The following is a 57,115-nucleotide window of genomic DNA, read 5'->3' on the forward strand; positions in this document are numbered from 1 at the left end:
AGCGCGCCCGCCTAACAAATCCCTCAAGATGCCCCCAGTCTCTCCTGAGCGTCTCCGCCGTCTCCAGCGTCCCAACACCGCCTCAGCAGCGCCGGTGAAGGGGTATTTACGGATTAGGTCTGGGACCTGCAACCCCCATTTTGAAAAAACTTCGCTTTTCCCCGCAGAAACTTACCCATCTTAATGAAATCAATAAGTTACCTTAACAATTCGTGGAAAAACCCGCTTGCAGGCTACTGAAATTGGGGGAAGGGTTGGTCTATGGGCGGAATCGTACCCAATGCTTGGTATGCGCCCGGGGCTGGGCCAAAGAAAACGCCGCCCGAGTCTCTTCGGACGGCGCAATCATTACGTTAGTCGCGTGTTTACGACAGATCGAAGCGATCCGCGTTCATCACCTTGTTCCAGGCCGAAACAAAGTCGCAGACGAATTTGCCCCCGGCATCAGCCTGACCGTAGATCTCGGCCAGCGCCCGCAGTTGCGAGTTCGACCCAAAGACCAGATCAATACGCGTGCCGGTCCACTTGACCGCCCCGCTGGCGCGGTCGCGGCCTTCATAGACGCCGTTGCCCGCAGGCTTCCACTCGGTACCCATGTCCAGCAGGTTGGTAAAGAAATCGGTGCTGAGCGTGCCGACGTTGTCAGTGAACACACCATGTGTTGTGTCGCCGAACGTTGCGCCCATTACCCGAAGCCCGCCAACCAGCGCCGTCATTTCCGGGGCTGACAGAGCCAGTAGCTGCGCCCGGTCGATCAACAGCTCTTCGGGCGATACGCTGTAGTCGGACTTTTGGTAGTTCCGGAAGCCGTCTGCAATTGGCTCCATCACCGAGAACGACTCGACATCCGTCTGATCCTGCGTCGCATCTGTGCGGCCCGGGGCGAACGGTACCTGAACCTCATGACCCGCCGCTTTGGCGGCCTGTTCAATACCGGCTGCACCGCCCAGAACGATCACATCGGCCAAAGAGACCCGTTTGTTGCCCGACTGCGCATCGTTAAACGCTTTCTGAACGCCTTCCAACGCATCCAGCGCTTTGGACAGCTTCATCGGTTCGTTCACGTCCCAGTCTTTCTGCGGCGCAAGACGGATGCGGGCGCCATTGGCTCCGCCGCGCTTGTCCGACCCGCGGAATGTCGAGGCCGAAGCCCAGGCGGTCGACACCAGTTCAGAGACCGACAGGCCGGCTGCCAGAATCTTGCTCTTCAGGTCAGCCGCATCCGTGTCGTCGATCAGGTCGTGATCCACGGCCGGTACATTGTCCTGCCACAGCAACTCTTCGGTCGGGGCCTCATCACCGATATAGTTCGAGCGCGGGCCCATATCGCGGTGGGTCAGCTTGAACCAGGCACGGGCAAAGGCGTCCGCGAACTCTTCCGGGTTCTCGTGGAACCGCTTTGAGATCGGGCCATAGATCGGGTCCATGCGCATCGCCATGTCCGCCGTTGTCATCATTGTCTTGACCTTTTTCGACGGATCATGCGCCGCAGGGGCCATATCTTCTTCTTTCACGCCGACCGGTTCCCAGATCCAGGCGCCCGAGGGGCTTTTGGTCAGGTTCCAGTCATAGCCGAACAGCAGGTCGAAATAGCCATTGTCCCATTGGATCGGGTTCGCGGTCCACGCCCCTTCGATCCCGCTGGTGGTGGTGTCGTCACCCTTGCCCGAACCGAACTTGTTTATCCAGCCAAGGCCCATTTCCTCGATCGGCGCAGCCTCGGGTTCCGGACCAACCAGATCGGGATCACCTGCGCCGTGTGCCTTGCCAAAGGTGTGACCACCCGCGACCAATGCGACTGTCTCTTCGTCATTCATTGCCATCCGACCAAACGTGTCGCGGATGTCACGACCAGAGGCCAACGCATCAGGCTGCCCGTCGGGGCCCTCGGGGTTCACATAGATCAGGCCCATCTGCACGGCGGCCAGCGGGTTTTCCAGATCACGCTCGCCTGAATAGCGGCTGTGAGGATTGTCTGTCGGAGCGAGCCATTCCGTTTCCGTACCCCAATAGATGTCTTCTTCGGGTGCCCAGATGTCTTCGCGGCCACCGGCAAAGCCAAAGGTCTTGCCACCCATCGATTCGATGGCGCAGTTACCGGCCAAAATAATCAGATCTGCCCAGGAAATCTGATTGCCGTATTTCTGTTTGATTGGCCACAGTAGACGGCGCGCCTTGTCCAGGTTGCCGTTGTCCGGCCAGCTGTTCAGCGGCGCAAAGCGTTGGTTGCCGGTCGACGCGCCACCACGGCCATCTGCGGTCCGGTACGTTCCGGCGCTGTGCCAAGCCATCCGGATGAACAGCCCACCGTAATGACCGTAATCCGCCGGCCACCAATCCTGAGAATCCGTCATCAGCGCGTACAGGTCTTCCTTCAGCGCCTTCATGTCCAGCTTCTTGAACTCTTCCGCGTAATTATAGTCGCCCCCAAGCGGGTTCGACGCGGGCGCATGCTGGTGTAGGATCGACAGGTTCAGTTGGTTGGGCCACCAATCCCGGTTTGACCGGGTTCCGGCGCCATGCATCACCGGGCATCCGCCCGTTTTGGGGTTATCACTTCCATCCATATCGATCTCCATTCCTGGCTAATTTCCGGCAGGTTCGCACGGTTCAAACTTGGTCGATCAAGAACCCATGCAGATAACACCTTTACCCGCCCTTAACGCGCGCCCAGGGGCACGCGTTTTTCGCTCGGGGGGATCGGCGACTCTTTGGTCTTGTCACCACCAGAAGTAGCAAATCAAAATCATGCATAAAAGTTTTGTTTAATGATGAATGTGATAGGAAATGATTATGATATTTTCATAGTCCACTGCGTTACGACCCGTTCACCGGCAGCACCACAAAATAACCTTGGGTCACATCCCAATAGCGCCAATTGTTTTTTTCGACCGCTGCGCCACAGTCAGACCCACGGAAGGTTACAGGCATAGCCATGCCCGATCCGGCACTGAGGGAGTCAAGATGGAATTCGACTACGTCATCGTTGGCGGCGGGTCCGCGGGATCGGTACTGGCCAATCGCCTCAGCGCCGACCCAAACACCCGCGTTTGCCTGCTTGAGGCCGGCGGTCGTGGCGACAGTATTCTGGTCCGTATGCCCTCGGCCGTGGTCGCTGCCCTGCCCGGGCGGCCAAAGATCAACAACTGGGCGTTCGAGACCGTGCCGCAGCCGGGCCTGAACGGACGCCGGGGGTATCAGCCGCGCGGCAAGGCACTGGGTGGGTCCAGTGCCATCAATGCGATGCTTTACATACGGGGGCAGCGTCAGGACTATGACGGCTGGTCCGATCTGGGCTGCACCGGCTGGGATTGGGAGAGCGTGCTACCCTATTTCAAACGATCCGAGAATAATGAGGACGGAGCCGATGATCTGCATGGTGACAGCGGTCCGGTTCAGGTTTCACACCAAAAAGAGCCGCGCCCGATCACTCATGATTTCATCCGCGCAGCCGAACAATTGCAGCACCGCCGCACGCATGACTTTAACCGTGGCGACAATGAGGGGGTCGGCCTGTACCAAGTGACCCAATTTCACGATCCGGCCCGAAATGGAGAGCGTTGTTCAGCAGCTGCGGCCTATGTCTTTCCGGTGATAGACCGCCCGAACCTTAAAGTCATCACTCATGCAGTGGCAAAAGAGCTGACATTCGACGGCAAGCGCGCGAGCGGCGTGATCTACAAGAAAAATGGCAAAGGGTCCGACATCGCGGTTACGGCCAGACGAGAAGTGCTGATTTGTGCCGGTGCGCTCAAATCTCCGCAATTGCTGCAACTTTCAGGAATTGGGGATGGCGCGGACCTTGCCCGACACGGCATCACGGTGCGCCATAACCTGCCCGGCGTTGGCCAGAACCTGCAGGATCACCTAGATTTCATTCTGTCCTACAAAACAAAAGACACTGACAATTTCGGGATCGGGGCGACCGCATCGGTGAACCTGCTGCGGCACCTGCTGCGTTGGCGCAAGACCGGCGTTTCAATGGCGGCCACGCCGTTTGCCGAAGGGGCGGCTTTTCTGAAAACATCGCCTGATCTGGATCGGCCTGATATTCAACTGCATTTCACCATTGCCTTGGTCGACGATCACGCCCGCAAACTGCATTACGGTCACGGCTTTACTTGTCACGTCTGCAAATTGCGTCCCGAAAGCCGGGGCACGGTGGGGCTGCACAGCGCCGACCCATTCGCCGCCCCTGCCATTGATCCAGCGTTCCTGTCTGACGACCGTGATCTGGAAACGCTGATCAAGGGCGCGCGGATGACGCGTGACATCATTCAGGCCCCGGCGCTGGAGAAGTATCGGCACAAGGAAATGTTCGGAACCGAAACCGCGCAAACCGATGCCGATTGGGAAAACCACATCCGCGATCGCGCTGACACGATCTATCACCCGGTCGGGACCTGCAAAATGGGTTTGGATGACATGGCCGTGGTCGACTTGGAATTGCGCGTACGTGGTATCGATGCGCTGCGCGTGATCGACGCCTCGGTTATGCCGACACTGGTGTCCGGGAACACCAATGCGCCCACCATCATGATTGCCGAAAAGGCCGCCGATCTGATCAAGGCCGATTGCTGAGCGTCAGGCGTCTTTCATCAGGGCCTCAAGTCCCGTGCGGTAATCAGGATAAAGCAGTCGTACACCCAGTTCGTCCTTGATCCGGTCATTCCTGACCCGCTTATTCTCGTTATAGAAACTGCGGGCCATGGGGGTCAGATCAGCCTCGTCGAACGGCACCTCTGGCGGTAAGGGCAGGCCCTGCAGCTCAGCGGCATAGGCGATCACGTCCTGCGGTGGCACCGGTTCATCATCGCAGACGTTATATATGGCACCAGGGTTGGGCGCGGCCATCGAGGCGGCCAGAACCTGTGCGATATCCGCGACGTGAATGCGCGAAAACACCTGACCGGGCTTGATAATACGCCGCATCCCCGCCCGCTTGAGCTTGGAAAACGGACCGCGACCGGGACCATAGATGCCCGCCAGCCGGAAAATATGTGTGGGCAGATCAGGGATGCTCATCCACTGCTGTTCGGCCTTCACCCGCCATCTGCCACGCTCAGCCGTGGGCGCAGGCGGGGTAGTTTCATCCACCCATGCGCCTTGATGATCGCCATAGACTGCGGTCGTCGACAGGTATCCCACCCATTCAAACTGCGCAGCCCGCGCAGAAATCTCATCTTGCAGGGCAGCCAGCACCGGGTCTCCGTCCGCTTTCGGCGCCGTCGAAATCAGCAAATGCGTCACCACGTCCAGATTCGGCACCTGCCCTGGCCAGACCAGCGGGTCTGCTCCGGATGCGCGAATAGCGGGGGATTGGGCCGGGTCGCGTGTGGTGCCGCAGATGCGCCAGCCTTGTGGATTCAGTAGCAGGGACAAGGCTTGCGCCGAATATCCGTGGCCGAACGAAAAAAGAGTTCCTGTCATGGCGCCTTAGATGATCCGCAATCCCGGCGGATGCAAGCAATTGCGCCGGAATACTTGATTCGAATCCCTCAATGCGCCTTTCTTTTGGGTATGAGTGACAAAACGCCCAATCTGCACGCTGCCTATGCCCTGGACTCACCGGAAGAACACAAACGGCTCTATGCCGAGTGGGCCGGGGACTATGACGATTCCTTTGCCGCGCTGGAAGACTATCAACTGCACATCCACACGGCCCGTGCCTTTGTGAGCGCGGGTGGGCAAGGCCCGGTTCTGGATGTGGGTGCCGGCACAGGATTGTGCGGTGCGGTTCTGGCCGGTCTGGGCGTCGGGCCAATTGACGCCACGGATATCAGCGCCGAGATGCTGGATCAGGCCATGCGCAAGGATATCTACCGCGATGCGATTGAGGCAGACCTGAACCAGGGTATCCCGGTCCCGCGCGACAGCTATGCGGGTATCGTATCCTCGGGCACTTTCACCCATGGCCATCTTGGCCCCGAGGCCCTGCCCGCCCTGCTGCGCATCGCCCGCCCAGGCGCTCAGTTCGCCCTGTCGATCAACGCAAAACACTATGAGAAAATGGGCTTTGCCGAAACCTTGCATAAAATGGCGCAGGGCCAGATTCGAAACCTGACCCTGCCTGAGGTGCGAATCTATGGGGACCTCGCCGCAGGCCCCAACAAAGATGACACCGCACTGATCGCCTTGTTCGAGCGGAGCTGACCTTTCAGGTATACATCTGCTTTTTGAAAGCGCGCGTCCGCGTCGTCGCCTCGGCCGACCCGTCGTGATAGGTGCCAAACCACTTGTCGAACGGAATCTCAGAGGTGCCGTAGTTGCACTCGAAATACCGATGATGCAGCTGGTGGAAGAAGTCCCCTGCGCGGGCGGCATCGGTTTCCCGGGCACGCAGCTTTTCAAATCCGGAATGCGACAGGACCGGGCTGACCTGTTGGAAATAGGCATGGAACAGCAGGTGCAGCGGATGCGAGGGCACGATCAAGTGGATGAAGTAGGTGGTGAAGTACAGGATGTTTTCGAACCAATGGTTTGAAATGCCTGACCACGGCCCCGTATTTACGTTGCGGTGATGCACGGCATGCACGTGTTTATACAGCTTGGGGTGATGTTCCAGCCGATGCACCCAGTAAAAATGCAATCCCGACCACATCGGGATGAATGCCAGCCAAACCACGCACCAGACCGGCGCGCTGGCCCAAGTTACGGTCGGCACATAGCCGTTCGCCATCGCCCAGTAGATGATCCACTGATACACTGTCGCGACTGTCATCGCGCTGCCCAGCGTCCACCAGATATTGTCCCAAACCTGGTTGCGAAAGGTGAACGTGCCGTTGCTGCGGGTCAGGTCGCGGCGATCAAACTTCTTGTACATGCCCTGCCCTTTGCGCATGTACAGCCACCAGTGCAGACCACCCGCAATTAGAATCTGAGGCACCATGTTCAGCAGCCAAATGCGGAACATCCAGCCGGGTGCGAAGCTCTTCATCGTCTCTAACCCTGGGAAAAAGAGCGCATAGGCTGTCACCGCCAGCACCAAGCACAGCGTCAGCGACGTGATCTGCAACCAGGCACCGCTGTACCATTTCAGCACGGCAGCGGGGCGCGGGGGCCAGTTGAACAACGGGTTCAATCCCACTGGCCCCTCGGGGTGGTAATTCCAGCGGGCGGCTTCGGGGTCCTGAGTGGAATCAGTCATAGCATTACCCTTTATGAGGCGTAGTCTGAGCCATCGGCATCCAGCAGAGCCTTGATTTCACGCAGATGCGCATCGGCCTGGTCGGGATACTCGTCCAGTTCCTGTGCCGTCTTTTCGGCAATCTCATCCGACAACACGCGCAACGGCTGGCCGGTTTGCAGCGCACGGATATACGTTTCGGCCGCGCGTTCGAAATAGTACAACCGGTTGAACGCATCCGCGGGATCACTTCCGATCACCAACACGCCATGGTTGCCCATGATCATGACCTTCTTCTGCGGATCCGACAGCATTGACGCGCAGCGCTCACCTTCACTTTCAAAGGCCAGACCACCAAATTCGTTATCCACCACATAGCGATTGTAGAAGGTGGCCGTATTCTGATCGATCGGCGGCAGGCGACTGTCGGCCAGCGAGGCCAGAACGGTGGCAAAGATCGAATGCACATGCATCACACAGCGCGCATGCGGGCAGTGGCGGTGGATCGACCCATGCAATCCCCACGCGGTTGGGTCAGGCGCACCGGGCTGGGACATGACGTCCGGGTCATTGGCATCCAGCAGCAACAGATTCGAGGCCTTGATACGGGCAAAATGCATCTGATTGGCATTCATCAGAAACTGCCTGCCATCTTCATTCACTGCCAGACTGAAATGATTGGCGACGCCTTCATGCATGTTCAGACGTTCTGTCCAACGAAAGGTGGCGGCAAGATCTACGCGGTCCTCCCAGTGGTCGATATTGGGGCGCAGGTTTGTGACAGTCATTGCGGGCTCCGATAGGGTGGTTGGGGCTGCGGAAAAGCCTGCCTGCGCTTTAAAAAATTGACCAACGAAAAAAACAGTCCTAATTCATAAGTTGAGCTAATGGCAGGATTATGCGAATGCAGAAACAGCTTCCTCCGCTGGGGTGGTTACGCACGTTTGAAGCCGCTGCGCGCCACTTGTCCTTCACCGGCGCTGCCCGCGACCTGAACATGACCCAAAGCGCGGTCAGCCAGCAGATCAAATCGTTGGAGGGATATCTGGGCCAGCCCCTGTTCCTGCGCCGCCCGCGCGCGCTGGAACTGACCGAGGCCGGCATCACCTATCTGCCGGTGGTGCGTGAGGCGTTTCGAACGCTGGTCCGCGGCACGCACGCCGTCACAGGCGCGCAGCAAAACGCCGTTCAGGTGCAAAGCAACATCACATTTGCCGTCAATTGGCTGGCCCCGCGCCTGCCGCAATTCCGCGAGGCACACCCAGAAGTCCAACTGAACATTTTTACCGAATTATGGGAGCCGCAGGAGATGGCCGAAGGGGCCGCCGTGGAAATCCGATTTTCTCTGCGCCCATCCGATACGGTGCGAACGGAATTGCTGCGGACCGATCATTATTACCCAGTCTGTGCGCCGGGCTATGAAGTGACGCTGGACACGCTGCAACTACAGCCGTTGTTCGATTGTTCGAATCTGCTGTCAAACTGGGCAAATTGGGCCGAAGAACAGGCTCTAATTTGGGGAAATCCGCCCATCACTTACTCGACAACCTATTTGGTCAGCCTGTCCGTCGCGATGGCAGGCGGGGGGCTATGCCTGACCCACGACACTATTGCACGCGGCTTGATCGAACAGGGGCGGCTTGTGGCCCCCTTTGCCCATCGCGCTCCAATGCCCGAAGCCTATTACCTGTTATTGTCACCCCAAGCCGAAGAAACCCCGGGGGCGCTGGCCTTTGCAGATTGGTTGCGCCGCGAGATGGAGGCAGACGCGCAGCCTTGATAAGGGGTACTCCCGCCCATCGTCACTGCCGCTGTGCGGCACTTCCTCTTGTTGGGTCCGGCAGCGCTGACGCGCTGCGTGACGGTTTCATGACAGCTGTACGGTGGGGGTTGAACCTTTCTCTGCATTCAGGAAAGTTGAGCCATGGAATACACACCTTTCCCAAGCTGGCCCGATGTCGCCCCTAAATTGATTGCCGTTGCCGCGGGACGGGAGGCCGCGAATTTGGTCATTCGCGGCGGCACTTGGGTGAATGTACATAGCCGCGAAACCCTACCCGATCACGACATTGCCATTGCCGCCGGGCGCATCGCGTATGTTGGGTCCGACGCGTCCCATTGCATTGGCCCCGACACGCAGATCATCGAAGCACATGGTCGCTATATGCTGCCGGGACTGTGCGACGCCCATATGCATATCGAATCGGGGATGTTGACCCCGGCTGAGTTTGCCCGTGCGGTGATTCCGCATGGCACCACCTCGATGTTCACCGACCCGCATGAGATTGCGAATGTGCTGGGGCTAGACGGCGTGCGCATGATGCATGATGAGGCGCTGATGCAGCCGGTGAACATCTTCACGCAGATGCCGTCATGTGCGCCGTCGGCACCGGGGCTTGAGACCACAGGTTATGAAATTACTGCTGAGGATGTGGCAGAGGCCATGAACTGGCCGGGCATCATCGGGCTGGGCGAGATGATGAATTTCCCCGGCGTTATTCACGGCGATCCGAAGATGCTGGCTGAAATCGCGGCGACTCAGCGAGCCGGGAAAACAGTCGGTGGGCATTACGCTTCGCCTGATTTAGGGCCTGATTTTGCAGCATATGTGGCCGGCGGACCAGCGGATGATCACGAAGGCACTTGCGAGGCCGATGCCATTGCCCGCGTGCGGCAGGGCATGCGGTCGATGATGCGGCTGGGCTCGGCTTGGTTTGATGTGGAAAGCCAGATCACAGCGGTCACCAATAAAGGATTGGACCCGCGCAATTTCATCCTGTGTACCGATGATTGTCATTCCGGCACCCTGGTCAATGACGGACACATGAATCGGGTTGTGCGCCATGCAATTGCTTGTGGTTGCGATCCGCTGGTGGCCTTGCAGATGGCAACGATCAACACGGCCACCCATTTCGGGTTGGAGCGTGAGATCGGTTCGATCACTCCGGGACGGCGAGCGGATATTATTCTCAGCTCGGACCTGACCGAGCTGCCCATCGAGATGGTCATTGCCCGCGGTCAGATTGCCGCCGAAAAGGGCGCAATTTCAGTAGATTGCCCGCATCTGAACTGGCCGGGTACTGCGCGCGACACCGTACATTTGGGGCACGCACTGACCGGTGCGGATTTCGAAATCAATGCCCCCGCAGGTGCCAATCGTGTGCAGGCCAATGTGATTGGCGTTGTGGAAAATCAGGCCCCCACAAAGGCGCTGAAATGCGAGCTGCCAATCATCGGCGGGTTGGTCGAAGGCGAAGGCGAGGTCTGCCAGATCGCGCTGGTCGAGCGCCACCGCGCCACCGGGGGGGTGACAAACGCCTTTGTCTCGGGCTTTGGATATCAAGGCAAAATGGCGATGGCTTCGACTGTGGCGCATGACAGTCACCACATGATCGTTGTCGGCACCGACCGTGACCAGATGGCACTGGCAGCAAACCGTTTGGCCGAGGTGGGGGGCGGCATCACTATATTCCGCGATGGCGCGGAACTGGCACTGGTGGAACTGCCCATTGCAGGCCTGATGTCGGATAGCCCAGCGACTGAAGTGGCGGCGAAAGCAGAACAGATGGTCGCGGCGATGCAGGCCTGCGGCTGCCAGTTGAACAACGCGTATATGCAGCACTCGCTGCTGGCCTTAGTCGTGATTCCCGAATTGAGGATTTCAGACCTTGGGCTGGTGGATGTGCGGACCTTTGAAAAGATCGACCTTTTGGAACCCCTTGCATGACAATAATCAGAACACCCGACGTTCCTACACCCGAGAAGTTCACCGACCCCGCGGCGGCGGTGGCTCGTCTGGAAGAGATTTACGATCAGGCGACCCAGTTCCTCTGCGACAGCTTTGCAAAGGCAATAGAAGGGGAGGCACCGCCCGAACGATTCAGAGCCTATTACCCGGAAATTCGCATCAAAACGGCGACCTATGCTCAGGTCGACAGCCGGCTTAGCTTTGGTCACGTCTCTGAACCCGGCACCCATGCCACCACGGTGACACGGCCCGATTTGTTCCGGTCCTACCTGACGCAGCAGATCGCCCTTTTGATCCGCAACCACGGCCAACCTGTGTCCATCGGCGCGTCGGACACGCCGATCCCGGTGCATTTTGCCGTCGCTAACAATCCCGACCTGGTGGTTCCGCATCAGGGAGCAGCCGGGTTTACGCTGCGCGATGTGTTCGACGTGCCGGATCTGACAACAACCAATGATGACATCGTTAACGGGGTTCATGATCACGAAGGGGATCACGGCCCGCTGGCCTTGTTCACCGCGCAACGGGTGGATTATTCGCTGGCACGGCTGGCGCATTATACGGCGACCGATCCCAGCCATTTCCAGAACCACGTGTTGTTCACCAACTACCAGTTCTATGTGTCCGAATTCGAAAACTATGCCCGATCACAGCTGGCCGATCCGGAAAGCGGCTATACAAGCTTTGTTTCAACCGGAAATGTCGAGATCACCTCGCCAGATGGCACATTGGACCAACCCCTGAAACTGCCGCAAATGCCGACCTATCACCTCAAACGCGAGGATGGGTCCGGGATTACTCTGGTCAATATCGGGGTGGGGCCGTCGAACGCCAAAACAGCCACCGACCATATTGCCGTCCTGCGCCCGCATGCCTGGCTGATGGTGGGCCATTGCGCCGGGTTACGGAACACCCAGGCATTGGGGGATTTCGTGCTGGCCCATGCCTATCTACGCGAAGACAAGGTACTGGACGACGACCTGCCCGTCTGGGTGCCGATCCCGCCCCTGGCCGAGGTTCAGGTCGCGTTGGAACGCGCCGTGGCCGAAGTCACCGAACTGGAAGGCTATGAACTCAAGCGGATTATGCGGACAGGTACCGTCGCCTCGGTCGACAACCGCAACTGGGAACTGCGCGACCAGTCCGGCCCAGTCCAACGCCTCAGCCAATCCCGCGCGATTGCGCTGGATATGGAAAGCGCCACCATCGCCGCCAATGGCTATCGGTTCCGGGTTCCATACGGCACATTGCTGTGTGTGTCCGACAAACCGCTGCATGGTGAATTAAAGCTTCCCGGCATGGCGTCGGCGTTCTATACCACTCAGGTCAGCCGCCATCTGGCGATTGGAATCCGTGCGATGGAACACCTGCGCGGCATGCCGTTAGAGCGTCTGCACAGCCGGAAATTGCGTTCATTTGACGAAACGGCCTTTCTCTGAAGCAAAAAAGCAACGAAATCCCCCTATTTTTAGGGTTTTCGACGCTACTATTCGTTGTGTTCGCCCACAATATCCCGTTACAGTTACGCGGTGAGGCCCTATTTATCGGGCACGTTAAGGAGACCAAGAAATGGCAAAGCCTATGACAAAGACTCAGCTGGTTGCTGCTCTCGCTGAGGAAATGGGAACCGACAAGAAAGCTGCAAACGCTGCGCTTGAGGCCGTGACCGGCCTGATCACCCGCGAAGTGTCGGCTGGTGGTGCGGTAACCCTGCCCGGTGTTGGCAAAATCTACTGCCGCGAGCGCCCCGAACGCATGGTGCGCAACCCCGCCACCGGCGAGCAGTTCAAGAAAGAGGCCGACAAGGTGGTCAAGATGACCATCGCGAAGGCTCTGAAAGACAGCGTGAACGGCTGATCCCAGCCTATACGGACAAGCGATTGAGGGCCGCCGTTTGGGGGCCCTTTTTCTTTGTCTCAGTGCAAGCTTAGCAGCACTTCCAAATCGCGGCGGTTGAGGCGGGTCATCAAAGCCCTGTCATCAGCAGACAGTTTTGCCCCTTTGCGAATGTATGCCTCGAGATACGCGGCAATTTCACTGGTCGAGCGATAGTACAAATCCGGCGAAGACCGGCTGAGTTCATCCACAAGCCTAAACAGCAGTTTCTTCTGTTTTTCCGAGTCCAGATCTTTGCGTTTTTCTTCCAGCATGAAGTTTCCTATCACCCTTACAGAAGAGGTAGGGCTTCATAGCTCTTCAACAACTCTTATGCGTTGTTTCTTTCCGATATTTTGGGCGCTTTTTTTGCACCTAGCGACTAGAAGCAATTTCGATTGCGATGAGTTCTTTCGGCCCAAAGATCAAAACCCTGTTAAAAACTTAAATTGGCAACCAGCAATCCGCCTCGTCAAAATAAAACCTCGTGAAAACTGGAGGCGCAAGGAAGGGATTTGGCCTCAATAAGACTTCTATCAAAGCTGTTTCATCTGGAAGCTTTTCACTACTTACTAAAGAACTTTCGGCGTCAATAACCCAGTGGTGCAAGTTTTTTGATGTTAAAACCTCGACGAAAGCGTGCTTTTTCAAACAGCCAACTTTCGCGGTTTCATCAATCAAACGAATGTAGGAAGTTTGTCGACCGCTCAGGCTCTCAATAGCCGCCAATCGATAGGACTGATAAGCAAAAGCAAAGGCAAGCAATGAGAATAGCAGTAAAAGAATTATTCTTTTCATAATCTTAAGCTACGGATACACAATTGATTTCGCAAGCCGACGCAAAGCCATAATCTTACTCTGCAGAGCTGCGAAAACTGCCTGCTTTTCCGATGGAAACAACGGGCGCCTTGGCGCCCGTTGTTTGGTTAATCGCCAAAGTTGATCAGTGAACCGTCTCAACCTTGTGGAAATCCAGATCGCGGTCTTCGGGCATCGAATCGATGCTCAGTACCTCTTTGCGCTTGGCGATCAGGATATAGACCACGCAGGCCAGGTACAGGCCGACGACGACCGCTCCGATCCATTGGATCTGCAACCACTGGCTCTGGAACAACAGGGTCAGCACGAACAGCAGCACGACATTGCCTGCGACATAAATCGCCTTGCCGAACCGCTCGACCGTCATGTTCAGGTTGTCAGTGTAGAGCCTAATCAGCGAGTCCAGCGAGTTGATCACGAAGGTCACGCCCACAATCACCATCGCGATGTTGGTGATGCCTGCGGTGCTGATGCCGTTCAGGTGGTAGTAGTAGAGAACGGTGAACCAGATCGCCAACGGGATCGACGGGAAGATCAGCAGCGCCGCCAGCAATTGCCAGGTCTTCAACCCACCCACAAAGCGCGAGGTGAACTGGCCAATCATGATCGACCACGCAAACCACCAGAACAGGTAGAAGGCGTGATAGTCGGTCAGCGGCAGGACGAATTTGTGCAGGTTGGCGAAATAGGCCCCGATATTGCTGCTGGTTTCCGCAAAACCGGTAAAGCCCATGCCAGCTGCAACCCACATGCCGAGGATCAGCGCCAGAAACAGAAAGGTCGAGCCCACCGAAAGGATACGCACGTATTTCAGGTCGGTCGACGAATAGGCCGCCGCCAGAATGACCACAAATACGATAACATAGAAGGTGGTGACCACGGATTCGCCGTCTCCGACCTCGGGCAGGTAGCCGGGCAGGTAGATCAGGAACAGGCTGGCGGTAAAGGCGCAGGTGCCGATGATGACCACGTTGTTGATCAGCTTGACCAGCGGGATCTCAAAGAACTTGACCCGCGGTTCGATCACGCAGAAGTAGAAAGCGGTCAGGAAATAGAAGGCCCAGATCAGAAAGCCCCAGAACCCGAACTCGATCGCCAGCGGATTGGCAAAGGCATAGGCTGGATCTTCGGCATAACCGCCGAACTCGGTCAGCGGGAACATGATCAGGCCGACATCCAGACCGGATGTGAACAGGATCGCGATGAAGGTGAACAGATGGACAGGCGTCACGCCGACGCAGCGCAGATTCCACCATTTCACTACGAAGAAAGCGACCAGGCCCAAAGCCAATAGGACGCCAAAAGACAGAATGTATTCCAGAAGCACTGACAAACCTCCCATAATCAGCCAGATTTTTTGCATTTATCTTTAATTGGCCAGTCAATCAATAAAAACGTCGCAGTTTTCACGCTTGCCCCAAACGTGTGGTTTTTTGGCAAGGGGCGCTTGCGGCCTGATAGAAATTCGGAAACAGTCGCCGCGTTCTGACTGGGGGATGCTCAATGGATCTGCGCGCCATCGCCATGGGGCTGGTTTTTGCTTTTATCTGGTCCTCGGCTTTCACCTCAGCCCGGATCATCGTTGCCGATGCGTCGCCTCTGTTCTCGCTGGCACTGCGGTTCTTGATATCGGGATTGATAGGCGTGGCTATCGCACGGGCCATGGGGCAAAGCTGGCACCTGACCCGATCCCAGTGGCGCGCTACAATTCTGTTCGGAATTTGCCAGAATGCCCTTTATTTGGGTCTGAATTTCCATGCGATGCAAACAGTCGAAGCCTCGGTGGCGGCTATAATCGCGTCCACCATGCCGTTACTGGTCGCTTTGGTCGGATGGTTGTTTTTGGGTGAAAAGCTGCGCCCGGTTGCGGTGCTGGGTCTGATCGCCGGATTTGCTGGCGTCGCCCTGATCATGAGCACCCGTATCGGCGGTGGCCTCGACCTGTTTGGTGTGGCTTTGTGTTGTATCGGGGCGCTGGCGCTGACTTTTGCCACACTGACCATTCGCGGCGCCACATCGGGCGGCAATTTCATGATGGTAGTCGGATTGCAGATGCTTGTGGGCTCAGCCGTTCTGTTTGTTGCCGCCCCCATATTCGAGACGATCTTTATCCACCCAACCGTGCCCCTGGCGATGGCCTTCACCTATACCACTTTGTTCCCGGGCCTGTTGGCCACGCTAATCTGGGTTCTGCTGCTGGACCGGATCGGAGCCACCCGCGCGGCGACCTTCCATTTCCTCAACCCGGTCTTCGGCGTTACCATCGCCGCTATTCTATTGGGTGAAAAGCTAGGCCCGCTGGATGCTGTCGGGGTTGGGATCACGACACTGGGCATTTTAGCAGTGCAGCTTTCCCGCCAACCTGCTCAGGGCAATAAAGCCTCGACCTGACGCAGCAGCTTTGGTGAGTCCGGTTTCACATTTGCACCATATGTAACGACGACTTCCCCTTTGGGATCGAGCAATATTTTGTTAAAATTCCAACCAGGCTCAAACCCGGTTTGCGCCTTTACCTCCTTGTAAAATGGATGGGCATCGGCACCCCTGACCGGCGTAATATCCGTCATTGGCAATGTTAGTCCATAATTCAACTCGCAGAACTGCCGGACTTCTTCAGCAGACCCTAACTCCTGATTGAACGAGTCTGACGGCACGGCCAAAACCACAAGTCCGCGGTTAGAATAAACCTCATGCACCTTTTGCAGAGCTTCATATTGGCCGGTAAATCCGCAGTGTGACGCAGTGTTAACGACAAGAATCGGTTGTCCCCTCCAATCTGCGATCGAAATGGTGCCACCATCGATTGACGCGAATTCTCCGCCCAACGGCGCGGCCTGAACGGCGCGACCAAGCATTATCAAAGCCGTTAGTAGAAGCATTCTGATCATTACATACCCTCCCTTTGCTCTCATTACGTATGGAAACCGATTGCAGATCACCTGCACGACTGCGCGAGAACACTGAAATAGGGCTTTGAATTCTGCACCCCTGCCCCCAGATTATGCCACAAGTTTAATGACCGGAGGACCCATGACCCAATTCACTAAATCCCCCGAAGCCATCGCGGCATTGTCGCCCGAAGAGTTCCACGTCACGCAGCGCAGCGGAACTGAGCGCCCGGGAACCGGCAAATACCTGAGCAACAAGGAACCGGGTATTTACGTGGACATCGTCTCGGGTGAGCCGTTGTTCGCCTCGACCCACAAATACGAATCCGGTTGCGGCTGGCCCAGTTTCACAAAGCCCATCATCCATGAGCATGTGGAGGAGTTTCACGACGCCACCCATGGCATGATCCGCACCGAAGTCCGCTCGAAACATGGCGACAGCCATCTGGGGCATGTGTTCCCGGACGGCCCGCGTGAACATGGCGGGTTGCGCTACTGCATCAACTCTGCCGCCTTGAGATTCATTCATCGCGATGAGATGGAGGCCGAAGGTTATGGCGAGTACCTGATCCATGTGGAGGACATCAAATGACCGAACAACGCGCCGTTCTTGCCGGGGGCTGTTTCTGGGGCATGCAAGACCTGATCCGCAAATTGCCGGGCGTGTCGCGCACGCGCGTTGGCTATACTGGCGGTGACGTGCCCAATGCCACCTATCGCAATCACGGCACCCATGCCGAAGGGATTGAGATCTTTTTCGATCCAGCCAAGATAACCTATCGCGAATTGCTGGAGTTTTTCTTTCAGATCCACGACCCGACCACGCCGAACCGTCAGGGCAATGATCGCGGGATGAGCTATCGCTCGGCCATCTATTTTGTCGATGACGAGCAAAAACAAGTGGCGCTGGATACGATCGCCGATGTGAATGCCAGCGGTCTGTGGCCCGGCAAAGTGGTGACCGAGGTCGAGCCCGTCAGTGATTTCTGGGACGCCGAGCCCGAACATCAGGATTACCTGGAACGTATCCCAAACGGTTACACTTGCCACTTCCCGCGCGCGGGGTGGGTTCTGCCCAAACGCGACGCGGCTGAATAATACGGGTAGCCCCCTGCGGGGCTATTCCGACGCAACGCGGGGCCTGCCACTGGCCTCAACGGTGACCATAGCCTCGACGAATACCTCCTGCGCTTCGATACGGGCAGTGCGGATGTCCCGGTCAACCACGACCCGTATATCCGCAGCCCCGGCCTGACGCACAGCGCCCTCTGCCTCGTCCCGCAGCACCGATTCAAGCATGTCCAGCGCCTTGTCGGACTCGGTGAAATCCTGTGGACCGTCCTCAAGATGTACCCTGAACCGCCCCTCGGACGGGGATGTCACCGTGCCGGACCGGCGCAGGGTCAGCCGTCCGACCACAGCACCGATGGCGTTGGCCACGCCCGCGTGTTCAGGCAGGATCATGCGGGCGTGCAGTCGTTCCCCAACCGCTGGGTAATAGCTGGGGGCCGAGGCCCCAAGACCCACCACATCCACATTCAACGCTGTATCCAGCGCCAAAAGTCCACGATGGCGCGCCAGCCCTTTTTGCGTCAGAACGTGACGGGCAAGATCGGCAGAGGGCACGCCAAAGTCATCGGCCTCTTCAGCAAAAGCACTCTCTAACAAGGTCAACGCGGTCTGTTCGGTCAACTGGTCCACGATCATCTGCGCCAGCTTTTCCGGTGATGCGGCCAACATGTCGCCGGATCCTACACGCTTGCGCGCGACAATCTCCAACGCTTTACGCGCCGCATCCGCATCCCACGCATCCAGCCGGCCCAACATATGGCTGGCATCCGAAGGCGTCACGCCAGAGACCTGAACGATCCCGCGATCCACCAGGCGCGTCAGGGCACCGTTTTCCATCCGGGTGCGCAATAGATCGCTGAGCGGCATGACATTATTGCCCAACCGCTCCATCAACGCCTCTTCCCGCGCGCCCAGGCCTTCGGCGTGGATGCCTGGGACCTGGCGGGCAAACCGGGTATCATGTTCGCCCACCGTTGTGGACCGCAATTGCATATCCAAAACCGCGTGGACAACATCTGGTGCCTCAGATGCAATCAGGGAAACCGGCAAAACCCGTCGCGGCCCCAAAAACACACCGCCACTCAAACCTTCGGTCACCACATGCATCTGACTGTCACCACCCAGACCATGGGTACGCATCGCCACGGCTTCAACCATGGTGCGGAAACCGCCGACCTGCGCGCCCGCTGGATCAATTGCAGGTTTGCCATCGCGGATCAGGGCCACATCCGTGGTCGTTCCACCGATATCCGACACCAGCGCATTCTCTGCCCCGGTCAGCCAACTGGCTCCGACGATAGACGCAGCAGGTCCGCTGAGGATGGTCTCAATCGGGCGTTCCCTTGCCTGTTCGGCACTCATCAACGCACCATCTCCACGCACAACCATCATCGGCGCGGTGATGCCCAATTCCAGCAACCGATCTTGTGCGCGCCCGATCAACCGGTCGATCATCCCGATCAAACGGGCGTTCAATACCGCCGTCACCGCCCGTTTCGGGCCGTTCAATTTGGCTGACAGATGATGTGAGCATGTCACCGGTGCGCCGGTCCTGTCGGTGATGATCCGTGCGGCCTCCAGCTCATGTGCGGGGTTGCGGGTGGCGAATTGCGAGGCCACCGCAAAGCCAGATATGCCTTTATGAGAGTCTAAAAAAGCTTCCAACGCGGTCACATCCAACGGCGTGGTCTCTCCCCCGGCATGGGTGTGACCCCCGGAAATTACCAGCGCCGGATCGCCCTTCAGCGCATCCCGCAATCCGTGCTTATCCAGATCGCCATCCTTGAACCCGATATAGATTAACGCAACCCGTCCACCCTGCCCTTCAACCAGCGCATTCGTGGCCAGTGTGGTCGACAAGGACGCCATGGAAATCTGCCCCGGCGCCACCTGCGCCGCAGCCAAAACCGCCTGAATAGCCTTACCCACACCGATCGCCAGATCAGCTCGCGTGGTCAAGGACTTGGCCGAGGCGATCACCTCTCGCTCATCCCGGATCAGCACCGCGTCGGTGTAAGTTCCACCCGTATCCACCCCCAAAGCCAGCGCCATCGGGTTCTCCTTCCTGTTCGCTGCTGATGGGTGTAGCGGTTTGGACCGACACGTCCAGCCTGTTTGCGGCACTTACGCCAGTTGTTCGACCGCCCAGCGCGCGGCATCCGCCACCGTTGGGTCTGGATCTTCCACCAATCCTTGCGCCACCGGTCGCAACGAAGCCATTCCCGAATTGCCGATAGCATACAGAACATTACGCACGAACCGATCGCGCCCGATCCGTTTGATGGGCGAACCGGAAAACTTCGCCCGAAACGCGGCATCGTCCAATACCGCTAGCTCCGCCAGGGGTGGCGCTTTCAGATCGTCCCGTGCGGCGTACCGGACATCGCTGGCCGCAACGGCGAATTTGTTCCACGGACAGGCTGCCAGACAATCGTCGCAACCGTAAATCCGATTGCCCAGCTTGCCGCGCAGGTCTTCCTCAATCGGACCTTTATGTTCGATTGTCAGATACGAAATGCAGCGCCGCGCATCCAACTGATACGGGGCCGGAAACGCATCCGTTGGACATGAATCCAAACAAGCCCGGCATTTTCCACAATGATCGGATTCGGCCACGTCAACCGGCAAGTCCAATGTCGTGAAAACAGAGCCTATAAAGGCCCAATTTCCCCAATCTCGGCTGACTAGGTTAGTATGTTTCCCCTGCCAACCCAGCCCTGCGGCATGGCCTAACGCCTTCTCTGGAACAGGCGCGGTATCAACAAAAACCTTAACTTCTCCGCCGCATTCGGCAATCAGCCAGCGCGCCAGCCGCTTCAGCCGTTTCTTGACCAGATCATGATAATCCTTGTTCTGCGCATAGACAGAGATCGCTGCCCTGTCTGGATGATCCAGTATATCAGTCGGATCATGCTCGGGCGCATAGCTTTCGGCCAGCATGATCACCGACCGCGCCTCGGGCCACAGGGCCGCCGGATCACCCCGCCAATGGGTACGCTCAGCCATCCATCCCATTTGCCCATGATATTCAGCCTGAAGAAATGCCTCCAGCCGTGACGGCACCTGCGGTACATCCCAGGGTCGACAGATCCGGCAAGACACAAAGCCCTCGCTCAGTGCCTGCGCCACCAACTTTTCCTTTAGATCCGATCCGCTCTTCATCTGGCTAAAAATATCCTCGGGGGTGAATTGGCCTATAGGGCCAAAAAGGGGCAGACAGCCCTTGTTCCACCCTATCAGAAATCCAGATCGGCGTAATGCGCAGGGGGTCGGAATCCAGGCACCTGATCCGCAAGAATCGACCGAAACGCGGGGCGTGACTTGATCTTGGCATACCAGTCTTTCACCGCTTGCGATCTATTCCAGTCCACGTCCGAGATATAATCCAGCGCTGACAAATGTGCTGCAGCCGCAAAATCGGCCAATGTCATCTGATCCCCCGCAAGCCAACGGCGGTGATCCAAAAGCCAGGCCATGTAGTCCAGATGATATTTGATTGCCCGCGCGCCTTCCTTGACGTTCTTGCTGTCCGGATAGCCCTCACCGGTGACTTTCTTGTTCACACGTTCATACAACAGTTTCGAGGTCACCTCGTGATGGAACTTATCATCGAACCACCCCACCAAACGCCGCACTTCGTACCGGCCTTCGGGCGTTTTCGGCATCAACGCAGGCTCCGGACGCGTTTCCTCGATATATTCACAAATCGCCGCGCTTTCCGCCATCACCTGCCCGTCCAGCCGCAACACCGGCACCTTTCCGGCAGGGTTGCGACGCAGGAAATCCGGGTCTTTCTCCCAGTATTTCTCTTCGACCAGCTCAACCTCGATCTTCTTTTCCGCCAAAGACAGACGAACCTTGCGGCAATAAGGGGACAGGGGAACGTGAAACAAACGCGCCATGAGCTTCCAATCGAACCAGTGTATACCCCCCAGCTTTAGCCTTGAGGGGTGTTGAGTTTCAATCCTCGAAACAATCCGCGCGACCATCTGCGCGGATGGTGGCCGCTCCATCCAGGATCGACGCGGCCCGTCTGCGCGTCCGCACTGACGGATCAGTGACTGAGCGATTGCGGGGTGAGGGCAAAATCGCCGCGATCCGGGCCGCCTGAACCGGACTCAGCCGGGCAGCGGATACGTTGAAATTGCTTTGGGCCGCCGCTTCGACCCCAAATACGCCCTGTCCGGTTTCAGCGACGTTCAGATAGACCTCGAGAATACGCTGTTTGCTCCAGAAGATCTCGACAACCGGCGTGATCGAAGTTTCCAGCGCTTTGCGTACCCAGCTGCGGCCCTGCCACAAGAACACGTTCTTCACCACCTGCTGGGTAATTGTCGACGCCCCACGTGATCCGCCATCTTCAAGCGCATCGCGAATGGCCTCGACGTCAAAGCCCCAATGCTGACAGAAATTCGCGTCCTCAGCCGCAACAACTGCACGCGCCATGACGGGTGAGATTTCCTCGATCGGGACCCAATCACGCTCGACCTTGCCCAGCCTACGCCATTCCGACCAGATCGTGTGGGTCACGGGCGGGTTCACCACCGAATACAAAGCGACCAATGCAACGACGAACACAACGGCCGCCAACAAGCCACGACTGACCCATCGGCGAAGCCGTTGCATCAGTGGGGTTTTGGCTTTGGATGCCTTTTTTTTCTTACCGCTTTTTTTGCGGACTGCTGCTTTTGCCATGTCACAGCTATACGACGTTGGGCGCGCGTTTGAAACGGGTGTTGTCGGTATAAGGATTTAAGAAATCCCGCGCAGCCAATTGGTGCGCGGGTTTGGGTCTCGTCTGTTGTAACCGGTTATTCAGCCGGAACAGCCGTTGCTTCGTTGGTCAGAGGGTGGCTGAGCTTGTTCAGCATCTCTTTCGGGCAAACCTGCAAGAAGTTGGCCTTTTCAACATCCCAATGCTGCAGGATGTCGGCGGCCTTACGGCTGAAGGTTTCGGCCTGATGGGTTTCGATCAGCGATTTCAGCTGATCTTCCCAATGGTCGACGGTCACCGGGCAGGTCACCAGCGTTTCCATGTTCATCAGCGCCTGCGCCTTGCCTTCCGGGTCGTACAGATAGGCCATACCGCCGGTCATGCCCGCGCCAAAGTTGGCACCAATATCACCCAGGATCACCGCGACTCCGCCGGTCATGTATTCACACCCGTTCGAACCGCAGCCCTCGATCACAACCTTCGCGCCCGAGTTGCGAACCGCGAACCGCTCGCCCGCGCGACCTGCGGCAAACAGGTGGCCATCGGTGGCGCCGTACAGGACGGTGTTGCCGATGATGGTGTTGTCATCCGCCTTCAGCGGGCTGACCTGTGGTGGGCGCACGACGATGGTGCCGCCCGACAAACCCTTGCCGACATAGTCATTGGCGTCACCCGACACTTCCAGCTTCAGACCGGGTGCTGCAAACGCCCCCAGCGACTGACCGGCCGAGCCCTGCAGTTTGACGTGCAGGTGATCGGACTGGAACGTGTTCCGCATGCCAAAGTTCTGCACGATATGGCTCGAGACGCGGGTGCCCACAGTCCGGTGCGTGTTCTGCACCGCATAGGACAGCTGCATTTTCTCACCGTCTTTCAGGAACCGCGCCGCATCCCGCACGATTTCAGCGTCCAGCGTATCCGGCACCGCGTTACGGTCCTTGTCGCGATTGTAGACGATATCATGCGCACCATCGACGGTGATCAGCAGCGGGTTGAGGTCCAGATCGTCCAGATGCGCCGATCCACGGCTGACCTGCGCCAACAGGTCGGCCCGGCCGATGATTTCATCAATCGAACGCGCGCCGAGGCTGGCCAAAAGCTCGCGTACTTCCTGCGCATAGAAGGTGATCAGGTTCACCACCTTGTCTGCGTTGCCGGTAAATTTGGCGCGCAGGTCCTCGTCCTGCGTACAGACACCGACGGGGCAGGTGTTCGACTGGCACTGACGCACCATGATACAGCCCATCGCGATCAGGGCGGCAGTGCCGATGCCGTATTCCTCGGCCCCCATCATCGCAGCCATGACGATATCGCGACCGGTCCGCAGACCACCATCGGTCCGCAGGGTGACGCGATCACGCAGGTTATTCATTGCCAGAACTTGATGCGCCTCGGTCAGGCCCATCTCCCACGGCAAACCGGCATATTTGATCGACGTCGCGGGCGACGCACCTGTACCACCGTTGTGGCCCGAGATCAGGATCACATCCGCCTTGGCCTTGGCCACACCGGCGGCAATCGTGCCAACGCCCGAAGACGCCACCAGTTTCACCGTCACCTTGCAGCGCGGGTTGATCTGTTTCAGATCATAGATCAGCTGCGCCAGATCCTCGATCGAGTAGATATCGTGGTGCGGCGGCGGCGAGATCAGCGTCACGCCCTTGGTCGAATGGCGTAAACGCGCGATCAGGTCGGTGACCTTCATGCCCGGCAACTGACCACCCTCACCCGGTTTCGCGCCTTGGGCGACCTTGATCTCCAGCTCTTCACATTGATTCAGGTATTCCGCAGTCACACCGAACCGGCCCGACGCCACCTGTTTGATCTTGGCTGACGGATTGTCGCCATTGGGTTCCGGTACGAAATGGGCCGGATCTTCACCACCCTCGCCCGAGTCGGATTTCGCACCGATCCGGTTCATCGCCACGTTTAGCGTCTTGTGCGCCTCGGGGCTGAGTGCACCCAGCGACATGCCCGGCGTGACAAAGCGTTTGCGAATCGAGGTGATCGATTCCACCTCTTCGATCGGCACCGGTTTGCCCATGGGTTTGAAATCCATCAGGTCGCGCAGATGGATCGGCGGGTTCGACTGCATCTTGGTCGAATATTGCTTCCACAATTCATATGAGGCCCTATTACAGGCCATCTGCATCATATGCATCGAGGTTGCTTCCCACGCGTGAGTCTCACCCGACTTGCGTGCTTTGTAGAAACCGCCGATGGGCAGCACATCCAGACCGCTGTCCCAACCCTTGGCGTGAATTTCTTCGGCTTTGACGCGGATGCCGTGAATCCCGATGCCCGAGATACGGCTGATCATGCCTGGGAAATACTCGGCCACCATGGCACGGCTCAGACCAACGGCCTCAAAGTTCAGACCGCCTCGGTAAGAGGAGACAACCGAGATACCCATCTTGGCCATGATCTTGAGAAGACCCTGATCAATTGCCTCGCGATAGCGGGCCACATTTTCGGTCAGCGTGCCATCCAACAGGCCACGTTCAATGCGGTCGGCCAGCGAATCCTCGGCCAGGTAGGCGTTCACAACTGTCGCGCCACAACCAATCAACACGGCAAAATAGTGCGGGTCGATACATTCCGCCGACCGCACGTTGAGCGAGCTGAAGGTCCGCAGACCCTGACGTGTCAGATGGCTGTGTACCGCGCTTGTGGCCAGGATCATCGGCATCGCCACTTTGTCCGGCCCGGAATACTGATCGGTCAGCACCAGATGCCCTGCACCAGAACGCACGGCCTCTTCCGCTTCGGCTCTGATACGGATCAAAGCGCGGTCCAGCGCGCCCTCACCGGGTTCAAAGCTGCAATCGATCTCAGCCAGCGGCGCGTTGAAGTTTTCGGCCAGAATTTCCCACTGAGCGTTGCCGACAAAAGGGCTTTCCAGAACGATGATCTCGGTCTGGCTACTGTCCTCGTCCAGCACGTTCTTGAGGTTCCCGAACCGCGTCTTCAACGACATCACGCGGTATTCGCGCAAGCTGTCGATGGGCGGGTTGGTCACCTGGCTGAAATTCTGCCGGAAGAAATGGCTCAGCGGACGGTACTGCTTTGACAGCACAGCCGAAGGCGTGTCATCCCCCATCGAGGCCAAAGCCTCTTTGCCGTCCTCGGCCATGGGTGCAAGGATCTGCTCAAGTTCTTCGACCGAATATCCAGCCGCGATCTGACGCTTGCGCAGTTCCTCACCCCTAAACAAGGGCTGTTCTGTTACACTGCCCAGCGTAGTGTCCAGATCGTTGATTTTGCCGACCCAGTCGCCGAACGGCAGGGCGCGCGCCAGCTTGTCCTTGATTTGCTTGTCACGGAACAGCTTGCCCTTCTTCATATCCACGGCCAGCATCTGCCCCGGACCCAGCGCGCCTTTTTCGGTCACAGTGGCCTCATCAATGGGCACCATACCAGCCTCAGAGCCCGCAATCACCAGACCATCGCCCGTCACCACATAGCGCATCGGGCGCAACCCGTTCCGGTCCAGACCGGCACAGACCCAGCGGCCATCGGTCATCGCCAGCGCGGCGGGACCGTCCCACGGCTCCATCACCGAGTTGCAGTAGGAATACATGTCACGCCAGGCCTGCGGCAGTTCCACCGCCTGCTTGGACCAACTTTCCGGCACCAGCATGGTTTTCGCCATCGGGGCCGAGCGGCCCGCGCGCACCAGAACCTCGAAAACCGAGTCTAATGCGGCCGAATCTGACGATCCACCCGCGATGATCGGCTTGATGTCTTCGGCATAGTCGCCAAAGGTGCCACTGGCCATGCGGATCTCATGACTTTTCATCCAGTTGACGTTGCCCTTCAGGGTGTTGATTTCACCATTATGAGCCAGCATCCGGAACGGTTGCGCCAACCACCATTGCGGGAAGGTGTTGGTCGAATAGCGCTGGTGATAGATCGCAAAGGCGGATTCGAACCGCTCATCCATCAGGTCGGGGTAGAAAACCGCGACCTGCTCAGCCAGCATCATGCCTTTATAGATGATCGAGCGGCAGCTCAGCGACGCCAGATACAGGTCCGAAATCCCGGACGCGGCGGCAGCTTTTTCAATACGGCGGCGGATGACGTACAGCTCACGCTCGAACGTCTCTTCATCTACACCTTTCGAGTTCGAGATCAGGATCTGTTCGATTTCGGGTCGGGTCGCGTTGGCCTTTTCACCCAAGCAGGTCACATCGACCGGCACGTGCCGCCAGCCGTAGATGTAATAGCCCATGCGCAGAACTTCGGTTTCTACGATGGTCCGGCACTGTTCCTGCGCGCCGAAATCGGTACGAGGCAGAAACACCTGACCGACAGCGATCAACTGGTCCAGATTGGGCTCATGACCTGTGCGGCGGATCTGGTCATAGAAAAAACGAACCGGGATCTGCACGTGGATGCCCGCACCATCGCCGGTCTTGCCATCAGCATCCACGGCGCCGCGGTGCCAGATCGCTTTCAGCGCATCAATACCGGCGTCGACAACCTTGCGTGATGCTTTGCCGTCAACGGATACAACAAGACCCACGCCACAGGAAGAATGCTCTTCTTCCTCGGAATAGAGACCGTTTTTTGCCATCCATTCACGTTTGGCTTCTTCGGCCCGTACCCAATCGGCATCATATTTGGTCATTGGCTGTCTCCTTCTTCCGAGGGGGCAAACATCGCCTCGACCTCGGCTTTGGTCATTTGCTTGCGCTCACCTGCGAACGCATATCCTTTGGGTTTTTTGTCGATAAAAAGTTCCAGTTGCAGTCCGTGGCCAGTATCTTCGAACAGGCCCGCTGCCATTTCTGTGTGTCCGTGCATGTCACCGGGCGCGGTGACCCGGTACCACAGGGCCGAGCCGCATTCGGCGCAAAAGGCGCGCTCGGCCCAGTCGGACGAGGTAAAGGTCTTGACCGGTCCCAGCGCGGCATACCCCTCTTCGGCTTGAAAACTCACCAGCATTGAACTGGTCCAGCGGCGGCACTGGTCGCAATGACAGGCACCCAGCGCATCCTTCGCTGGGGTGGCGGTGACGGTGACCGCACCGCACATGCATTGGCCTTGCAGTTCAGGCATTCCTGACCCTCCTGTCGCTGGGCTGGGTGTTACTCGGCTGCGACGGCAGCCTTGCTGTTAAACCTGTCGATGATCGCATCGGCACAGTCGCGGCCGTCACGGATCGCCCAGACCACCAGCGAGGCGCCACGCACGATGTCACCAATGGCATAGACACCGTCCATCTCGGTTTCGCCGGTTTGGAACGCGGCCTTAACGGTGCCCCAACGGGTTACGGGCAGGTCGGGCTGACCAAACAGCGTAGGCAGGTCTTCGGGCTCAAAGCCCAGCGCCTTGATGACCAGATCGGCCTCTTCGACGTAGTCCGCGCCTTCGATGACCTCGGGGGCTTGGCGACCAGTGGCATCTGGCTGACCCAGACGCATCTTTTGCACCATCACGCCAGAAACCTTGTCATCGCCGGTGAACCCTTTGGGAGCGCTCAGCCATTCAAAGATCACGCCTTCTTCCTCGGCATTCTGCGTTTCACGCTGCGATCCCGGCATGTTTGCCCGGTCACGGCGGTACAGGCATTTGACCGAGGTCGCCCCTTGACGGACCGAGGTGCGTACGCAGTCCATCGCGGTATCGCCGCCACCAATCACAACAACTTTTTTACCGTTGGCATTCAGTCGGCCATTGTCGAAATCCTCGACCGCGTCACCAAAGCTTTTGCGGTTCGAAGCGGTCAGGAAATCAATGGCAATTTCGATACCATTCAGGCCACTGCCTGGCATGGACAGATCACGGGATTTATAGACCCCGGTTGCGATGATCACAGCATCATGCTTGGCGCGAATGTCGTCGAATTTGGCGGCGTCCACGTCGCAGTTCAGCTCGAACTTGACCCCGCCTTCAGCCAGCAATTCGTTGCGACGCTGAACAATGTCCTTTTCCAGCTTGAAGCCTGGAATACCGTACATCAACAGGCCACCGGCACGGTCGTGACGATCATACACAGTGACCTGAATGCCAGCCCGGCGCAGCATGTCCGCAGCCGCCAATCCACCGGGTCCGCCGCCTATGATACCGACGCTTTCGCTGCGCTCGGCACCAGGTGCCACGGGGGTCACCCAGCCTTTGTCCCAGGCGGTGTCCGTGATGTACTTTTCAATCGTGCCGATGGTAACCGTGCCGTGGCCTGATTGTTCGATCACACAATTACCTTCACAAAGACGATCCTGAGGGCAAATGCGGCCGCAGATTTCCGGGAAGGTATTGGTGGCCTGGCTCGTCTGATACGCCTCCTCCAGACGGCCCGTGGCGGTCAGGCGCAGCCAATCGGGGATGTTGTTGTGCAGCGGGCAATGCGACTGGCAATACGGCACTCCGCATTGGCTGCAGCGACTAGCCTGTTCTTCCGCCTTAGCTGCGGCGTATTCAGCATAGATTTCGTCAAAGTCTTCTTTGCGGTCATTGGCGGCACGCTTTTCAGGCATGACGCGGTCGATCTGCACAAATTTCAGCATCGGTTGCTTGGCCACGGGTCAGACTCCATGAATTGGCTTGGTCGCGCCTGTTTAAGAGATACCTTACCGGATTAAAAGTCAATTGTGCTGACCTAAATTGAAAAAATACACGGCGTCAGGAAAAGTAATTGGAAAATGTCATCATTTTTAGTTCCGCTTCGGACCTTTTTACGTGCTTTCCTTTTCGGCACCGCACTTATACCCATTTCCCCTAACAATACGCGGCGGCAGCACGGCAGGTTAAATGAGTCTATTTCAGTTGATTCTCGCGGCGATTATTCAGGGGATAACTGAGTTCTTGCCGATCTCTTCCTCGGGTCACCTGATCCTGCTGCCCAGCTTGACCGGTATGGAAGATCAGGGGCTGGCCATCGACGTCGCCGTGCATGTCGGCACGTTGGGCGCGGTTATCCTGTATTTCTGGTCCGATGTGAAACAGGCCGCTGCCGGCCTGCCACGCGCCCTGACCGGGCAGATCGACACCCCGCAAGCACGGCTGGCGATGAGCCTGATCATCGCAACGATTCCCACGGTCATTGTCGGTGCCATTTTGTTCACAACCGGGCTCAGCCAGTCCCTCCGCTCGATGGCGGTGATTGGCTGGACCATGCTGGGTTTCGGATTGTTGCTGTATTGGATGGACCAAAAGGGGCCCCAAACCAAGAAAACCAACGATTGGGGGCCGCGCGATGCGGTCATCATGGGATTGTGGCAGGTTCTTGCGTTGATCCCCGGCACCTCGCGGTCAGGCATCACCATCACCGGCGCGCGGCACCTAGGGTATAGCCGCGAAGACGGCGCGCGGATCGCGATGCTGATGTCGATCCCGACGATTCTGGCCTCGGGCGTATTACTGTCGACACAGGTGATCCGCGAGGCGGATGCCCAACTGGCTAAGGACGGTGCCATAGCCGCTTTTTTTGCCTTTATCTCGGCCTTATTGGCGCTGTCCCTGATGATGCGTCTGCTGCGCAGCGTCAGCTTTACGCCTTATGTAATATATCGCGTGATTCTTGGGGCAATCCTGCTGGTGATTGCCTATAGCTGATCAGGTACGCAGGTTGTCTGCCGATTTCTGGATCTCATCATACTGGCCCGAGGGACGGAACTTCCACAGGTAGTCCGGCAAGATGGATTCCAAAGTAGCCGGTTCGATCTCCAAGTCGCCAAAGCCTTTGGCATCGCCCGACACCACATTGTCCCGGCGCAGATTCGTCAGCTGATCGCGCGTCAGAATGTGGTTGGGAAACAGCTGAAAACTGACAAACTTGGCTATATCCAGCACACCCGCCATGATCCGGGCGGCCCAGAACGGCACACCAACAATCACCCGGCGGCGATGAATCACCCCCAGCATCTGCTGCATCAGCGCACGGAAGGATTTTACCTCTGGGCCGCCCAGCTCATAAGTGCCACCCTCGGCCTGCCCCAGAACGCCCTGCACGGCGGCCTTGGCGACGTCATCCACATAGACCGGCTGGAACTTGGTCTCTGCGCCGACCAAGGGCAGGAACGGCCCCATCCGGGTCATCCCGGCAAAGCGGTTAAAGAACTGGTCCTCGGTTCCGAAAATAACCGACGGGCGTAGGATCACCGCGTTCGGCATATGCGCCAGCACACCGGCCTCGCCCTGTGCTTTGGTGCGGGAATACTCGCTTTTGGACGTGGCGTCCGCGCCGATGGCCGAGATATGCACCATCCGAGCAACACCCTGTTCGGCAGCGATACGCGCGATCCGCTCAGCCCCTTCGGCCTGTACCGCGTCAAATTCGTTCTTACCCAGCTCGTTCAGCACACCCACGCAGTTCACCACCGCATCGGCCCCATGCATCACGGCAGCAACCGACGCATCATCGCGGATGTTGCACAAAATGGGTTCAACCTGACCAACCACGCCATAAGGTTTGACGAACATCGCCTCGTTCGGGCGCCGCACTGCGACCCGCACACGCCATCCTTCATTTGCCATACGCCGGGCGATATACCGACCGACAAATCCCGATCCGCCATAAATCGTGACCAGTTTGGACATGCGAGGGCTCCTGCTGATTGGTCTTGATCCGATCTACCGCCCAAAGCACCGGCAAACAAGGCGCAATAACGCCGCGCGTCCGCGAAAACCCCGACAATTTCCCAAGCGTTTCGGAGGTGGGTCAAAAAACTTGAAAAAATCTTCCCGAATCTGGTTGACGCCCCCCGTCAGTAGGCTTAAACGCCGCTCCACGACACCTGCCCAGGTGGCGGAATTGGTAGACGCGCTAGCTTCAGGTGCTAGTGTCCGTATGGACGTGGAGGTTCGAGTCCTCTCCTGGGCACCAAATCCCCGACAGATTTTTGGCTTGTCTCTGATCGTATCAAATACGTGTTCGGGTGACGTATTCCCCCAATTTCTATCTATTGGACGTCTCTCCCTTAGGGCTTTGCTTTGCCAGATTCCTGCGGAGACAGACTGGCTAAATGGTCCCGTTCAGGCCTTAGCGAGACCCGCATCTTTCGTGACGCTACGTCACGAAAACTGGCCGGGTGAGTGAGCATCTTTACGTAAAGGTAAGCTTTCCAATCATTTTTTGACTGGTCGGTTAATAAATGACGCAAAAACCCGGATTCTTCCCCCTTACGGTGGCAAACGACCTGCCTAAATGCGCCCTGTCGCTGCGGATCATCACTCACGGATTAATGATCCTCGAGCTCTCGACCATAGGGTTCGGGTCGGGTCCGCAGCGGCAAATTTTTACGCTTTGAATTTGAAGGACCGCAACAATGAAGAAAATTTCGTTTCTCAGTCGCTTCAAGTTAATGAAAGCGCACCGGATGGACGTTTCAGAAGATGACCTGTCTTCGGATTATCGGCGTACGCTGCCCCTGGTGAAGAAATCTGAACTCAAGGTACTTTTTCGAACCGTTCTGGAAGAAAAGCAGGCGGACCTGCCATCGCGACGCCGGTAATGGCATACTAACCCGGATGGTTCAGACCCGTCCGTTTGAACCGGTCAGTCTTACCCTGTCAGACCCGGGATTTTTCGAACTTTTCCCAAGCGGAATGAAACGCATTGAAATCAAACCCCGGCTGTGTGGCAGCGTCGAGGACGATGCGCTCGGTGGACAGCAATTTCTGGATTGCGCCCTTTAGTTGGTCAACAACATCTTCTGGTATCACCAGCGCTCCGTGCTGATCGGCATGGATCAGATCACCGGGATTGACCGAAAGACCAAAGATCGAGACCGGCGTATCGACCGCGCGCACGTGGACGAAACCGTGGCTGGGCCCGACCGATCCGGCAACCACCGGGAACCCCTGTGGCAGATCGCCAAGGTCGCGCATAACGCCGTTCGTCAGCGCGCCGGACATGCCGAACCCCTTGTGTACGGTGGTGTTGATCTCACCCCAATAGGCACCGATACAGTTGGGGAAATCGACATCCTCGATCACCGCAACCGAGGGTGCGGGACCTTCGGCCATGTATTTGTAATAGTCCATCCGGCGTTCCCTGATGACCTCGGGCGCCTCGGACGGAGGCTGCACAGCGGCGATCTTTGCCGTACGGGCGTAGCCCACGATCGCAGGTTCCGACGGGGCCGAACACAGCATGGTGCCGCGCGAGAAGCCGTCAAATCCGCGCTTGCCCTGCGCCACCTCGATGGCGTTGCAGACGGTGGGGGTGTCAACCTTGCGCAACAGGGTCAGAAGGGAAGGTGTCATGGGGCCTCCAGCCAGCGGATCAGGGCCGCTGTTGTGTCATTGGGTTGTTCCAGAGTGGGCAGGTGCCCGGCTTCTTCGATGATTTGTAACGTGCTGTTGGGCAGAAGGTCGTGCATCAACTGGTGTCGCTCGACCGGGCACAGGCCATCCTCGCGCCCACACATCACCAGTGAGGGACCCGTGTAGACGGCCAGTGTTTCGGTCTGGTCCGGGCGATCCATCAAAGCGCGGGATTGGCGAAGGAATACGTCCGGACCCAGATCAACGGCCATCGCCATGCATAGGTCCAGAATGGCCCCCTGATGCGGACCGTCGGCCAAGTAATTGGGCTTCATCTCGTCGCGCATCACCTGCCGCAACTGACCTTCCTGAACGGCCTTCATCTGCGGCCCACGCCGGGCTTTGACATCGGGCTTTTCGGCCAACGGATTGGTGTCCATCAACGCCAACCGTTCAACGCGATCCGGGGCTTCCCGCACCACCTCCATCGCAACGATGCCGCCCATCGACAGGCCGGCCAGCGCAAAGACCGACGGTGCGTTTGACAAGATTTCGGCTGCCATCTCCTGAACACTGTCCTGCGTCACCAGCGGGAAGGTCATCAGCGGCCGTGACCCGGACAACGCAGCGATCTGCGGCTGGAACAACCGAGCATCACACATCATACCGGGCAAAAGAACCAGCGGTGTCATGCCGAGGCCAGTTTTGCACCCTCGGACAATGCCGTCAGCTTGGCATAGGCAATATCGGGATCCACCGCGCCAAAGCCTGCAAAGGTGCCAAACCCACAATCGCTGCCTGCGATCACCCGATCGGCACCGACGATATTGGTAAACCGCGTGATCCGCTGCGCCACCAGTTCGGGGTGTTCGACGAAATTGGTGGTGGTGTCGACCACACCGGGAACCAGAACCTTGTCGTCTGGAATCTCGGAATTACGGTCGCGGAACACGGTCCATTCATGGGCGTGGCGCGGGTTCGAGGTTTCAAACAGCACGTAGCGGGATTTGGTCGCCATCAGAGTGCTGAACACCTTATCCATGGCGATGTCACAACAATGTGGCCCTTCGTAATTGCCCCAGCAGATATGCACCCGCACCCGGTCCTGCGGAACATTCTGCAGCGCGTGGTTCAGGGCCTCGACATGCATGTCGGCGATCTTGACGAACTCTTCATCGGTCAGGTCGGTGAACAGCATGTGCCGCGACAGGGCCAGATCAGGGCAATCCAGCTGCAAATCCAACCCGGCGGCCACGATGGTTTCGTATTCCTCCTTCATCGCATCGGCCAGCGCGGCCAGATAAGCCTCACGCGTGGGGTAGAAATCGTTCTGCAGAAACAGCGAGATGACCCCTGGCGAGGCGGCATTCATAAAGCCCCGCTCGGCCTCGTGCTGCGCCATCGCAGCCTTGAGGTTGGCGATGTCCTTCTCAAGCTCACCCTGCCCTTTCGACCGCACCTCGCCGGTACATTGAGGCCGCGCGTATTGGGGCGTACCGCCATCATCAGCCAGCCGTTGCAGAAAACCGGGGAACATCTTCAGATCGGCGGGCGCATTGCGCGGGCTATCGCCCGAAAACCCGGTGTAACGGTCTTTGACATAGGTGGCATAAGAGATCTTCGAGGTTTCGCCGTCACTGACGATCTGCACACCGGCTTCGACCTGTCTGCGCACGGTCTCGGACACGGCCTTGGTCATGCAGGCGTCAAAGGCAGCGGGGTCAAAGGGTTCCTCCCGCTCGCGCGCAAAAATGAAATCCACCACATCCTGAGTTCGTGGCAAGGATCCGACATGTGTTGTCTTTACGGTCATGAAACCTCCGTTAATTCTTGCGTGCCATCAGTACTGTGTGGCTTTGGGTCTCCGGATCCTTGGCTAGAAATCCGGTCATGATCATCCCGTTTTCTTCAAGGCAGGTGGCGTAACCGGCGGGTGAGAGCGAGGCGTGATACACGGGTTCCCCGCCAACAGTTCCCTGTTCCTCGCCTGCGCTGGGGCCAACGGTCAGCATCAACATTCCGCCCTTGCGCAGATGGCGGGCCATCCGGGCGATGCAGTCTTTCTGCTCGTCCGCGGTCAGATGGAAAAAGCTGTTCCAGGCGACAATACCATCAAAGCTCTGGTCCAGTTCGAAATTACGCATGTCGGCCTGCCGCCAGTCTCCATCAGGCCAACGGCTATGGGCGATCTCAAGCATGGCCTCGGAAAAATCGACACCTGTGACGGTGAACCCTTCAGCCTTGAACCATCGGGCAATGGGCTCACCAGTGCCGCAGCCCAAATCAAGGACGTGATCGCCGGGCTTCAGGCTGGCGGTGAAGCGCGCCAGCCAGCGCGCTTCGAACAAAGCCCGCGAGCGTTGCTCGTCATAGGCTTTGGCCTGCCGTTCATAAACGGCGTGGGTATCGTTCGGATCGACGGTCATCCGACCCATGTGGCTCCGGCGGGGTCATCGGTCGCCGTGATGCGGTACAGGCCTGCCTGCCCGGTCATGGACGGCGCGACGGTGTAAGCCTCACCAGGCATCACCAGCGCGGTATCGCCGTTTGACAATGTGACCTCATATCCGTCTACGGTGATACGCCAATGGCCGCTGGCCGGCATCAGAACCACCGGCTTTTCAGCTTTGACCGGATCATTCACAGCCGAACCACGAGTCAGGAAATCAACCTCGAACCCCGGCTTGTCCTTGATAAGACCGGTCTCACCAATCACCAGCGCAGGTTTTTCAGCGCCCAGCGCCATCAGGTCCCAATAGCGGGCGACGTATTTGCCGATCACCGCGTCGACCGGCACCTCGGGATAGGCTTGCAACTCTGCTTCGTTCAACAAGGGCATCGGCCGGACATTGTGGGGCAGTTCCTGACCCTTTTTGCTGTCATAAAGCACACCGTTGTCGCCCAACATCAGACCATGCGCCTGTGCGTCCTCGATCACCTGCGGGGCCCATGTGACACCGCCACCGGCATCATCGCCACCGAGGATCGACATGATCATGCCGTAGTCCTGACCGACATTCTCGAACCCGCGGAAGATACCTGTGGGGATGTTAAAGATATCCCCCTCTTCGGCAATGAATTCTCCGGCTGTACCATAGCGTCCCCAGAAGAACCGCCAGCGGCCTTTCGCGACAAAGAACACCTCGGCCGTGGTGTGGCTGTGCAGCGAGTTTCGGCATTTCGGCGGCTGACCCGCCGCGCCGATGTTAAAGCCGATCTTGTCGGTGATGTGGACGTGCTGATCGGGCGATTCCGACACGCCGCCACCGATGATGGTAAAGTTCTCTTTCTGATCGCTGCCCGGAGTGTGAGCGTCGATAAAGGCGGTTTTACAGGGTTGCAGCTCGCCATAACGGACGATGCGTTGTTGAATGGTACTCATGACGGTGTCTCCTTGGATTTGGGGGAAAGATGGGATCAATTCCCCCCCCCCCGGAGGCCGATTGTTCAGACGCCGTGCACGCAGCGACGCACGATGGGTATGATAGCGCCGTGCAGTCTGGCTGGCGTTCAGGGATGAGACCATCGCGGTCACCTAACCCTCTCCACCCTGCAGCAGGATCTGTTTCCAGACCGAAGTTTCGTCGAACAGCGTGTACTCGCGCCGCAGCTGTGGCTGACCGCCGATCAGCGCACCAAACTCAGCATGGCTGATGCCCAGAACATAGACCTGCGCGCCGGTTGGGGCGCCAAATGCACCCCAGCCATCATGTTTACCCCACAGGCTCCAGCGCACGGCAGCACGGGGCGGCATGTTCGGATCATCGCGACCAATCTGGTGTTCAACCTTGAATTCCGCATTGGGGAAGCTGGCCCGCAGACCCATCCAGAACCGATCCACCGCATCCCAACCATGGCCAGTGACACCGCCGACATATTCTGATTGCACGGCGCGGTCATACTCGGCCTCGATCACGCCCATATCGGCATTCATGATCTTGGTCAGAATATAGGCATAGCGCTGACCCCATTCGTTGTCATTGCCACTACCTTTATAAGGGCCGGGCTGGTCGGTTTCCGGCGTCAACGGTTTGACGCAGTTCTCTGTCCCACCCTCACGCGCGATCAGGTCGGCAGCGTATTCCTTGGGGTCCCAGCCCATCTGCCGGATGATGGCACCCTGATCGCGGATCAACCATTCATCGTCGATCTGATTATCTTTGGCGTGACAGTCGGCCAGAATCCGATAGCGCAGCTTTGTGCCAGTCGGCTTGCCATACACCCCTTCGGCCAGATGCGTCGCGGTCGAGATAATCCGGTGCGAGCTTAACATCCCCTCTTCCGGCGTGCCGGACCAGATCACATCCTCGCCCAACAGCTGCCGATCCGGAAACTCAGCCAGTGTTGCCATGGTGGCGCCGATGACGTTCTGATTGCCCAGAACCACAGATCCAGGCGAGCGCACGACGATATCCTTGCTGTAATAGTCATGCAGCGTGGCGATGCCCCGGTCTTCCCAAATTTCCTTGGTGATACCGATAATATAGTCGGGAAAATCCCGAAACTTCGGATCGAAGCCTTTCATATGTCTGTCCTTTGTGGGGTCCACCCTTTTGGCAACCGGGCCGAGGTACGTACAATCAGCGGCCCGTCTATGGCCACCTTGCGCGCCGCGGCAGCTGCCGGGTTTTCGATATGATCCAAAAGCGCGTCTACGGTTTCAGAAACCATCAGATTGGCCCGCTGTCGGATCGTCGTGAGGTTATAGGCAAGCCACCCCGCCTGCGGGACATCATCGTATCCGATCACCGAGACATCTTCGGGCACACGCAGGCCAAGCTCAAAGCGGATGACATCCATGACGGCCAGCGCCATATGGTCATTTGCCACGAACACGGCATCCGGCCTGTCATCCGGTGCAACATCAAACATGCGACGTGCAGCCGTTCGGGCATTTTCCGTGTGAAACTCACCCACACCATGGGCAAACACGGTCTCACCGGCCTCAGCCAATGCCGCCCGGAACCCGGCCTCGCGGTCACGCTGGGTCGAGGCACCCTGCCAACCCGCGATGTAAGCAATGCGACTGTGGCCAGCGGCAACCAGGAACTCGGCCACCTTGCGGCCACCGGCATAATTGTCCGACGTGACCGACGTGATCCCGTCCAGGTCCTGACTTCGGTTGAACAGCACCACGGGTACACCCGCCTGCTGACAGCGCGTTGCAATATCTGACGACATCGCAACCGAGGCCAAAACAACGCCATCCACCTGATAGTCGAGGATTTCCTCCATCACGTCATCAATGTTACCCGCCGTGCGCGAAGCCATGAAGATCAGCACGTGATACCCCTGTTCTTGCAGGGCGTTGGACAGTTTCTCAAGCGCTTCGGGATAGAAGTAGTTGTCCAGATAGGCGACCACCAAACCGATGATACGGCTTTTGCCGGATACCATCGCCCGGGCCAGAACATTGGGGCGATACCCCAACTCTGCCGCCGCCTTGCGCACCTTTTCTTCAGTCTTTTTGCTGACCGAGGCACCCGGCGTGAACACCCGGCTAACCGCCGACTGACTGACGCCTGCCAGTTGCGCAACCTGAAGGGATGTGACTTTTTCTGCCATCAATCCGCTGTCCACCCCCCGTCAATCAACATCGAAGTTCCGGTCACCAAAGCCGAGGCGTCCGAGGCCAGATAGGTCACCGCGCCCATGATGTCTTCGACCTCACCGACACGGTCCAGCTTGATCTTCTCCATGATCCAGGCGGCGCGCTCGGGGTCATCGAAGGTGGCTTGCGTCAAGGGTGTGCGAATGAAGGTCGGGCAGACCGTGTTGATGCGGATGCGCTGCTTTCCCCATTCGATTGCCATGGCTTTGACCATACCCTCAAGCCCGTGCTTGGTGGCACAATACAGCGCCCGATCGACCCCGCCGACATGGCCCATCTGGCTTGAGATATGGATGATCGATCCCGGCCTGCCCGTCGCTATCAATGCCTTGGCCGCATAGGCCGACAGGAAATAAGCCGACCGCAGATTTACATCTGTGACCGCATCGAAATCCTCGGGCGTGGTGTCGATCGCCGCGCTGTGGCGCGCGGTTCCGGCGGAATTCACCACGACGTCAAAGACGCGCCCATCAAACACCTGCTGCAGGGCATTCAAATCGCCCTGATCCACAACCGCAGCTTCGGCCGACCAGCCCTGCGCCTGCAACGCCGCGACGGTTTCAGCCAGCCGGTCTGCCCCACGCGCGGCGCAGACCACATGCGCCCCGGCCTCGGCCAAGGCCACCGCACAGCCCTGTCCAATCCCCGAGGACGCGCCGGTCACAAGGGCGGTTTTGCCGTTCAGCGAAAACGAAGGGGTGCGGGGCAGGTCAGTCATCAGCTCATTCCATCAGGCGTTTCAATGCGGCCCAGATTCCGGGCCTTGTTGAATTCACGCAGACGGGCGAAAACGTCAACGCCAAGCTGGCGGTAGGCATCCAGAAGATCGACCAGCACCCAGTTTTCGCGTATGCGCCCGTTTTCCAATCGCCAGAAATCCAGACTGCACATGGCGATTTTCTTGCCCGAAGGCGCAATCCCCATCCATCCGTCATGGGTAACCGTCTGGATCATGTTCGGCCAGCCGGTCACAGCCGCATACTCGCCATCACCAAAGAAATGATAGGTGATGTCGTCCACATACTGCCCGCGATCCGGCATGCCGTTCAGGAACGGAATCTGATGCCAGTTGCGAAACCCTGCGTAACCGCGCCCGGTGCCGATGCCCGAAGGCCCGTACCAGTTCATGCGTGGATGCCAGAACCGCTCCATCTCCATCACTTCGGGGCCACCTTGTGACGGGTGTTTTTTCAAGTGTTCCAGCATGTCGATAATGTGTTGGCACGTCGCCTTGCCCTTGGCCGCATCGTAAGGTCCGGGCACGAACCCGTCCTGAGTGGCTGGTCCGGGCACATGCCATTCACGGCCAAGGCTGGGGGCCATCGGCCAGGCGTTGGCCTGCATCATCACCTCAGGGATGTCCCAGAGCGCCTGAACCTCGACGACCTGTCCGTCCACGAAACGATAGAATTCGTGGAACCGCATGGTGACCTGATGGCCCGTCGGTGGGATATCCAGCCAAGGCCCGGTGAAGGTACCGGTGTAATACCCCCCGCACCCGACCCAGTCCGCGCCGTTTTCGTCCGGCCCGGCCATAACGATATAGTCGCGACGCTCCAGATCGGGCCATGCGTCCAGCAGGTCCTTATAGGCGCAGTCGTAATATGCATCGCTGCCGATACTGTCACCAAAGGGATGGCATAGGTGGAACACTGCATCCGATGTCGTGACCTCAGCCAGCGCCTTGCGGACGCCGGCTTCGGAAAAGTCATACATCGCGGCCCTGAGCAAAGCGATCAGGGCCTTATGCTGTGTGTGCTTGTCGCTCATTCAGCGGCATCCCGATACGGTGCAGGCTTGCCGTAAGGCACGTTGATACCGCCATAGCGGCGCACCCGCACGTTGCACTGTTCAGCATGGCCCACAAAACCTTCAAGCATGCACAGGCGCGACCCATATTCGCCAATCAACGTCGCCGCCTCGTCGGTCAGAACCTTTTGATAGCTATGCGTTTTCAGATACTTACCCACCCAAAGACCGCCAGTATAGCGCCCGGCTTTCTTCGTTGGCAGGGTGTGGTTTGTCCCGATCACCTTATCCCCGTTCGAGACATTGGTGCGCGGACCAAGGAACAGCGCGCCATAGCAGGTCATGTTCTCAAGGAACCAATCATCCCTATCTGTCATCACCTGCACATGCTCGGATGCGATATCATCGGCGACCTGCAGCATCTCATCATATGTGTCGCAAACGATCACTTCGCCATATTCGTCCCACGATACTTTCGCGGTGCCTGCCGTGGGTAGGATTCCCAGCAGACGGTCGACCTCGGCCATCGTATCCTCGGCCAGTTTGCGCGAGTTGGTCAGCAGCACGCAAGGACTGTTATAGCCGTGTTCCGCCTGACCCAGCAGGTCGGTCGCGCAGAGTTCCGCATCGGCGGCAGTCTCGTCGGCGATGACCATGGTCTCGGTCGGGCCAGCGAACAGGTCAATGCCGACACGGCCGAACAGTTGCCGCTTGGCTTCGGCTACAAAGGCGTTGCCCGGGCCGACCAGCATATGCACGGGGTCAATCGTTTCGGTGCCCAGCGCCATCGCGCCGATGGCCTGAATGCCGCCCATGACATAGATCTCATGGGCGCCGCCGAGATGCATCGCGGCAATCACCGCTGCGTTCGGCTTGCCATTGAACGGAGGTGTACAGGCGATGATGCGCGGCACGCCCGCCACCGAAGCCGTCGCCACCGACATATGCGCCGAAGCGACCATCGGGAATTTTCCACCGGGCACATAGCATCCCACCGACTGCACGGGGATGTTCTTGTGGCCCAGAATGACGCCGGGCAGGGTTTCGACCTCGATATCCACCATGGAATCGCGCTGCGCTTGCGCAAAGTTGCGCACCTGTTCCTGCGCGAATTTGATATCGGCCAGTTCACGGTCGGTCAGTTGCCCGATGAGGTCGTCAATGTCCTGCTGAGACAGGCGGAACGACGGGGGCGAATAATTGTCGAACTTTTCGCTCAGCTCGCGCACGGCCACATCGCCACGGGTTTCGATGTCTTTCAGGGTCGCTTCGACCACAGCGCGGGTTTTGGCGTCATCTTCGGCCCGGTCAGCATCAGATTTACCGCGTTTGAGATACTCGATTGTCATGTTTCCAATCCTCAGTTTTTCGGCCGGGGCGCTACTTTTTCACCCCGGTCAAAAGCTTCCCAGCCTTCCCCGTTGAACAGATCGACACCCAGCTGCGCCGCGACATGTGCGAAATCGACGTTCACCCAGTTGTCGACGATCTTTCCATCGACCACTTTCCAGAAATCCATGTACCGGATCTCGACCCGTTTGCCGGTGGGGGCGATGCCCAGAAACTCACCGGAATGGGTCGCCTCTTGGCGGCCGAACGCTGCGGCCCATTCGCCCATATACAGGCGGGCCTCATCAATGCAGGTCTTGTCCGAGAACGCGGCCTGAAACGGGCGCTGCCAGTTGTCCTGAAACTCTTGCAGGCCGGTCTTGGTGCCACAGCCCTGATTGCCCATCCAGCGAAAGCCCTGAGCAAAGAACTCGCCAATGTCATCAATGCGGTGGTCATTCAGGCCATCGACCATGGTTTCGATCACGCGGCGCGTGTCTTCGGTTTTGTCCAGGTCCGTGTCGCGGGTTAGAACCGCTTGTTCGGGGCGGGAACCTTTCATCTTTCTATCCTTTCAGGTTGCCGAGGGAGGGATTGGGTCAAGAAACCCCAATGCTTAGAAAATCCCTGGGCATCCTGTTCAGCGCCGGGTGGCGCGACAGGGCGTTATGGCGTGCGTTCTTGCTCATTACCCTTTCACCGCTCCAGCGGTCAGACCGCTGACGATCTGGCGCTGGAAGATCAGAACAAGAAAGATCAGCGGCGCGGTGATCGATACGGCGGCTGCCACAGCGACCACCTGATCGGTAGTCGTGGTCTCGCGGTTGAACATGCCGACAATGGCGGGAACCATGGTCTGGTTCTGCGCATCCAGCAGCAGCGACGTGACGAGGATGTCGTTATACGCCAGCAGAAAGCTGAACAGACCGGTGGTGATCACCCCCGGCCACATCACCGGCATGATCACGCGGCGGAACGCCTGGAAGTGATTGCAGCCATCAACGCGCGCGGCCTCATCCAGTTCGGCTGGGATATTCTGGAAGAATGACCGCAGCATCCAGATCGTGAAAGGCTGGTTGATCGCCACCAGCACCGCAATCACCGCGAAAGGCTTGCCGTAAAGGGTCGGTGCGTTTTCCCCCAGGATCGGCGCCAGCCATTCGGATGAGCTGATGAAGACCGGCAGATAGCTGGCCACCAGCGCCGAGGGCGGCAGCGCGCGGAAGATCAGCGCGACGATCAGCAGCCAGAACGCCAGAGTCGAACCCGACCGTGCCAGCCCGTAACCCGCCAGTGTCCCGACCGACAGCGACAGAACAACAACCCCCGTGGTTACGATTAGCGAGTTCTTGAAGTTGTTCGAAAACCCTCGGTCGATCCAAACGGTTTTATAGTGTTCGGTCGTCAGCCCCAATATGTCCCGCCCCAGAGGGCCAAAGAGCGGGTTCAGTATGCTCAGAATGGCAGGCAGGATCACGAAGAATACGATCAGAAAGGCCACCACGGTGGCCAGAATGCCAATCACCCAGCCAAACCACTCCTGACCTTCTTTGGAATAGGCTTTGATCATCCCAGGCATCTTTTTGGTCACCAGAGCAATCGTGCCCCAGATCACCCCGATCCCCAGAAGGATATCCAGCAGCGAAATCCCCTTGCCATTGGCCAGCGTCGCCGGCCCGAAGATCACGTTCAGGGCATTACCGTCAAAGGCGTCGACTGGGGACTTGAAGCTCATCACCGTGATCCAGAAGATCGGGAAGATGGCGACGATGCACCAGAAGGCCAGGAAGATGTTTGAAGTCAGCCGCAGGCTGAGCGGTTGGCGAAGCGCGCGCGAGGACATGTCAGTGACCTCCTTTGTGATCGCGCCATGTCCGGCGCAGCGGGAAGATAAGCAGGATGGCAATACCGATCATGGTGAGCATGGCGCTGGCCGAGGCCCGGCTGATCGAACGGTTGCCCGCCTGATCAGGCACCAGGAAGTCATAGGTCAACCACTGCAACGAGATGACATAGCCCTGACTTGCGAAACCGACGATCTCTTCGAACACCCGATAGCTGTCCATCAGGTGGATCATCGACACAAAGATGATCAGCGGCATCAGATGCGGGATGACGATGTATTTCATCCGCTGCCACCGGGTTGCGCCGTCAATCACAGCACTTTCCAGACTGTCCTGATTGACCGTTTGCAAACCGGCATAAAACACGATGGCGGCAAAGGGGGCGACGTGCCAGACGCGGTACAGCATCATCAGCACCTCAATTGTCCAGGCCTGCGCAAACAGGGCGATATCGCGGTTCAACCACCACTCCAGCAGCGCCGTCAGGATACCGTCGCCGCGAAACAGCCAGTTGACCGACAGCACCCCGATCACCGGGGTAATGATAAAGGGCAACAGCGAAATAAAGATAACCGGCCCTTTTATCGCCTGCGCGGCATTGTTGATCAAAACGGCGATCCCCAGCCCGCAGACGATGACCAGCGGCAGGGTGATCAGCGTGAACGTCAGCGTGAACCGCAGCGCTTTCCAGAAGTTGATGGTGGACAACACATTCCAGCTGCCCTCGCTGATCGCGCGCCATGCACGTTCAGGCTCCAGCACGTTGCGATAGCTTTCCAGCCCGACATACTGGGTCTGCATGATGACTTTGCCCTCTTCGTCGAGTTGGGGTTGCGAAACCGTCTCGGTCACACAGGTCTGGGTCAGAAAGCCGGGGGTGCAGGTTTCAACTTCAACCGTCTCATAGATCGGTTGGGTGACATAGAAACTCTGCTTGAACACGCTGATCAGCGGGAACGCGATAAAGAGAAGCATCATAAAGACAGAGGGGCCAACAAAGGCGGCAAATGTCCGGAAATTCATGGCTCTGCCTTTCTCATGGTTCTCAAAGGGAAGAGTGCAGGAGGGCCGAGGCCCTCCCGCGGGAGGATCAGTTGTTGATCAAACCGGCTTCTTTGGCGGCGGTGATGTAATCCGCCTCGATATCGGCCAGTGTGGTTTGCGCGTCCTTGGCGCCGGTCATGAAATCAGCCAGACCGTTGCCCAAGGCGGTGTGCATGATGCCCATCGGGCCCGAAGCCGGGTATGCCTTGGCCCCGGCTTGGGCGGATGCAGCCGCACCGGCGGCCAGTTCACCTGCCTTGTAGGCCGGGTTCAGCCAGACGGCAGCGTCATTGTTGGCACTGACCATTTCCTCATCCATGCCTTCAAGCATGACGCGGAAGGCGGCGTCAGCCTCTTCATCGCTCATGTTCGAGGCCAGAACGAAACCGTCCCACCAGATCGTAGTGGCCGGTGCAGCCGAGCCCATCGGAGCCGCCGACATGGTAACCTTGCCCACCACCTGGCTTTCGGCTTCGTCATTCATTGCAGCGGCGCGGCTGGCCCACAGGTTTGCCATGGCAATCTTGCCCTGCTGGAACTGCTGCTGAACGTAAGTTGAATCCGAGACCAGATATTCCGGATCCATGTAATCGGTCATGGCCTTCAGGGTTTCCAACGCCTTAACGCCCTGCTCGTTATTGATCGCAGGCATGTTGCCGTCGCCAAAGAAAGAGCCGCCTTCACCCATATACATGTTGATGAATTCCTGGCCGAGGTTCCAACCGGTCTTGAAGGTGCCGCCGATCGGGTATTCCATAACACCCGCATCTTTGATCTTGGCGGCAGCGGCCAGAACGTCATCATAGGTTGCGGGCTCGGCAATACCCAGGTCGGCCAGAACGTCGTTGCGGTACATCATGTGCTGTGCGTTCACCATCATGGCAATTGCCATGGTCTTGCCATCCACCTTGATCAGCTGGTTTGGCAGCAGGTTCTGTCCGTATTTCTCGACCAGATCATCCAGCGGCCGGATCGTACCTGCATTCAGCAACGGGATCAGAGTCGTGTTCGACACCCCACCGATCTGATAGAGCGACGGGCTGGCGGCAAAAGCCTCAGGCTGTTTCTCGCGGAATTCCTGGTCCAGCGAGGCATTGAAATTGCCGCATTCGGCCATCGCATCGGTGACGGCCTTCCAGGCCTCGAAACCGGCCGAGAGCGATTTGAGCGGTACGTCATTTTCAAACGAACAGGCAGCCCATGTGCCACTTGCCGCGATGGACATGGCACCTGCCATGAGGATCGTCTTGAGTTTCATGCGTTTCTCCCTGTCAGGATCGGTCCGTCGTCGACGTCCGGACCGGTGTTAAGCCCGTATGGGCTGTTCGTGGGGTTGTTCCCCGATCCGCGCACCGCTTCCAGCTTCGAAGAGGTGACAGATTTCTTTGGGCACCGAGAACGAGACGGGATCTCCAATCTCGGCGCGGAAGGCTTTGTCGGCTTTGACCGATACCAGCGCACCGCCGACCCGGACCGAGATCATGGTCGCATCGCCCAGCAGTTCCAGCGTGTAGATCGGTGCGGTGATTTCGCCCTGCCCTTCGGCAAGGCCAGCATCTTCAGCGCGGAAGCCCAATGTCATCGGACCGTCCGGTGCGTCGACCGGAATGGCTACATGTTCGGCGCGGAACACACCGCCCGAAACCTCGCCATCCATCAGGTTCATCGCCGGTGAGCCGATAAAGCTGGCCACAAAAGTATTGGCGGGCCGGTCGTAAATATCGGTCGGGCTGCCGACCTGCTGCACCACGCCTTGTTTCATCACAACAACTCGGTCGGCCAACGTCATCGCCTCGATCTGGTCGTGGGTCACGTAGATGGTTGTCACCGCCAGCTCGTGGCTGAGGTTCTTAATCTGAGCTCGGGTCGAAACACGCAGCTTGGCATCCAGGTTCGACAACGGCTCGTCCATCAGGAACACGTTCGGTTCCCGTACGATGGCGCGGGCCAGCGCCACACGTTGCCGCTGACCGCCTGACAATTCGGCGGGTTTGCGGTGCAAGAAATCGTCCAGTTCCACCATTGCACTGGCGCGGCGCACCTTGTCGTCATGGGTCGACGGGTCGATGCCGCGCACTTTCAAAGGAAAGCGGATGTTTTCGTAGACGTTCATGTTGGGATAGAGCGCGTAACTCTGGAACACCATCGCCACATCGCGGTCCTTGGGCTCCAGATCGTTGACCACCTTGCCATCGACCAGAATTTCGCCCTCGGTGACGTCCTCAAGACCGGCGATCATGCGCATCGTGGTGGTCTTGCCACAGCCCGAGGGGCCCAGCAGAACCAGAAATTCGCGATCCGCGATGGTCAGGTCGAAATTGTGGACCCCAATGAATGACCCCCAGCGCTTGCCGACGTTGCGCAATTGAATTTCCGCCATGGTGCCCCCTGAAAGGATTCGTTTGCATACGTTTGCAAAACAGTAATTCGCATATATCAAATCAGGCAAGACTTTTTTGCATACGTATGCAAAAATACACTAAACCACCGAGTCGAATTCGCGGAATAGACCCCGCAAAACACTGATAAAGAACGGAAAGCACCGTGGGTTTTCAAACTGAAAAAAAGCTGATCCTGTCCTTCCATGACGCGCTTAGCCGCGCTAATGGGGATGAGTTGGCCACCGTCACAAAGCAATATTGCGCACCGAATCTGGTGTGGCGCGGATTTCACCCGTTCGACGAAATCGCAGGCCCTGACGCGGTGGCGCGCAGGTTCTGGCAGCCGCTGAAACACAGTCTGACCCACCTACAACGCCGACAGGATATCTTTTTCGCGGGCCGAAATTCTTTGACCGAAGGAGGCGTCTGGGTGGTGTCGATGGGGCACCTCATGGGTCTGTTCGACGCGCCATGGCTGGGCATCCGCCCCACTGGCAAGATGGCCCTTCTGCGGTATTGCGAATTTCACAATGTTGTGGATGGCAAGATTTCCGAGACGGCAATGTATTTCGACATTCCGCACCTGATGGTTCAGGCCGGTCAGAACCCCTTTCCGCCACAGACCGCAGCGCATCTGGTGCAGCCCGGACCAATGACACATGACGGCATTCTGACCGAAGATCAGCCCGCCGACGAAAGTCACAAGACGCTGGAGGTCATCAACGCCATGATCTCGGACCTTGGGCAGTGGGACAGCGGTTTGTCCCTAACGGATGAGCTGGCGCAAACTTGGCACGAGAACATGATCTGGTGGGGGCCCGAAGGGATCGGTGCCACCTACACAATCGCGCGTTACGCGCAGCAGCATTCCGGCCCGTTTCGCGCGGCCTTCACCGAACGCTCAAAGACCCAACACATCTGCCGCATGGCCGAGGGGCACTATGGCGGCTTTTTCGGCTGGCCCAATTTCACCGCAGTGCCCACGGGCGGTTTCATGGGGATGCCCGCCACCGGAAAGGCGGCGGAGTTTCGGGTGATCGACATCTACCGCCGCGCGGGTGACAAGCTGGCCGAAAACTGGATCTTCATCGATCTTTTGCATTTCTGGAAACAACAGGGCGTCGATATTCTAGCCCGCACAACCGGGATTGAAACACCATGAGAATTGATGCGCATCACCATCTGTGGGACCTGACCGCGGTGCATTATCCGTGGTTGATGGAAAAAGGTGCGGTGCGATTCTTCGGTGACCCCAGCCCCATTCAGCGGAACTATCTTCTGCCCGAGTTCCGTGCTGATGCTATAGAGTTTTCCGCTTCGGTCCATATTCAGGTGGGCGCAGCTGATCCCTGGGCCGAGGCGCATTGGGTCCAGTCTGTTGCAGATCAAAATCCCGATTGGCCACTGGTCCAGGTTGCCTTTTGTGATCTGACCGCACAGGACGTGACCGCGCAACTGGACCGTTTGCAAACCCTGCCCTCTGTGCGTGGGGTGCGTCAGATCATCGGCCGCGCACCGGGCGAGGATCAACTGTCGGGCACAAACGACCTGCTGGACAATCCAAGGTTTCTGGACGGGTTGAAACAACTGGGCGACCGCGGACTGTCATTTGATCTGCAGTTGCTTCCTGAATTGATGGAGCAGACCGCCGCCGTTCTGGCGCGGGCCCCTGCGACGCGGGTGGCGCTGTGCCATGCAGGGTCACCCCATGACCGGTCGGAACAAGGGTTGCAACGGTGGGCGCAAGCGCTGCATCACCTCTCGGCGCAGCCGCAGGTGACATGCAAACTGTCCGGTCTTGGCATGTTCGATCACAACTGGAGCGCCGACCGCGTGCGGCCCATCGTGGACACATGCCTGACCCAATTCGGGCCCCATCGGTGCATGTTCGGGTCGAATTTCCCGGTCGACAGCCTGTCTTCCACCTATGCGGTTTTGGTTGAAAGGTACGGCGCGCTGGTTCCCGAACAAGACCACGATCTTGTCTTCGGAGGCACAGCGCGCCAGTTCTATCGCATCTAAGCAATCAGGGTCAGAAAACCGACTGCATATGTGTTCCAACGACGCCTCAGCTCGGCATCCGAAACGACAATTCAGGCGAATTACCAAACCGAAAGACCCTGGGACGGCGCCGCCAATACGTGATCGGCGAAGCCTGATTCATCAATCGCTGATCGCGCCTTCCTCATCGCGGCGCTGGTGCATCTTGGCTTTGACCCGTGCGCCCACAATCAGGGGCAGAACAAAGCCGATGATGGCAATGGTCCACAGCGCGATGGACAGCGGGCTGTCGATCAGGGTCCACCAGTTGCCGTTGTCGATGGTAACCGCACGGCGCAGGTTGTTTTCCATCGAGTTGCCCAAAAGCGTACCCAAGATAACCGGTACCAGCGGTACGTCCAGCTTGCGCAGAACCCACCCCATGACACCAAACCCGATCATCACCAGCAGATCAAAGCTGGAGCCCGAAATGCCATAGATACCCACAAAACTGACCATCGCCACGACGGGCATCAGGATGCGCGACGGCACCATCAGAACCCGCGTGAACAGGCCCACCATCGGGATATTCATCGCCAGCAGCATAAAGTTCGCGATGAACAGCGCCGCGATCAAACCCCAGACCACATCCGGGTTCTGCGTGAACAGCAGCGGCCCCGGCGTGATGTTCAGCGCCAGCAGGACCGCCAACAGCACGGCCGTGGTTCCCGAACCCGGTACGCCCAGCGCCAGCATTGGTACCAGAGCACCCCCGGCAGCGGCGTTGTTCCCGGCCTCGGGCGCCGCCACACCGCGCGGATCACCGGTGCCAAAGGTGTTTTCCTTGTCGACCAGCCGCTTTTCCATCGAATAGGAAATGAACGAGCCCAACGAAGCGCCTGCACCCGGTAAAACCCCGGCTATAAAGCCCAGGAAAGAGGTGCGCAGCATGGTCGGTGTGCATTTCCTGACCATCGACATCGGCGGGTAAAGCCGGCCGATATTCAGCTTGCGCCCTTCGGCATCCGATCCGCCGTGGCGGTGTTCAAGAAAGATGAACACTTCGGACAAGGCGAACAAGCCGACAATGGCGACTAGGAAATCCAACCCGTCATACAGATGCACCTCGCCAAAGGTGAACCGGGGCACTCCGGTTTGGGTATCCACCCCGATCGTTGCCAGCCCAAGTCCCAATGCGGCGGCAAATGCCGATTTCGCCTGATTGGTCGACGACACGCCGCCCAACGTCATAAAGGCCAGCGCGAACAGGGCGAAATATTCCGCCGGTCCAAACAACAGCGCGATCTTCACCAGCTGCGGTGCCAGAAAGATCAGGCCCCAAGTGGCCAGAAACGCCCCAACAAACGACGCGATGCCGGACAGCGACAGTGCCTCACCTGCGAACCCTTTTTTGGCCATCGGATGCCCGTCCAGACAGGTCATCATCGCGGGCTCATCCCCGGGGATATTCAAAAGAATGGATGAAATCCGTCCCCCATACATTGCACCGTAATAGACGCTGGTCAGCAGGATCAGCGAGGGTGTCGCCCCCAGACCTAGCGTGAACGCCAGCGGGATCAGAATGGCCACACCATTGGACGGGCCCAGACCGGGCAACGCACCCATGATTGTACCCAGAAAACAGCCCAGCAGGGCCAGCATCAGGTTCTGCCATGTCAGCGCGATGGCGAAACCGTCCCCAAGGGATGCTAATGTTTCCATGCCCCTCTCCTCAGAAGCCCAGCGGGCCGCGGGCCAGTGACAGGCCCAGAACCAGATGGAAAATAACGTAGATACCTATGGATGTGCCGACGCCAACCAACACGCTTTCCAGCGGCCCGGACCCCAGACGCCAGGCCAGATAGGCGGCGGCAAAGGCGGTGGCGATGACAAATCCCACAACGGGCAGCAATTCGGCGTAAAGGATCATCATTACCACGGCAGCGCCGATCTCAACCAGACGGCCCAGCGCGGGCCATTCGGGTTCGGTATCAGGGCGCAGGGCGATGACGATGCTCGACAGGCCCAGAATGGAAGCAATGATCAGCGGGAAGGCCTTGGGCCCGACGGCGTCAGACAGAAAGCTTTCCTCGATCGCCAGTGCGGAAAAGGCAAATCCGATGGCAAGTAGCAGTCCGACGACCCCGAAGATACGGTCACTCATCGGTGTCTCCTATAGTTCGGGTAAATGATTGGATCCGGGCACAGCCAGGTGCCCGGATCACAGTGAGTGGTGTTATTTGATAATCCCGATCTCTTTCGAGATGGTCTGGATCTGACCCACGGATTCAGCCACGAAGTTCTGGAAATCTGCGCCTTGCAGGTCCAGCGGTGCCAGACCGTTGGCGGCCATCACCTCTTTCCATTCATCCGAAGCGTAGAGATCACCGATCTTGCCGACCCAGTCTCCATAGGCGTCATCGGTCATGCCACCCGGAGCATAGAAGCCACGCCAGTTGGCGCCGATCGCGTCAATGCCCTGTTCCTTGGCGGTCGGGAAATCGGCGAATTCGCCGGGCAGACGTTCGGGTGCCAGCACCGCGATCACCTTGATGTCGCCCGAGTCTACGAAACCCTTGGCCTCGGAGATATCGCCGGTAAAGGCCTGAACCGACCCGGCCAGCAGCTGGGTCACGGCCTCGCCACCGCCGTCAAAGGCGATGTATTTGACCGAGCGCACATCGTCGATGCCATATGCATTGGCTGCGATCAGAACCTTCAGGTGATCCCAACCACCCACGGCCGAGCCACCCGCAACCGACACGGCGGTTGGGTCGGCTTTGATCTGGTCCAGCAATTCAGGCAGCGTGTTGACCGGGCTATCTGCCGCAACGGCAATCACGCCGTAATCCGCGCCGATGGCCGCCAGCCACCGCACCTGATCCATGGTATTGCCGGGGTAAGCCCCCTGCGCCAGACGGGTGGCAGTGGCCGCACTGGCCGCCACGATCAGCTCATTATCCTCGCCGCGCTTGTTCACCACCTCGGCAAAAGCAACGCCGCCGCCGCCACCGGCAAGGTTCACCACTTGCATGGTCTGGTCGATCAGGCCCAGATCCTGCAGCGATTTACCCACCTGTCGACAGGTGAAGTCCCATCCGCCACCGGGGTTGGCCGGGGCGATACATTCCTGCGCGCTGGCCGCAACGCCGGACAGGGCAAAGACAGCAGCCGCAATCGCGCCACTGGTTCCAAACAGTTTCATTCGTGTCTCCTCCTTTGGTCTTTTTGGACTGCGCGTGCAGCCGAAACCGATCCCCGCAGGACACAAGGCCCGTTCTTGCAGGTTGAATCTGTTTACCGAATAATGCTGTCACGAACCTGTCAGGGTTCAGGCGTTCGCCTTGGGGAGGGGTCATGCGCGTATTGATGATCGAAGATGCCGAAGATCTGGCCGAAGGTGTCATGGCCCATCTCGCCCGGTCCGGTGTCGTATGTGATCTGGCCACAACCGTCGAAGCCGCCGGTGATTTTCGTGCAGTCCAAACCTATGACGCCATGTTGCTGGATATCAACCTGCCCGATGGGTCCGGGTTGAATTTCCTAAGCAAGATCCGCGCGGCAGGTGACCGTATCCCTGTGCTGATGCTGACCGCGCTGACCTCGGTCGAAGATCGGATCGCCGCGCTGGACAAGGGGGCCGACGACTATCTGGGCAAGCCCTTCGACCAGCGTGAGCTAGAGGCCCGGTTGCGCGCCCTGGTTCGTCGCGACGCCGACCGAAAATCCGAGCAGATCACGCTGGGCCCGCTGATCTATGCCCCCAAGGACCGCAGCGCCGCGCTGGAGGGCAAACGCCTGAACCTGACCGCGCGCGAGGCCGCTGTGCTGGACGCACTGATCCGGCATGAGGGGCAATTCCTGTCGAAAACCCGGCTGTACGATTCGCTTTACGGGTTCGAGGATGCCGATGTCGGCGAAAACGCGATTGAGCTGTATATCGCCCGCCTGCGCAAAAAGTTCACCGGCAGTACGGTCAGCATCACCACCCGGCGTGGTGTCGGATACCGGATCGGTCTGGATGGCTAAGCTGCACCTGCCCCACAGCCTGACTGCCCGTGTTCTCAGCGCGGTGATGCTGATTTTGATACTAGGCGGCTGCCTTGTCGCTTTGTCGATCTGGGCCAATGGCAGATTGGCGGCGCGGCAGGCTTATGACCGGCTTTTGCTTGGCGCCGCCAGCGACATCGCCGAATCCGTTCGGATTCAGGACGGCATACCCGTCGTAGACCTGCCGGTTTCCGCCTTTCAACTGCTGGCGCAGGCCCCTGAAGATCGGATTTTCTATGCGGTTCAAGTACCAGATGGCCCTTTTATCACCGGGTTGGATCGCGACACGGTGATCGACATACCGCAACAGCCTGGTGCTGCTCCGATCTATTTCGCCGCTGATCTGAACGGAGAACCTGCGCGCTTTGTCCGCCTGGCCCGCCTGTTTGCCGAACGCGAGTTTTCGGGCGAGGTGGAAATACTGGTCGGGCAGACCTTGCGCGCGCGTCAGATGATGACCGTTGGCCTGATGCGCGACGCCTTGCTGCCGATGGCGGTGGCAGGCGTTCTGTTGCTGGCGATGTCATGGATTGTCACCCGATCCGCCCTGCGCCCGCTTGAGGCCCTGTCCGAGGATCTGACCCGTCGCGATCCTCACGATCTGACCCCTATGGCCAGCGACGGCCTGCCGCGCGAACTGCAGGTGATGCTGAACGCGATGAACCGCTTTATGGGACGGCTGGACCGTCAGGTGGACACCATGCGCAACCTGATTGCCGACACGGCGCATCAGCTACGCACGCCGGTGGCGGCGATCCGGGTTCAGGCGGAAATTGCGCAGGATGATCCCGACCCCCCCGCCCGCAAACGGGCATTAGACCGGCTACTGGGCCGCACGCGATCGCTGGGTACTTTGCTGGACCAACTGCTGTCCCGTGCCATGGTGATCCACCGCATCGACAGTGCCCCGCGCCTTCCCGTTGATCTGCGCGAGGTGGCATTGGACGTGCTGGAACAAAGCGATCATGAGCTTGTCGCCCCAGGGGTCGAAGTGCGGCTGGAGATCGGAGAAAATCCCGTTCCGGTAAATGCCGATGCCTTTTCTCTGGCCGAAGCTGCCAAAAACCTGTTGGGCAACGCGCTGCGGCACGGGCAACCTCCGGTCAGCATCGGGGCTGCGCAAGAAAGTGGCCGTGCCGTATTGTGGGTGCGCGATCATGGGCCTGGCCCGGCCACCCCTGTCGCCGAACAAATCGGTGATCGGTTCAATCGCACCACCGGCTCGGGCGAGGACAGCAGCGGGCTGGGACTGTCCATCGTGAAATCGACAGCCGAGGCGTTTGACGGCAAGGTTGAAATGACCCGCGACAACATTGGCTTTCGCGCCGCACTCAGCTTTCCTGCCACGACCTCAAGGGGGGTGGAATGATCCGCGCTTTGATGACCTGCCTTCTGTTTGCCCTGCCCGGCCTTGCATGCGCGCAGGAGGCCACGGCCAGCTTCGGTGACGGAGCCGACCCGATGCTGATCCGTTCGACCACTGATATCGCCATCATCGCCCCGGTTCTTGAGCGGTTTGCCGACCAGAACCCCGACCTGCGGATCACGTATGAGCAATGGGGGTCAAACGCGCTGTTCCAGCACAGCCGGACGGTTTGCAAGAATGGTGAGAATCCGGCTGATGTGGTCTTTTCCTCGGCCATTCAGCAAATGGTCTGGCTGGTTAACGCCGCCTGCGGGCATCGTTACAGATCACCCCGAACCGAAGCCCTGCCCGCGGCCCGGCGTTGGCGGGATGAGCTGTGGGGGATCACCACGGAACCCGCGGTTATTGCTTATAACAAATCTCTGCTGTCAGATCAGGATGTTCCGCGCAACCGGTTTGCCCTGTTGGACGCCATGCGCACCCAGCCCGACCTGTTACGCGGGCGGGTGGCCACCTATGATATCGCCGCATCCGGGCTGGGGTACCTGTTTGCTTATGGCGACAGTCTTGAGGCCACGACATTCGGGTCCCTGATCGAAGGGTTTGCCCGCATCGACGCCGTGGCCACCTGTTGTTCCGCCGAAATCATCCGCGATGTGGCCGAGGGGCGGTTCTTGATCGCCTATAACGTTCTGGGCTCTTACGTAGCCAATGCCGATGCCCCCGGTGTGGGGGTGATCCTGCCCGAGGATTACACGCTAGTCCTATCGCGCGCTTTCATGATCCCGGCACAGGCGGAAAACAAGGATGCCGCCACCGGGTTTCTGGATTTCCTGCTGTCGCCTGAGGCACAAACCCTGCTGGCGGCCTCGGGCCTTGTCGCCCCGATGGACGCGGCTGAGACTGGCCTGAACCCTAGCGCCCGCCGATTTATCGCCCTGTCCCCAGCGCTGCTGGTGGCGCGCGATCAGAACCGTCGGGCCGAGCTGTTTAAACTCTGGAACGACGCATTCAACGTAGAAACTGCGCGTTAAGGCGTCAGGCCTGTTTTTCCACCACGGGTTCGACATCGGGCCGCACCGGTTCAACGTCAGGGCGGACAGGTTCGGCCTCCATCTCGATGACCTCGGGTTCGGCCGTTTCCTCGACCTCTTCGACTTCGGGTTCCGGCTCGGGTTCGGGTTCCTGCTTGTCTTCAAGCGCGCCGACGATCAGCGGCAGCATGTGAACGCCGGTCGCAGTTGCGATCTCGGGCGTTTGCGGGGTTTGCCAGCTGAGCGTGTCAAAGCTGCCGCAGTTCTGACAGACAGGGGCCCATTCGGGCTGAATGTCGTGGCAGTTGTCGCAAACCCATTGCGGACCGCGCGGCGCGTTCAGCGCCTTGGCCAGCCAGCCTTGTACAACAGCGTCCGAGGACCCTTCGCCGCGTTCTATCGCGGCCATCAGGGTATAGGCCCGCGCATCGGCCTGTTTTTCCACCACATCGCCCAGCGCGCGGCGGGCTTCAGGGAAGTCCTCGGCGACGATGTTCAACTCAGCCAGGATCAGGCGGGTCTCCAGATCCTCGGGGTGGATACGGGTCAGGGCGACAAAGCGGGTAATCCGCGCCGCAGGGGTTTCATCCGGTGCAATCTCGGCAAAAGCATGGGCCAGATCAGGATGCGGCTGCACCTCCCAAGCCTTTTTCAGGATCTTGGTCGCAGCACGCGGCTTGCCTTTTTCAATATAGGCACGCGCGGCCATCGCGGCGGCAGGCACCAGATCAGGCGACAGGCGGTTGGCCTCGATCGCGTGTTCCTGTTGTTCGACCGTGGCGCTATCATCCAGAATGTCCTTGGCTTCGGACAGGGCCAGAACCGCGTCACGGCGCTTGAACACGTCGCGCGGTAGTTGGCCCGCCTTCAACTTGGCCGTCAGAGTTGATCGCGCACCAGCCCAGTCCTGCGATTTGGTCTGCAGACCCAACAGAATGTCTTGCGTCTCGGCATGGCGCGGTTTGATCGCCAACGCCTTTTCAGCAAGCTTTCGGGCTGTGTCATCATCACCCTCGGCCAGTTTCTGCTTCATGATGCCGCGCACACCGACAAAGCGGGTGGCGTTATTGGTGACTAGTTTCTTGTAGGTCTCTGACGCCTTTTTCGTATCGCCATTCATCTCGGCAGCCTGTGCCACCAGTAGATTGGTCAGTTCCGGCTTGTTCAGCAGTTTCTCGGCCTTGGCGGCCTTGTTCATCGCCACGCGCCCCTCACCCGAGGCCAACGCCATCAACCCATCCGCCAGCGCCTGATAACCGCGCTTTTCGCGGCTGCGGTCGAAATAGCGCGACAGGGCAGTTTCGTCGCCATTGAGGAAATGCAGTGTCGCGATCAGCAGGGTCAACAGCTTGAAGATCACCCAGATGGCCACCACAAGCACGCCCAGCGCGATCACCGATTGCAATGGCCCCAATGTAAATTCGGTGCCCGCAACGGTGATTTGCACGCCACCACTGGTTTCCATCAGGAACATGGCGCCCATGGCCAGCAGGCCGATAATCGCTACAAAAACAAGGATCTTTAACAATGACCACAGCATGGCAGGTCCTTCAGTTCGAGTTTACGCTGGATTGCAGCGCATTTGCGGCGTCCACGGCAGCCACACGTGTCTGGGCCGCCTGTTCCCAATCGGCCAATGCGGCCTGTGCCGTGTCGGGCAGAGATTTAAGCTCGCTCAGCGCGGTGGCGATATCCCCTTCGGACAGGGCTGCCTGTGCCCGTGACAGGACCGCGTCCGGGCCGTCACCCTCTTGCGGCGTCACTGATCGCGCGCCGGTCTGCCGTTGCAGAAAGGCGACCAGCCCGGTTGTCTTGTCGGCATCACGTGCATCGGCCAGCGCAGTACGGGCTGCGGGCACAAAGGACTCGCGCAAGGCGGCAAGAGTTGCAACGCCTTCCGTGGACGGTGTTGCCAGGGCCTCTGGCACGTTCACGCCACCTGCCGTCAATTGGTCTACCAGGTCGTTATAAGGCTGGCCCGCCTCCAACTGCCCATGCACCTGAGACAGAACCGCGGCATTGGTCGCGGCCTGTGCCTTGACCGCGGCCTGCGCCTCAAGCGCTTGTGCATCCGAGACCATTTTCTCGACCTCAGCCCGCTGCGCGGTCAACGAGTCCTGCAGTTTCTGCAGTTCGGCCTCAAAGGCGGCCGAGACCTCGGGCGAGGCGCCTTGCGTCAGGGCGCCGCTTTCCAGATCGTTCAGACGGCTGGCCAAGGGGTCAACCTTGCCAGCCAGCCCATCCAGGCTGGTTTTCAACGCCGCCAGATCCGAACTG

At 58.6% G+C, this 57,115-nt stretch carries 52 protein-coding genes and 1 tRNA gene (1 of these 53 cut by a window edge); 17 read left to right on the forward strand and 36 right to left on the reverse strand.

Annotated features, from left to right (window positions below; translation table 11 throughout):
• Window positions 1-365: 365 nt before the first annotated feature.
• Window positions 366-2,567 carry a catalase/peroxidase HPI gene (katG, locus tag ACR0DL_RS07995; protein ID WP_480688502.1) on the reverse strand — a complete coding sequence of 734 codons (2,202 nt, stop codon included), beginning with the start codon at window positions 2,565-2,567 and terminating at the stop codon, window positions 366-368.
• Between the two features lie 397 nt (window positions 2,568-2,964).
• Between katG and ACR0DL_RS08000 the strand changes: the two genes are divergently transcribed.
• Window positions 2,965-4,581, forward strand: coding sequence for a GMC family oxidoreductase (locus tag ACR0DL_RS08000; protein ID WP_480688504.1), 1,617 nt, complete (start codon window positions 2,965-2,967; stop codon window positions 4,579-4,581).
• 3 nt (window positions 4,582-4,584) lie between these two features.
• Here ACR0DL_RS08000 and ACR0DL_RS08005 read toward each other — a convergent pair whose 3' ends face one another.
• Window positions 4,585-5,430 carry an SDR family oxidoreductase gene (locus tag ACR0DL_RS08005; protein ID WP_480688506.1) on the reverse strand — a complete coding sequence of 282 codons (846 nt, stop codon included), beginning with the start codon at window positions 5,428-5,430 and terminating at the stop codon, window positions 4,585-4,587.
• 90 nt (window positions 5,431-5,520) lie between these two features.
• Between ACR0DL_RS08005 and ACR0DL_RS08010 the strand changes: the two genes are divergently transcribed.
• Window positions 5,521-6,153 (forward strand): class I SAM-dependent DNA methyltransferase, encoded by a 633-nt coding sequence (locus ACR0DL_RS08010; protein ID WP_170349455.1) that lies wholly within the window; start codon window positions 5,521-5,523, stop codon window positions 6,151-6,153.
• A 4-nt stretch (window positions 6,154-6,157) separates the two neighbouring features.
• On the opposite strand, the gene ACR0DL_RS08015 is transcribed toward ACR0DL_RS08010, so the two are convergent.
• Together ACR0DL_RS08015 and ACR0DL_RS08020 are read right to left on the reverse strand one after the other, a co-directional pair.
• Window positions 6,158-7,147, reverse strand: coding sequence for a sterol desaturase family protein (locus ACR0DL_RS08015; RefSeq protein WP_425081168.1), 990 nt, complete (start codon window positions 7,145-7,147; stop codon window positions 6,158-6,160).
• 11 nt (window positions 7,148-7,158) lie between these two features.
• Complete coding sequence (locus ACR0DL_RS08020; protein ID WP_480688508.1) at window positions 7,159-7,914, reverse strand: class II aldolase and adducin N-terminal domain-containing protein; 756 nt, start codon at window positions 7,912-7,914, stop codon at window positions 7,159-7,161.
• Window positions 7,915-8,030: 116 nt separating this feature from the next.
• On the opposite strand from ACR0DL_RS08020, the gene ACR0DL_RS08025 reads away from it, so the two are divergent.
• From ACR0DL_RS08025 to ACR0DL_RS08040, 4 genes are all read left to right on the forward strand, one after another.
• Window positions 8,031-8,906, forward strand: coding sequence for a LysR family transcriptional regulator (locus ACR0DL_RS08025; RefSeq protein WP_480688510.1), 876 nt, complete (start codon window positions 8,031-8,033; stop codon window positions 8,904-8,906).
• Window positions 8,907-9,050: 144 nt separating this feature from the next.
• Window positions 9,051-10,853: an adenine deaminase gene (gene ade, locus ACR0DL_RS08030; RefSeq protein ID WP_480688512.1), complete on the forward strand. Its 1,803-nt coding sequence runs from the start codon at window positions 9,051-9,053 to the stop codon at window positions 10,851-10,853.
• Window positions 10,850-12,313: an AMP nucleosidase gene (locus ACR0DL_RS08035; protein WP_170349465.1), complete on the forward strand. Its 1,464-nt coding sequence runs from the start codon at window positions 10,850-10,852 to the stop codon at window positions 12,311-12,313. Before ade ends, ACR0DL_RS08035 begins: the two co-directional genes overlap by 4 nt.
• Window positions 12,314-12,443: 130 nt before the next feature.
• On the forward strand, window positions 12,444-12,731 hold the full coding sequence (locus ACR0DL_RS08040; protein WP_170349467.1) for an HU family DNA-binding protein: 288 nt from the start codon (window positions 12,444-12,446) through the stop codon (window positions 12,729-12,731).
• A gap of 59 nt (window positions 12,732-12,790) precedes the next feature.
• On the opposite strand, the gene ACR0DL_RS08045 is transcribed toward ACR0DL_RS08040, so the two are convergent.
• The 3 genes from ACR0DL_RS08045 to ACR0DL_RS08055 all read right to left on the reverse strand — a co-directional run bounded on the left by ACR0DL_RS08045 (window position 12,791) and on the right by ACR0DL_RS08055 (window position 14,889).
• Entirely contained in the window at window positions 12,791-13,024 is a 234-nt protein-coding gene (locus tag ACR0DL_RS08045; protein WP_170349469.1) for a hypothetical protein, read from the reverse strand.
• A 169-nt stretch (window positions 13,025-13,193) separates the two neighbouring features.
• Window positions 13,194-13,547, reverse strand: coding sequence for a hypothetical protein (locus tag ACR0DL_RS08050; protein WP_480688514.1), 354 nt, complete (start codon window positions 13,545-13,547; stop codon window positions 13,194-13,196).
• Between the two features lie 145 nt (window positions 13,548-13,692).
• Window positions 13,693-14,889: a BCCT family transporter gene (locus tag ACR0DL_RS08055; RefSeq protein WP_170349838.1), complete on the reverse strand. Its 1,197-nt coding sequence runs from the start codon at window positions 14,887-14,889 to the stop codon at window positions 13,693-13,695.
• A 182-nt stretch (window positions 14,890-15,071) separates the two neighbouring features.
• On the opposite strand from ACR0DL_RS08055, the gene ACR0DL_RS08060 reads away from it, so the two are divergent.
• Window positions 15,072-15,959, forward strand: coding sequence for a DMT family transporter (locus tag ACR0DL_RS08060; RefSeq protein ID WP_480688516.1), 888 nt, complete (start codon window positions 15,072-15,074; stop codon window positions 15,957-15,959).
• Here ACR0DL_RS08060 and ACR0DL_RS08065 read toward each other — a convergent pair.
• Window positions 15,935-16,456, reverse strand: coding sequence for a glutathione peroxidase (locus ACR0DL_RS08065; RefSeq protein WP_480688518.1), 522 nt, complete (start codon window positions 16,454-16,456; stop codon window positions 15,935-15,937). The two genes, ACR0DL_RS08060 and ACR0DL_RS08065, sit on opposite strands and share 25 nt — an antisense overlap.
• A 142-nt stretch (window positions 16,457-16,598) precedes the next feature.
• Here ACR0DL_RS08065 and msrB point away from each other — a divergent pair, with 142 nt between their 5' ends.
• Entirely contained in the window at window positions 16,599-17,048 is a 450-nt protein-coding gene (msrB, locus tag ACR0DL_RS08070) for a peptide-methionine (R)-S-oxide reductase MsrB (protein ID WP_170349474.1), read from the forward strand.
• Window positions 17,045-17,554 carry a peptide-methionine (S)-S-oxide reductase MsrA gene (gene msrA, locus ACR0DL_RS08075; protein ID WP_170349476.1) on the forward strand — a complete coding sequence of 170 codons (510 nt, stop codon included), beginning with the start codon at window positions 17,045-17,047 and terminating at the stop codon, window positions 17,552-17,554. The genes msrB and msrA overlap by 4 nt, the downstream gene beginning before the upstream one ends.
• Before the next feature lie 21 nt (window positions 17,555-17,575).
• Here the strand turns inward: msrA and ACR0DL_RS08080 are convergent, their stop codons facing one another.
• The 7 genes from ACR0DL_RS08080 to ACR0DL_RS08110 all read right to left on the reverse strand — a co-directional run bounded on the left by ACR0DL_RS08080 (window position 17,576) and on the right by ACR0DL_RS08110 (window position 28,765).
• A complete protein-coding gene (locus ACR0DL_RS08080) occupies window positions 17,576-19,579 on the reverse strand; it encodes a hydantoinase/oxoprolinase family protein (RefSeq protein ID WP_480688520.1) in 2,004 nt (667 codons plus the stop codon).
• 72 nt (window positions 19,580-19,651) lie between these two features.
• On the reverse strand, window positions 19,652-20,689 hold the full coding sequence (queG, locus tag ACR0DL_RS08085) for a tRNA epoxyqueuosine(34) reductase QueG (RefSeq protein ID WP_480688522.1): 1,038 nt from the start codon (window positions 20,687-20,689) through the stop codon (window positions 19,652-19,654).
• A gap of 74 nt (window positions 20,690-20,763) precedes the next feature.
• Window positions 20,764-21,429 carry an FtsZ-binding protein FzlA gene (fzlA, locus tag ACR0DL_RS08090; protein WP_366552325.1) on the reverse strand — a complete coding sequence of 222 codons (666 nt, stop codon included), beginning with the start codon at window positions 21,427-21,429 and terminating at the stop codon, window positions 20,764-20,766.
• Between the two features lie 58 nt (window positions 21,430-21,487).
• Window positions 21,488-22,222 (reverse strand): monofunctional biosynthetic peptidoglycan transglycosylase, encoded by a 735-nt coding sequence (mtgA, locus tag ACR0DL_RS08095; protein ID WP_170396961.1) that lies wholly within the window; start codon window positions 22,220-22,222, stop codon window positions 21,488-21,490.
• 116 nt (window positions 22,223-22,338) lie between these two features.
• On the reverse strand, window positions 22,339-26,871 hold the full coding sequence (gene gltB / locus ACR0DL_RS08100) for a glutamate synthase large subunit (RefSeq protein ID WP_170396959.1): 4,533 nt from the start codon (window positions 26,869-26,871) through the stop codon (window positions 22,339-22,341).
• Entirely contained in the window at window positions 26,868-27,302 is a 435-nt protein-coding gene (locus ACR0DL_RS08105) for a GFA family protein (protein WP_170550445.1), read from the reverse strand. The genes gltB and ACR0DL_RS08105 overlap by 4 nt, the downstream gene beginning before the upstream one ends.
• Window positions 27,303-27,331: 29 nt before the next feature.
• Window positions 27,332-28,765 (reverse strand): NAD(P)-dependent oxidoreductase, encoded by a 1,434-nt coding sequence (locus ACR0DL_RS08110; protein ID WP_480688524.1) that lies wholly within the window; start codon window positions 28,763-28,765, stop codon window positions 27,332-27,334.
• A 229-nt stretch (window positions 28,766-28,994) separates the two neighbouring features.
• Between ACR0DL_RS08110 and ACR0DL_RS08115 the strand changes: the two genes are divergently transcribed.
• The gene (locus ACR0DL_RS08115; protein ID WP_425081181.1) at window positions 28,995-29,798 is read left to right on the forward strand and encodes an undecaprenyl-diphosphate phosphatase; all 804 of its coding nucleotides are present in this window, start codon (window positions 28,995-28,997) and stop codon (window positions 29,796-29,798) included.
• Here the strand turns inward: ACR0DL_RS08115 and ACR0DL_RS08120 are convergent, their stop codons facing one another.
• On the reverse strand, window positions 29,799-30,782 hold the full coding sequence (locus ACR0DL_RS08120) for a complex I NDUFA9 subunit family protein (protein WP_480638522.1): 984 nt from the start codon (window positions 30,780-30,782) through the stop codon (window positions 29,799-29,801).
• Window positions 30,783-30,981: 199 nt separating this feature from the next.
• Here ACR0DL_RS08120 and ACR0DL_RS08125 point away from each other — a divergent pair.
• Both ACR0DL_RS08125 and ACR0DL_RS08130 read left to right on the forward strand, forming a co-directional pair.
• Window positions 30,982-31,068, forward strand: a tRNA-Leu gene (locus tag ACR0DL_RS08125).
• Window positions 31,069-31,510: 442 nt separating this feature from the next.
• On the forward strand, window positions 31,511-31,696 hold the full coding sequence (locus ACR0DL_RS08130; protein ID WP_480638521.1) for a hypothetical protein: 186 nt from the start codon (window positions 31,511-31,513) through the stop codon (window positions 31,694-31,696).
• 58 nt (window positions 31,697-31,754) lie between these two features.
• Here ACR0DL_RS08130 and ACR0DL_RS08135 read toward each other — a convergent pair whose 3' ends face one another.
• From ACR0DL_RS08135 to ACR0DL_RS08205, 15 genes are all read right to left on the reverse strand, one after another.
• Complete coding sequence (locus ACR0DL_RS08135) at window positions 31,755-32,450, reverse strand: RraA family protein (RefSeq protein ID WP_480638520.1); 696 nt, start codon at window positions 32,448-32,450, stop codon at window positions 31,755-31,757.
• Window positions 32,447-33,142 carry an alpha/beta fold hydrolase gene (locus ACR0DL_RS08140; RefSeq protein WP_170349492.1) on the reverse strand — a complete coding sequence of 232 codons (696 nt, stop codon included), beginning with the start codon at window positions 33,140-33,142 and terminating at the stop codon, window positions 32,447-32,449. Before ACR0DL_RS08140 ends, ACR0DL_RS08135 begins: the two co-directional genes overlap by 4 nt.
• On the reverse strand, window positions 33,139-34,263 hold the full coding sequence (locus ACR0DL_RS08145; protein ID WP_480688526.1) for a cobalamin-independent methionine synthase II family protein: 1,125 nt from the start codon (window positions 34,261-34,263) through the stop codon (window positions 33,139-33,141). The genes ACR0DL_RS08140 and ACR0DL_RS08145 overlap by 4 nt, the downstream gene beginning before the upstream one ends.
• A gap of 10 nt (window positions 34,264-34,273) precedes the next feature.
• Entirely contained in the window at window positions 34,274-34,885 is a 612-nt protein-coding gene (locus ACR0DL_RS08150) for a class I SAM-dependent DNA methyltransferase (RefSeq protein WP_170550420.1), read from the reverse strand.
• The gene (locus tag ACR0DL_RS08155; RefSeq protein WP_425081197.1) at window positions 34,873-35,832 is read right to left on the reverse strand and encodes a cupin domain-containing protein; all 960 of its coding nucleotides are present in this window, start codon (window positions 35,830-35,832) and stop codon (window positions 34,873-34,875) included. Before ACR0DL_RS08155 ends, ACR0DL_RS08150 begins: the two co-directional genes overlap by 13 nt.
• A 153-nt stretch (window positions 35,833-35,985) precedes the next feature.
• Window positions 35,986-36,975: a nuclear transport factor 2 family protein gene (locus tag ACR0DL_RS08160; RefSeq protein ID WP_480688528.1), complete on the reverse strand. Its 990-nt coding sequence runs from the start codon at window positions 36,973-36,975 to the stop codon at window positions 35,986-35,988.
• On the reverse strand, window positions 36,972-38,015 hold the full coding sequence (locus ACR0DL_RS08165) for a LacI family DNA-binding transcriptional regulator (protein ID WP_217355401.1): 1,044 nt from the start codon (window positions 38,013-38,015) through the stop codon (window positions 36,972-36,974). Before ACR0DL_RS08165 ends, ACR0DL_RS08160 begins: the two co-directional genes overlap by 4 nt.
• Window positions 38,015-38,779, reverse strand: coding sequence for an SDR family NAD(P)-dependent oxidoreductase (locus tag ACR0DL_RS08170; RefSeq protein ID WP_480688530.1), 765 nt, complete (start codon window positions 38,777-38,779; stop codon window positions 38,015-38,017). Before ACR0DL_RS08170 ends, ACR0DL_RS08165 begins: the two co-directional genes overlap by 1 nt.
• Window positions 38,779-39,831, reverse strand: coding sequence for an ester cyclase (locus tag ACR0DL_RS08175; RefSeq protein WP_170361135.1), 1,053 nt, complete (start codon window positions 39,829-39,831; stop codon window positions 38,779-38,781). The genes ACR0DL_RS08170 and ACR0DL_RS08175 overlap by 1 nt, the downstream gene beginning before the upstream one ends.
• Window positions 39,828-41,159 (reverse strand): histidinol dehydrogenase, encoded by a 1,332-nt coding sequence (gene hisD, locus ACR0DL_RS08180; protein ID WP_170349500.1) that lies wholly within the window; start codon window positions 41,157-41,159, stop codon window positions 39,828-39,830. The genes ACR0DL_RS08175 and hisD overlap by 4 nt, the downstream gene beginning before the upstream one ends.
• A gap of 11 nt (window positions 41,160-41,170) precedes the next feature.
• Window positions 41,171-41,701, reverse strand: a complete 531-nt coding sequence (locus ACR0DL_RS08185) for an ester cyclase (protein WP_425081201.1) — start codon at window positions 41,699-41,701, stop codon at window positions 41,171-41,173.
• A 126-nt stretch (window positions 41,702-41,827) separates the two neighbouring features.
• Window positions 41,828-42,982, reverse strand: coding sequence for a carbohydrate ABC transporter permease (locus ACR0DL_RS08190; RefSeq protein WP_170411195.1), 1,155 nt, complete (start codon window positions 42,980-42,982; stop codon window positions 41,828-41,830).
• Window position 42,983: 1 nt separating this feature from the next.
• Window positions 42,984-44,006: a carbohydrate ABC transporter permease gene (locus ACR0DL_RS08195; RefSeq protein ID WP_170349503.1), complete on the reverse strand. Its 1,023-nt coding sequence runs from the start codon at window positions 44,004-44,006 to the stop codon at window positions 42,984-42,986.
• A 67-nt stretch (window positions 44,007-44,073) separates the two neighbouring features.
• Window positions 44,074-45,285, reverse strand: coding sequence for an ABC transporter substrate-binding protein (locus ACR0DL_RS08200; RefSeq protein ID WP_170349504.1), 1,212 nt, complete (start codon window positions 45,283-45,285; stop codon window positions 44,074-44,076).
• A gap of 48 nt (window positions 45,286-45,333) precedes the next feature.
• Window positions 45,334-46,407, reverse strand: a complete 1,074-nt coding sequence (locus ACR0DL_RS08205) for an ABC transporter ATP-binding protein (protein WP_170349505.1) — start codon at window positions 46,405-46,407, stop codon at window positions 45,334-45,336.
• A gap of 164 nt (window positions 46,408-46,571) precedes the next feature.
• On the opposite strand from ACR0DL_RS08205, the gene ACR0DL_RS08210 reads away from it, so the two are divergent.
• A complete protein-coding gene (locus tag ACR0DL_RS08210) occupies window positions 46,572-47,570 on the forward strand; it encodes an ester cyclase (protein WP_480688533.1) in 999 nt (332 codons plus the stop codon).
• Window positions 47,567-48,430: an amidohydrolase family protein gene (locus tag ACR0DL_RS08215; RefSeq protein ID WP_480688535.1), complete on the forward strand. Its 864-nt coding sequence runs from the start codon at window positions 47,567-47,569 to the stop codon at window positions 48,428-48,430. The genes ACR0DL_RS08210 and ACR0DL_RS08215 overlap by 4 nt, the downstream gene beginning before the upstream one ends.
• Before the next feature lie 141 nt (window positions 48,431-48,571).
• On the opposite strand, the gene ACR0DL_RS08220 is transcribed toward ACR0DL_RS08215, so the two are convergent.
• From ACR0DL_RS08220 to ACR0DL_RS08230, 3 genes are all read right to left on the reverse strand, one after another.
• Window positions 48,572-50,110: a tripartite tricarboxylate transporter permease gene (locus ACR0DL_RS08220; protein WP_170349508.1), complete on the reverse strand. Its 1,539-nt coding sequence runs from the start codon at window positions 50,108-50,110 to the stop codon at window positions 48,572-48,574.
• Between the two features lie 10 nt (window positions 50,111-50,120).
• Complete coding sequence (locus ACR0DL_RS08225; protein ID WP_480688537.1) at window positions 50,121-50,552, reverse strand: tripartite tricarboxylate transporter TctB family protein; 432 nt, start codon at window positions 50,550-50,552, stop codon at window positions 50,121-50,123.
• A gap of 72 nt (window positions 50,553-50,624) precedes the next feature.
• Complete coding sequence (locus tag ACR0DL_RS08230) at window positions 50,625-51,593, reverse strand: Bug family tripartite tricarboxylate transporter substrate binding protein (RefSeq protein ID WP_170349510.1); 969 nt, start codon at window positions 51,591-51,593, stop codon at window positions 50,625-50,627.
• A 152-nt stretch (window positions 51,594-51,745) separates the two neighbouring features.
• Here ACR0DL_RS08230 and ACR0DL_RS08235 point away from each other — a divergent pair, with 152 nt between their 5' ends.
• From ACR0DL_RS08235 to ACR0DL_RS08245, 3 genes are read left to right on the forward strand one after another with little or no spacing between them, the layout of a single operon-like run.
• Window positions 51,746-52,417: a response regulator transcription factor gene (locus ACR0DL_RS08235; protein ID WP_480688539.1), complete on the forward strand. Its 672-nt coding sequence runs from the start codon at window positions 51,746-51,748 to the stop codon at window positions 52,415-52,417.
• The gene (locus tag ACR0DL_RS08240; protein WP_480688541.1) at window positions 52,410-53,807 is read left to right on the forward strand and encodes a sensor histidine kinase N-terminal domain-containing protein; all 1,398 of its coding nucleotides are present in this window, start codon (window positions 52,410-52,412) and stop codon (window positions 53,805-53,807) included. Before ACR0DL_RS08235 ends, ACR0DL_RS08240 begins: the two co-directional genes overlap by 8 nt.
• Entirely contained in the window at window positions 53,804-54,838 is a 1,035-nt protein-coding gene (locus tag ACR0DL_RS08245; protein ID WP_170349513.1) for an ABC transporter substrate-binding protein, read from the forward strand. The genes ACR0DL_RS08240 and ACR0DL_RS08245 overlap by 4 nt, the downstream gene beginning before the upstream one ends.
• A gap of 4 nt (window positions 54,839-54,842) precedes the next feature.
• Here the strand turns inward: ACR0DL_RS08245 and ACR0DL_RS08250 are convergent, their stop codons facing one another.
• Complete coding sequence (locus tag ACR0DL_RS08250) at window positions 54,843-56,378, reverse strand: heme biosynthesis HemY N-terminal domain-containing protein (protein ID WP_480688543.1); 1,536 nt, start codon at window positions 56,376-56,378, stop codon at window positions 54,843-54,845.
• A 10-nt stretch (window positions 56,379-56,388) separates the two neighbouring features.
• Window positions 56,389-57,115: the 3' portion of a COG4223 family protein gene (locus ACR0DL_RS08255; protein WP_480688545.1), read on the reverse strand. The gene runs 524 nt beyond the window's last position; the window shows 727 of its 1,251 coding nt (coding positions 525-1,251); the start codon falls outside the window, past its right edge — the gene reads right to left on this strand; it ends in the stop codon at window positions 56,389-56,391.

It is taken from the genome of Ruegeria sp. BB5 (assembly GCF_056539405.1).

Excerpts from the sequence above, each read along its gene's own strand:
- katG (WP_480688502.1), bottom strand. The coding sequence starts at position 2,567 with ATGGATGGAAGTGATAACCCCAAAACGGGCGGATGCCCGGTGATGCAT.
- ACR0DL_RS08000 (WP_480688504.1), top strand. The coding sequence starts at position 2,965 with ATGGAATTCGACTACGTCATCGTTGGCGGCGGGTCCGCGGGATCGGTA.
- ACR0DL_RS08005 (WP_480688506.1), bottom strand. The coding sequence starts at position 5,430 with ATGACAGGAACTCTTTTTTCGTTCGGCCACGGATATTCGGCGCAAGCC.
- ACR0DL_RS08010 (WP_170349455.1), top strand. The coding sequence starts at position 5,521 with ATGAGTGACAAAACGCCCAATCTGCACGCTGCCTATGCCCTGGACTCA.
- ACR0DL_RS08015 (WP_425081168.1), bottom strand. The coding sequence starts at position 7,147 with ATGACTGATTCCACTCAGGACCCCGAAGCCGCCCGCTGGAATTACCAC.
- ACR0DL_RS08020 (WP_480688508.1), bottom strand. The coding sequence starts at position 7,914 with ATGACTGTCACAAACCTGCGCCCCAATATCGACCACTGGGAGGACCGC.
- ACR0DL_RS08025 (WP_480688510.1), top strand. The coding sequence starts at position 8,031 with ATGCAGAAACAGCTTCCTCCGCTGGGGTGGTTACGCACGTTTGAAGCC.
- ade (WP_480688512.1), top strand. The coding sequence starts at position 9,051 with ATGGAATACACACCTTTCCCAAGCTGGCCCGATGTCGCCCCTAAATTG.
- ACR0DL_RS08035 (WP_170349465.1), top strand. The coding sequence starts at position 10,850 with ATGACAATAATCAGAACACCCGACGTTCCTACACCCGAGAAGTTCACC.
- ACR0DL_RS08040 (WP_170349467.1), top strand. The coding sequence starts at position 12,444 with ATGGCAAAGCCTATGACAAAGACTCAGCTGGTTGCTGCTCTCGCTGAG.
- ACR0DL_RS08045 (WP_170349469.1), bottom strand. The coding sequence starts at position 13,024 with ATGCTGGAAGAAAAACGCAAAGATCTGGACTCGGAAAAACAGAAGAAA.
- ACR0DL_RS08050 (WP_480688514.1), bottom strand. The coding sequence starts at position 13,547 with ATGAAAAGAATAATTCTTTTACTGCTATTCTCATTGCTTGCCTTTGCT.
- ACR0DL_RS08060 (WP_480688516.1), top strand. The coding sequence starts at position 15,072 with ATGGATCTGCGCGCCATCGCCATGGGGCTGGTTTTTGCTTTTATCTGG.
- ACR0DL_RS08065 (WP_480688518.1), bottom strand. The coding sequence starts at position 16,456 with ATGATCAGAATGCTTCTACTAACGGCTTTGATAATGCTTGGTCGCGCC.
- msrB (WP_170349474.1), top strand. The coding sequence starts at position 16,599 with ATGACCCAATTCACTAAATCCCCCGAAGCCATCGCGGCATTGTCGCCC.
- msrA (WP_170349476.1), top strand. The coding sequence starts at position 17,045 with ATGACCGAACAACGCGCCGTTCTTGCCGGGGGCTGTTTCTGGGGCATG.
- ACR0DL_RS08080 (WP_480688520.1), bottom strand. The coding sequence starts at position 19,579 with ATGGCGCTGGCTTTGGGGGTGGATACGGGTGGAACTTACACCGACGCG.
- queG (WP_480688522.1), bottom strand. The coding sequence starts at position 20,689 with ATGAAGAGCGGATCGGATCTAAAGGAAAAGTTGGTGGCGCAGGCACTG.
- fzlA (WP_366552325.1), bottom strand. The coding sequence starts at position 21,429 with ATGGCGCGTTTGTTTCACGTTCCCCTGTCCCCTTATTGCCGCAAGGTT.
- mtgA (WP_170396961.1), bottom strand. The coding sequence starts at position 22,222 with ATGGCAAAAGCAGCAGTCCGCAAAAAAAGCGGTAAGAAAAAAAAGGCA.
- gltB (WP_170396959.1), bottom strand. The coding sequence starts at position 26,871 with ATGACCAAATATGATGCCGATTGGGTACGGGCCGAAGAAGCCAAACGT.
- ACR0DL_RS08105 (WP_170550445.1), bottom strand. The coding sequence starts at position 27,302 with ATGCCTGAACTGCAAGGCCAATGCATGTGCGGTGCGGTCACCGTCACC.
- ACR0DL_RS08115 (WP_425081181.1), top strand. The coding sequence starts at position 28,995 with ATGAGTCTATTTCAGTTGATTCTCGCGGCGATTATTCAGGGGATAACT.
- ACR0DL_RS08120 (WP_480638522.1), bottom strand. The coding sequence starts at position 30,782 with ATGTCCAAACTGGTCACGATTTATGGCGGATCGGGATTTGTCGGTCGG.
- ACR0DL_RS08130 (WP_480638521.1), top strand. The coding sequence starts at position 31,511 with ATGAAGAAAATTTCGTTTCTCAGTCGCTTCAAGTTAATGAAAGCGCAC.
- ACR0DL_RS08135 (WP_480638520.1), bottom strand. The coding sequence starts at position 32,450 with ATGACACCTTCCCTTCTGACCCTGTTGCGCAAGGTTGACACCCCCACC.
- ACR0DL_RS08140 (WP_170349492.1), bottom strand. The coding sequence starts at position 33,142 with ATGACACCGCTGGTTCTTTTGCCCGGTATGATGTGTGATGCTCGGTTG.
- ACR0DL_RS08145 (WP_480688526.1), bottom strand. The coding sequence starts at position 34,263 with ATGACCGTAAAGACAACACATGTCGGATCCTTGCCACGAACTCAGGAT.
- ACR0DL_RS08150 (WP_170550420.1), bottom strand. The coding sequence starts at position 34,885 with ATGGGTCGGATGACCGTCGATCCGAACGATACCCACGCCGTTTATGAA.
- ACR0DL_RS08155 (WP_425081197.1), bottom strand. The coding sequence starts at position 35,832 with ATGAGTACCATTCAACAACGCATCGTCCGTTATGGCGAGCTGCAACCC.
- ACR0DL_RS08160 (WP_480688528.1), bottom strand. The coding sequence starts at position 36,975 with ATGAAAGGCTTCGATCCGAAGTTTCGGGATTTTCCCGACTATATTATC.
- ACR0DL_RS08165 (WP_217355401.1), bottom strand. The coding sequence starts at position 38,015 with ATGGCAGAAAAAGTCACATCCCTTCAGGTTGCGCAACTGGCAGGCGTC.
- ACR0DL_RS08170 (WP_480688530.1), bottom strand. The coding sequence starts at position 38,779 with ATGACTGACCTGCCCCGCACCCCTTCGTTTTCGCTGAACGGCAAAACC.
- ACR0DL_RS08175 (WP_170361135.1), bottom strand. The coding sequence starts at position 39,831 with ATGAGCGACAAGCACACACAGCATAAGGCCCTGATCGCTTTGCTCAGG.
- hisD (WP_170349500.1), bottom strand. The coding sequence starts at position 41,159 with ATGACAATCGAGTATCTCAAACGCGGTAAATCTGATGCTGACCGGGCC.
- ACR0DL_RS08185 (WP_425081201.1), bottom strand. The coding sequence starts at position 41,701 with ATGAAAGGTTCCCGCCCCGAACAAGCGGTTCTAACCCGCGACACGGAC.
- ACR0DL_RS08190 (WP_170411195.1), bottom strand. The coding sequence starts at position 42,982 with ATGTCCTCGCGCGCGCTTCGCCAACCGCTCAGCCTGCGGCTGACTTCA.
- ACR0DL_RS08195 (WP_170349503.1), bottom strand. The coding sequence starts at position 44,006 with ATGAATTTCCGGACATTTGCCGCCTTTGTTGGCCCCTCTGTCTTTATG.
- ACR0DL_RS08200 (WP_170349504.1), bottom strand. The coding sequence starts at position 45,285 with ATGAAACTCAAGACGATCCTCATGGCAGGTGCCATGTCCATCGCGGCA.
- ACR0DL_RS08205 (WP_170349505.1), bottom strand. The coding sequence starts at position 46,407 with ATGGCGGAAATTCAATTGCGCAACGTCGGCAAGCGCTGGGGGTCATTC.
- ACR0DL_RS08215 (WP_480688535.1), top strand. The coding sequence starts at position 47,567 with ATGAGAATTGATGCGCATCACCATCTGTGGGACCTGACCGCGGTGCAT.
- ACR0DL_RS08220 (WP_170349508.1), bottom strand. The coding sequence starts at position 50,110 with ATGGAAACATTAGCATCCCTTGGGGACGGTTTCGCCATCGCGCTGACA.
- ACR0DL_RS08225 (WP_480688537.1), bottom strand. The coding sequence starts at position 50,552 with ATGAGTGACCGTATCTTCGGGGTCGTCGGACTGCTACTTGCCATCGGA.
- ACR0DL_RS08230 (WP_170349510.1), bottom strand. The coding sequence starts at position 51,593 with ATGAAACTGTTTGGAACCAGTGGCGCGATTGCGGCTGCTGTCTTTGCC.
- ACR0DL_RS08235 (WP_480688539.1), top strand. The coding sequence starts at position 51,746 with ATGCGCGTATTGATGATCGAAGATGCCGAAGATCTGGCCGAAGGTGTC.
- ACR0DL_RS08240 (WP_480688541.1), top strand. The coding sequence starts at position 52,410 with ATGGCTAAGCTGCACCTGCCCCACAGCCTGACTGCCCGTGTTCTCAGC.
- ACR0DL_RS08245 (WP_170349513.1), top strand. The coding sequence starts at position 53,804 with ATGATCCGCGCTTTGATGACCTGCCTTCTGTTTGCCCTGCCCGGCCTT.
- ACR0DL_RS08250 (WP_480688543.1), bottom strand. The coding sequence starts at position 56,378 with ATGCTGTGGTCATTGTTAAAGATCCTTGTTTTTGTAGCGATTATCGGC.